At 49.0% G+C, this 57,671-nt stretch carries 50 protein-coding genes and 4 pseudogenes (2 of these 54 only partly in view); 10 read left to right on the plus strand and 44 right to left on the minus strand.

Annotation, left to right across the window (positions count from 1 at the left end):
- From EBB_RS17170 to EBB_RS17305, 29 genes and pseudogenes are all read right to left on the minus strand, one after another.
- On the minus strand, positions 1 to 402 hold the start of the coding sequence (locus EBB_RS17170; RefSeq protein ID WP_192394919.1) for a hypothetical protein. The gene continues 1,962 nt to the left of window position 1, outside the view; only the first 402 of its 2,364 coding nucleotides appear in the window; the start codon lies at positions 400 to 402; the stop codon falls past the left edge of the window.
- A gap of 6 nt (positions 403 to 408) precedes the next feature.
- Entirely contained in the window at positions 409 to 1,533 is a 1,125-nt protein-coding gene (locus tag EBB_RS17175; protein ID WP_192394920.1) for a hypothetical protein, read from the minus strand.
- 167 nt (positions 1,534 to 1,700) lie between these two features.
- Positions 1,701 to 3,098, minus strand: a complete 1,398-nt coding sequence (locus EBB_RS17180) for an MBOAT family O-acyltransferase (protein WP_192394921.1) — start codon at positions 3,096 to 3,098, stop codon at positions 1,701 to 1,703.
- A 12-nt stretch (positions 3,099 to 3,110) separates the two neighbouring features.
- Positions 3,111 to 3,998: an SGNH/GDSL hydrolase family protein gene (locus EBB_RS17185; protein WP_192394922.1), complete on the minus strand. Its 888-nt coding sequence runs from the start codon at positions 3,996 to 3,998 to the stop codon at positions 3,111 to 3,113.
- A 320-nt stretch (positions 3,999 to 4,318) separates the two neighbouring features.
- Positions 4,319 to 6,151, minus strand: a complete 1,833-nt coding sequence (locus EBB_RS17190) for a carbamoyltransferase family protein (protein ID WP_192395064.1) — start codon at positions 6,149 to 6,151, stop codon at positions 4,319 to 4,321.
- Between the two features lie 17 nt (positions 6,152 to 6,168).
- A complete protein-coding gene (locus EBB_RS25980) occupies positions 6,169 to 6,321 on the minus strand; it encodes a DUF5989 family protein (RefSeq protein WP_223146842.1) in 153 nt (50 codons plus the stop codon).
- Between the two features lie 13 nt (positions 6,322 to 6,334).
- Positions 6,335 to 6,796, minus strand: a complete 462-nt coding sequence (locus tag EBB_RS17195) for an SxtJ family membrane protein (RefSeq protein ID WP_192394923.1) — start codon at positions 6,794 to 6,796, stop codon at positions 6,335 to 6,337.
- Positions 6,797 to 7,264: 468 nt separating this feature from the next.
- Complete coding sequence (locus tag EBB_RS17200; RefSeq protein ID WP_192394924.1) at positions 7,265 to 7,990, minus strand: glycosyltransferase family 2 protein; 726 nt, start codon at positions 7,988 to 7,990, stop codon at positions 7,265 to 7,267.
- A gap of 314 nt (positions 7,991 to 8,304) precedes the next feature.
- Complete coding sequence (locus EBB_RS17205; protein ID WP_225587194.1) at positions 8,305 to 9,651, minus strand: IS5 family transposase; 1,347 nt, start codon at positions 9,649 to 9,651, stop codon at positions 8,305 to 8,307.
- A 364-nt stretch (positions 9,652 to 10,015) separates the two neighbouring features.
- Positions 10,016 to 10,264: a hypothetical protein gene (locus EBB_RS25985; protein ID WP_225587481.1), complete on the minus strand. Its 249-nt coding sequence runs from the start codon at positions 10,262 to 10,264 to the stop codon at positions 10,016 to 10,018.
- Between the two features lie 160 nt (positions 10,265 to 10,424).
- Positions 10,425 to 10,721, minus strand: a complete 297-nt coding sequence (locus EBB_RS17215) for a hypothetical protein (RefSeq protein WP_192394925.1) — start codon at positions 10,719 to 10,721, stop codon at positions 10,425 to 10,427.
- Positions 10,722 to 10,817: 96 nt separating this feature from the next.
- On the minus strand, positions 10,818 to 12,818 hold the full coding sequence (locus EBB_RS17220) for an acyltransferase family protein (RefSeq protein WP_192394926.1): 2,001 nt from the start codon (positions 12,816 to 12,818) through the stop codon (positions 10,818 to 10,820).
- A 244-nt stretch (positions 12,819 to 13,062) separates the two neighbouring features.
- Positions 13,063 to 14,060, minus strand: a pseudogene (locus EBB_RS17225) (IS5 family transposase).
- Between the two features lie 221 nt (positions 14,061 to 14,281).
- Entirely contained in the window at positions 14,282 to 15,235 is a 954-nt protein-coding gene (locus EBB_RS17230; RefSeq protein ID WP_192394927.1) for a hypothetical protein, read from the minus strand.
- Positions 15,232 to 17,397, minus strand: coding sequence for a glycosyltransferase (locus EBB_RS17235; protein ID WP_192394928.1), 2,166 nt, complete (start codon positions 17,395 to 17,397; stop codon positions 15,232 to 15,234). The genes EBB_RS17230 and EBB_RS17235 overlap by 4 nt, the downstream gene beginning before the upstream one ends.
- Positions 17,394 to 19,328, minus strand: a complete 1,935-nt coding sequence (locus EBB_RS17240) for a hypothetical protein (RefSeq protein WP_195880886.1) — start codon at positions 19,326 to 19,328, stop codon at positions 17,394 to 17,396. The genes EBB_RS17235 and EBB_RS17240 overlap by 4 nt, the downstream gene beginning before the upstream one ends.
- On the minus strand, positions 19,325 to 20,854 hold the full coding sequence (locus EBB_RS17245) for a hypothetical protein (protein ID WP_195880887.1): 1,530 nt from the start codon (positions 20,852 to 20,854) through the stop codon (positions 19,325 to 19,327). The genes EBB_RS17240 and EBB_RS17245 overlap by 4 nt, the downstream gene beginning before the upstream one ends.
- On the minus strand, positions 20,854 to 22,134 hold the full coding sequence (locus tag EBB_RS17250; protein WP_192394931.1) for an ABC transporter ATP-binding protein: 1,281 nt from the start codon (positions 22,132 to 22,134) through the stop codon (positions 20,854 to 20,856). The genes EBB_RS17245 and EBB_RS17250 overlap by 1 nt, the downstream gene beginning before the upstream one ends.
- Before the next feature lie 110 nt (positions 22,135 to 22,244).
- Positions 22,245 to 23,036 carry an ABC transporter permease gene (locus tag EBB_RS17255; RefSeq protein WP_192394932.1) on the minus strand — a complete coding sequence of 264 codons (792 nt, stop codon included), beginning with the start codon at positions 23,034 to 23,036 and terminating at the stop codon, positions 22,245 to 22,247.
- A gap of 115 nt (positions 23,037 to 23,151) precedes the next feature.
- Positions 23,152 to 23,751, minus strand: coding sequence for an NUDIX hydrolase (locus tag EBB_RS17260; RefSeq protein WP_192394933.1), 600 nt, complete (start codon positions 23,749 to 23,751; stop codon positions 23,152 to 23,154).
- A 30-nt stretch (positions 23,752 to 23,781) separates the two neighbouring features.
- Entirely contained in the window at positions 23,782 to 24,720 is a 939-nt protein-coding gene (locus tag EBB_RS17265) for an NAD-dependent epimerase/dehydratase family protein (protein ID WP_192394934.1), read from the minus strand.
- 25 nt (positions 24,721 to 24,745) lie between these two features.
- Positions 24,746 to 25,330: a D-sedoheptulose-7-phosphate isomerase gene (locus tag EBB_RS17270; RefSeq protein WP_192394935.1), complete on the minus strand. Its 585-nt coding sequence runs from the start codon at positions 25,328 to 25,330 to the stop codon at positions 24,746 to 24,748.
- Positions 25,321 to 26,040 (minus strand): nucleotidyltransferase family protein, encoded by a 720-nt coding sequence (locus EBB_RS17275; protein ID WP_223146843.1) that lies wholly within the window; start codon positions 26,038 to 26,040, stop codon positions 25,321 to 25,323. The genes EBB_RS17270 and EBB_RS17275 overlap by 10 nt, the downstream gene beginning before the upstream one ends.
- A gap of 10 nt (positions 26,041 to 26,050) precedes the next feature.
- The gene (locus EBB_RS17280; RefSeq protein ID WP_223146844.1) at positions 26,051 to 27,220 is read right to left on the minus strand and encodes a DegT/DnrJ/EryC1/StrS family aminotransferase; all 1,170 of its coding nucleotides are present in this window, start codon (positions 27,218 to 27,220) and stop codon (positions 26,051 to 26,053) included.
- Positions 27,221 to 27,236: 16 nt separating this feature from the next.
- Positions 27,237 to 28,199, minus strand: coding sequence for a transketolase family protein (locus tag EBB_RS17285; RefSeq protein WP_192394936.1), 963 nt, complete (start codon positions 28,197 to 28,199; stop codon positions 27,237 to 27,239).
- Entirely contained in the window at positions 28,196 to 29,014 is an 819-nt protein-coding gene (locus EBB_RS17290) for a transketolase (protein WP_192394937.1), read from the minus strand. The genes EBB_RS17285 and EBB_RS17290 overlap by 4 nt, the downstream gene beginning before the upstream one ends.
- Before the next feature lie 94 nt (positions 29,015 to 29,108).
- Positions 29,109 to 30,104: a GHMP family kinase ATP-binding protein gene (locus EBB_RS17295; RefSeq protein ID WP_192394938.1), complete on the minus strand. Its 996-nt coding sequence runs from the start codon at positions 30,102 to 30,104 to the stop codon at positions 29,109 to 29,111.
- Between the two features lie 4 nt (positions 30,105 to 30,108).
- On the minus strand, positions 30,109 to 31,629 hold the full coding sequence (locus EBB_RS17300) for a B12-binding domain-containing radical SAM protein (protein WP_192394939.1): 1,521 nt from the start codon (positions 31,627 to 31,629) through the stop codon (positions 30,109 to 30,111).
- Between the two features lie 529 nt (positions 31,630 to 32,158).
- Positions 32,159 to 32,527: pseudogene (locus tag EBB_RS17305) on the minus strand (transposase); the annotation flags it as partial.
- 130 nt (positions 32,528 to 32,657) lie between these two features.
- On the opposite strand from EBB_RS17305, the pseudogene EBB_RS17310 reads away from it, so the two are divergent.
- Positions 32,658 to 33,858, plus strand: a pseudogene (locus EBB_RS17310) (IS3 family transposase).
- Here the strand turns inward: EBB_RS17310 and EBB_RS17315 are convergent.
- Positions 33,825 to 34,094, minus strand: a complete 270-nt coding sequence (locus EBB_RS17315; protein ID WP_192394940.1) for a helix-turn-helix domain-containing protein — start codon at positions 34,092 to 34,094, stop codon at positions 33,825 to 33,827. The pseudogene EBB_RS17310 and the gene EBB_RS17315 sit on opposite strands and share 34 nt — an antisense overlap.
- 169 nt (positions 34,095 to 34,263) lie before the next feature.
- Positions 34,264 to 35,209: pseudogene (locus EBB_RS17320) on the minus strand (IS3 family transposase); the annotation flags it as partial.
- A 50-nt stretch (positions 35,210 to 35,259) separates the two neighbouring features.
- Here EBB_RS17320 and EBB_RS17325 point away from each other — a divergent pair.
- From EBB_RS17325 to EBB_RS17335, 3 genes are all read left to right on the plus strand, one after another.
- Complete coding sequence (locus EBB_RS17325; protein ID WP_192394941.1) at positions 35,260 to 36,099, plus strand: site-specific integrase; 840 nt, start codon at positions 35,260 to 35,262, stop codon at positions 36,097 to 36,099.
- Between the two features lie 744 nt (positions 36,100 to 36,843).
- On the plus strand, positions 36,844 to 37,854 hold the full coding sequence (locus EBB_RS26730; protein ID WP_192394942.1) for a type IV toxin-antitoxin system AbiEi family antitoxin: 1,011 nt from the start codon (positions 36,844 to 36,846) through the stop codon (positions 37,852 to 37,854).
- Positions 37,855 to 37,960: 106 nt separating this feature from the next.
- Positions 37,961 to 38,674, plus strand: a complete 714-nt coding sequence (locus tag EBB_RS17335; RefSeq protein WP_192394943.1) for a nucleotidyl transferase AbiEii/AbiGii toxin family protein — start codon at positions 37,961 to 37,963, stop codon at positions 38,672 to 38,674.
- Between the two features lie 15 nt (positions 38,675 to 38,689).
- On the opposite strand, the gene EBB_RS17340 is transcribed toward EBB_RS17335, so the two are convergent.
- The 5 genes from EBB_RS17340 to EBB_RS17360 all read right to left on the minus strand — a co-directional run bounded on the left by EBB_RS17340 (position 38,690) and on the right by EBB_RS17360 (position 41,600).
- Positions 38,690 to 38,872 carry a hypothetical protein gene (locus EBB_RS17340; protein ID WP_192394944.1) on the minus strand — a complete coding sequence of 61 codons (183 nt, stop codon included), beginning with the start codon at positions 38,870 to 38,872 and terminating at the stop codon, positions 38,690 to 38,692.
- Positions 38,873 to 38,882: 10 nt separating this feature from the next.
- A complete protein-coding gene (locus EBB_RS17345) occupies positions 38,883 to 39,038 on the minus strand; it encodes a hypothetical protein (protein WP_192394945.1) in 156 nt (51 codons plus the stop codon).
- Between the two features lie 7 nt (positions 39,039 to 39,045).
- A complete protein-coding gene (locus tag EBB_RS17350) occupies positions 39,046 to 39,450 on the minus strand; it encodes an HIRAN domain-containing protein (RefSeq protein ID WP_192394946.1) in 405 nt (134 codons plus the stop codon).
- Between the two features lie 10 nt (positions 39,451 to 39,460).
- The gene (locus EBB_RS17355; protein WP_192394947.1) at positions 39,461 to 40,543 is read right to left on the minus strand and encodes a hypothetical protein; all 1,083 of its coding nucleotides are present in this window, start codon (positions 40,541 to 40,543) and stop codon (positions 39,461 to 39,463) included.
- An 82-nt stretch (positions 40,544 to 40,625) separates the two neighbouring features.
- Positions 40,626 to 41,600: a helix-turn-helix transcriptional regulator gene (locus EBB_RS17360; protein WP_192394948.1), complete on the minus strand. Its 975-nt coding sequence runs from the start codon at positions 41,598 to 41,600 to the stop codon at positions 40,626 to 40,628.
- 306 nt (positions 41,601 to 41,906) lie between these two features.
- Between EBB_RS17360 and EBB_RS17365 the strand changes: the two genes are divergently transcribed.
- The 5 genes from EBB_RS17365 (at position 41,907) to EBB_RS17385 (ending at position 47,301) form a co-directional block, all read left to right on the plus strand.
- The gene (locus tag EBB_RS17365) at positions 41,907 to 42,374 is read left to right on the plus strand and encodes a MerR family transcriptional regulator (RefSeq protein ID WP_192394949.1); all 468 of its coding nucleotides are present in this window, start codon (positions 41,907 to 41,909) and stop codon (positions 42,372 to 42,374) included.
- Positions 42,367 to 44,766 (plus strand): VIT and vWA domain-containing protein, encoded by a 2,400-nt coding sequence (locus tag EBB_RS17370; RefSeq protein WP_192394950.1) that lies wholly within the window; start codon positions 42,367 to 42,369, stop codon positions 44,764 to 44,766. Before EBB_RS17365 ends, EBB_RS17370 begins: the two co-directional genes overlap by 8 nt.
- A 33-nt stretch (positions 44,767 to 44,799) precedes the next feature.
- Positions 44,800 to 45,246 carry an AAA family ATPase gene (locus EBB_RS17375; RefSeq protein ID WP_192394951.1) on the plus strand — a complete coding sequence of 149 codons (447 nt, stop codon included), beginning with the start codon at positions 44,800 to 44,802 and terminating at the stop codon, positions 45,244 to 45,246.
- Positions 45,236 to 46,003, plus strand: a complete 768-nt coding sequence (locus tag EBB_RS17380) for a tRNA(His) guanylyltransferase Thg1 family protein (protein WP_192394952.1) — start codon at positions 45,236 to 45,238, stop codon at positions 46,001 to 46,003. The genes EBB_RS17375 and EBB_RS17380 overlap by 11 nt, the downstream gene beginning before the upstream one ends.
- Before the next feature lie 119 nt (positions 46,004 to 46,122).
- Positions 46,123 to 47,301 carry an RtcB family protein gene (locus EBB_RS17385; RefSeq protein WP_306790016.1) on the plus strand — a complete coding sequence of 393 codons (1,179 nt, stop codon included), beginning with the start codon at positions 46,123 to 46,125 and terminating at the stop codon, positions 47,299 to 47,301.
- A gap of 263 nt (positions 47,302 to 47,564) precedes the next feature.
- Here EBB_RS17385 and radC read toward each other — a convergent pair whose 3' ends face one another.
- The 5 genes from radC to EBB_RS17410 all read right to left on the minus strand — a co-directional run bounded on the left by radC (position 47,565) and on the right by EBB_RS17410 (position 53,239).
- Positions 47,565 to 48,038 carry a RadC family protein gene (gene radC, locus EBB_RS17390; protein ID WP_192394954.1) on the minus strand — a complete coding sequence of 158 codons (474 nt, stop codon included), beginning with the start codon at positions 48,036 to 48,038 and terminating at the stop codon, positions 47,565 to 47,567.
- A gap of 275 nt (positions 48,039 to 48,313) precedes the next feature.
- Positions 48,314 to 49,909, minus strand: coding sequence for an ATP-binding protein (locus EBB_RS17395; protein ID WP_192394955.1), 1,596 nt, complete (start codon positions 49,907 to 49,909; stop codon positions 48,314 to 48,316).
- Positions 49,910 to 50,041: 132 nt separating this feature from the next.
- A complete protein-coding gene (locus EBB_RS17400) occupies positions 50,042 to 51,805 on the minus strand; it encodes a DUF4942 domain-containing protein (RefSeq protein WP_192394956.1) in 1,764 nt (587 codons plus the stop codon).
- A gap of 115 nt (positions 51,806 to 51,920) precedes the next feature.
- Positions 51,921 to 52,418: a hypothetical protein gene (locus EBB_RS17405; RefSeq protein WP_192394957.1), complete on the minus strand. Its 498-nt coding sequence runs from the start codon at positions 52,416 to 52,418 to the stop codon at positions 51,921 to 51,923.
- A 152-nt stretch (positions 52,419 to 52,570) separates the two neighbouring features.
- Positions 52,571 to 53,239, minus strand: coding sequence for a hypothetical protein (locus EBB_RS17410; protein ID WP_192394958.1), 669 nt, complete (start codon positions 53,237 to 53,239; stop codon positions 52,571 to 52,573).
- Positions 53,240 to 53,403: 164 nt separating this feature from the next.
- Here EBB_RS17410 and EBB_RS17415 point away from each other — a divergent pair, with 164 nt between their 5' ends.
- Entirely contained in the window at positions 53,404 to 53,781 is a 378-nt protein-coding gene (locus EBB_RS17415; protein WP_192394959.1) for a hypothetical protein, read from the plus strand.
- Here the strand turns inward: EBB_RS17415 and EBB_RS17420 are convergent.
- The 3 genes from EBB_RS17420 to EBB_RS17430 all read right to left on the minus strand — a co-directional run.
- Entirely contained in the window at positions 53,759 to 54,295 is a 537-nt protein-coding gene (locus EBB_RS17420) for a hypothetical protein (protein WP_192394960.1), read from the minus strand. The genes EBB_RS17415 and EBB_RS17420 overlap by 23 nt on opposite strands.
- Before the next feature lie 350 nt (positions 54,296 to 54,645).
- Complete coding sequence (locus EBB_RS17425) at positions 54,646 to 56,466, minus strand: VWA domain-containing protein (protein ID WP_192394961.1); 1,821 nt, start codon at positions 56,464 to 56,466, stop codon at positions 54,646 to 54,648.
- 84 nt (positions 56,467 to 56,550) lie between these two features.
- Positions 56,551 to 57,671, minus strand: the 3' portion of a protein-coding gene (locus EBB_RS17430; RefSeq protein ID WP_192394962.1) for a DUF3150 domain-containing protein. 85 nt of this gene lie beyond the right edge of the window; 1,121 of the gene's 1,206 nt are visible here — the last part of the coding sequence; the start codon falls outside the window, past its right edge; its stop codon occupies positions 56,551 to 56,553.

Here is a 57,671-nt window from a genome sequence, read left to right on the forward strand (position 1 = left end):
GATGCGGCGCCTATGGAAAAGTGAGGACAGTTGGTACAGGCCATAGATCAGCAGAGTTTCTTCGAGATAAAGTCCGAACCGAAACAGTAATAGAGTGTCAGTGACGGTAAAGAGTTTTCCCAAAAAAGCTGCCGCATAAAAGGCCGGCGTGAACGTGAATGCATAGGCAAAATCCGCTGTGACGCCCTGACTGGTATATGGTAACCAAAGAGGAAACTCATCCGAGAGTAAAAATTCGCGATAGACTGTACCAAACATCTGGAAGTTAATCATCGTGTCATGAGCCAATGGCAGATTGGCTGCTGCAACAGCCCAAAATAGGCAGGCATGCAGACTCAGAATGATGACTAGGTCAGAAGGCAAGTAGTTGCCTACAAGATTTTTCGGAGTGCTTTCAGTCACGAATTACTACCGCTTCCACCTGACCGTTGAAAAAATAGCGGCCGCAATAATTTCATTTGCGCGTTCAGTCGTATGGGCGAAATCCAGAAACACCTCACTTTGTCTACTATCAAGAATACTTCTCAAATCTACCGATATAATTCCATTGGCATTCAATGCATCACTCTGGTTAGCAAACTTGTCGATGCTGTGCGTATATACAAACTCCATTCCTGGTGGGGTCAACAAGAAGTTATCAATAAGAAATTGCTCGTGTTTAGTGCGAGATTTAAGAGAAAAGATGGACGGTTGAAGAAAATGATAAAAATCAGCTCCCGACGTTTTGCTGTATTGATGCGCTAACCAAATATTATTGGCAAAATTCTCGCTTGCCTTAATCGCCCTTGCGTTTACCTCTTCGGCATTACGCGTATTTAGAGGAGGCGACTTCTGTTTGATATATTTGAGCAGTTCGGCAAAGTGTATTAATTTTAATTTCTCTAAAACCGGCAATATTCGTGACTCAAGGACACCCGGTTTTTCTGAATTCCGTAGAGTATTTATATTGAGACCATATTCATAATCGTTGTATACGTTATATATAATATCGCAGCCACCATCGAAAAATATTACGATATCACCTTCTTTTAGCGTTGTTTCGTGCAAGAAAAGAAGTTGCTGCTTGGTGTTCATTGATGAAGCACCGTAATTGACGACCTTATATTTAGTAGTAAGTTCGTTGATCTTGCGCTGCACAATACTTGGGATAGTGTATTCGTCCGGCACTTCCTGCGAATATATTGTGGACGCGCCATAAATGTACACAGTATTTGTCGCGTCGTCCGGGATAAACGCAGTCCGGCGGTGCCCGTCAATCACATTGATATACTTACCTTCAAAATTTACTAATCTACGGACTTTATCATCAAATTTTGCTTTTTCTCCGTTAGAGGATTCATGAATGAATTCCGCGCTAAAGTAAGGCGAATCAGAATATGCCGGTGGTTTTTTTGCCCGGAAAACCCACCTGGACTCATATACCGGCAGTTTTTTTATAATCAGCTGGCTACATATTTCTATTAAATAGGTCGTAACTATAAGAGTCACAAGGACAATTATCAAATTAGATATTTTGTCGAATTTCACAGCCACCAACACTTCCTCTAGTAAGGTTTGTTATTGTTCTTAAAGGGTTTGAGTCCAATCATGCCTATAAGCAACGTCCTCAACCTTATCGGTTAATCCGGTGTTTCCAGTCTCTGTGCTTAATACCCGTTTTGGGTCGTAGGCGGCGGTGAAGCCTTGTTTCGTGCAATTCGTCAGAAATCGAAATAGATAAAAGCAGCCGTGCTTCCTTGGCTTACTGTAATCGCCATAAGCCAACAGAAAGCCAGCGCAGTCCATAGGAGTTCCGGTCGCAAATAATGGGCCGTAAATTTGACCTTCCGGATGTCGTCAAACCGATGTAACGCAAAGAATACTAAGATCAACAACAACGGAAAAATATTATTGTGGGCGAATGAAGCAATCCCGCCCCAACCGCCGATAAAGGGCGCAGCCCATATGTCTAGCGCTTTTGCAATAGTCGGGCTACGAAAAAAGACCGCTGCAAAAGCGAAAAAATGAAATGTCAGCAACACTCCAATCCAATCGGGCATTTTGCCGGATGGCAAACCGCGTAAGACGGGCCGCAGCAAATAATTAACCGATATACCGATACCGTGCAACAAGCCCCAAATCAAAAAGGTCCAATTCGCACCATGCCATAAACCGCTTAACAGCATAGTGATCAATATATTACGGATGGCCGTGAACCGTCCGTGCCGGTAGCCGCCGAGCGGTTGGAAAAGATAGTCACGAAACCAAAATGACAGGGTAATATGCCATCGGCCCCATAAGTCGCTGAGTGAACGCGCGGCGTAAGGCCGACGGAAGTTATTAGGTAAACGGATTCCGATTGCGAGCGCAAGTCCAATCGCCATGTCGGTATATCCGCTGAAGTCGCAATAAATTTGAACCGAGAATCCGTAAATCGCCAACAGCGCGTCCAGAGCCCCAAGCGTTCCATTTTGGTTATAAACATCATTAACCGCAAAACCGACCTGATCCGCAAAAACCAGCTTTTTGACCAAACCGAGCGAAAAAATCGCAAGCGGCACGGAAAACCGGCGTAGTGTCGCAATGCGTTTCCGTTCGAGTTGCGGCAGCAGTTCGTCGGGACGAAGAATCGGCCCGGCAATCAGATGCGGAAAGAACAAGACATAAGCGAGCACGGTCGATGCGGAGGATGTCGCCGGAAACTTACCTTTGTAGATATCGATGACATAGGCCGTGAGGGTAAACGTGACGAAAGACAAACCAAGCGGCAATGGCAGATTGAGCAAATTGTCGTGCATACCAACGAGCGGTCCGATCAGTTCCCTAAAGAAAAAATCCGTGTACTTGTAGAAAACGAGCGGCAAAAATAAACCGATGACGGTCGCAACCGCCCGGCGTTTGCGTGCGACCGGATTGACCGATCCATTCATCCATATCACGCCGAGGTAGGCGATCGCCGACAATAAGTAAGGCAGCCATACGTATTCGATTCGCCACCATCCATAAAAAATCGTGCTGCCAAGAATGATCAGGTAAATTCTAAATTGCTTGGGAGTGACGAAGTGGAGCAGGAAGTAAACGGAAAAAAATACAAAAAATATCGGCGAACTAAATAACATTCCCTGCCCTGTTTACTTATTGACGGCGGCGTTGCCTGATTGGGAAAGCATTGGCAGGATCGCCTCGGCCATTAATCGGTGGCCGAGTGCGTTGGGGTGCGGATCGGTCGGCATCGCCCAGATGTCTTTCGGAGGCACACTCTTCATTTTGGACAGTTGATCGCAATAAGTATATCCATACTCAGCCGATACTTGCTTCATGATGTCATGGACAAACCCGAATTTGTAGTCAACTAAGTTATATGTGATAGGCGTCATGGCCAGATATATACGGATATTGTTCGCTTTGGCATACTCCGAAAGTTGTTTGAGCTTTTCTTTCATTTTGAGCATGCCAGACGCCTCTGGCTGATAGACGTCACGGTAGTACTGCACCATTGATTGTTCTCCGTTCTTATCGAAGAACCGGTGATAAACGCCCCATAAGATCACCGCCAGTTGACTGTGACGTAACAGCAAATTATCTCCGCCAGCAGGCAGGTCTTCAGCGTCGCGCAGACAATAATGCACGACGATATCGGTCGGATGCAGGTCGGTAAGCTCATCAAAAAAACGGGAAACGTAGCGCTCTGTGTTGTAGTTGCCAACTCCGGCGTTAAGCACCTGTACGGGCTGTTTGTCGATAGCGCTTAACGCCTTCTCAAGTCTGGCTTCAAGGGTGTCCTGTTCAGAAACTCCCCAACCAAATGTAATGGAGGCGCCGAGAAAGAGGATTCTCCGGCCGCCGGAAGGCAAAGCGGAAAGCGGGCCGCCGCGCAACCCATGCTCGTTGAGGCGGATTTCGACATTCTGCAATATCGCCGATTTCGACTTAACGTGATCGAAATCAAGCATAGGCTCGGAACGGCGGATTTTTAGCTCTTTTCCATAGCGCCACATCTCGATATCGTAGTTGGTCATCGAACTATTTTTTAGGCGCAAGAGGCCTTCTGCGAGACCGAGTGAGATTGCCAACGAAATACAGACTAAAGCAATTGAGTGAAATTTTTTATTGGTTTGCCGCATAAAAACTATTGAGAGAATTTGAATATAAATCCGGGCATCCCAATTTCAAAAATCTTCGTTGTACTTGGCGTCCCGCATGCAGTTATATATAGACTGTGTTCCGCCGAAGCTTGTAGTTTAAGTACCTTTACTATTGATAGAATTAATGCCATAACCTGCTACTTTTACCGTAATTCGCCGGCCGCCTTTAAATTGACCACTATCGAGCGGCGCAATTAATCCAGTTCGAAGGCAGGGCTGTCATTTATTTTAAGGCGGGCATCCTGTTTTTCTTTGTACAGAATGTAGTTCTCAATAACCAGCAATTCGATCTCCGAGCCCATGAAACAACGAAAAGCATCTTCGGGACTGCAAACAATAGGTTCTCCACGAACATTAAAACTGGTGTTAACGAGAACAGGGCAACCGGTCCGTGCTTTGAAAGAGGATAGGAGTTCATGAAACCTCGGATTGGTTTCTCTATCCACGGATTGTATTCTTGCGGAATAGTCGACATGGGTCACGGCCGGTATTTCGGAGCGTTGTACTTTAAGCTTATCGATTCCAAATTGCGCTGACTCCTGTTCCGTTATTTTTCTGCGCTTATTTTCGGCTACATTTGCAACGAAAAGCATATATGGGCTATCACAATCAAGATCAAACCAATCAACCATATCTTCTCGTAATACCGCCGGCGCAAAAGGACGAAAGCTTTCGCGATACTTTACTTTTAGGTTTAATGTTTTCTGCATCGCCGGATTACGCGGATCGCCAAGAATGGAGCGAGCCCCGAGCGCTCGAGGGCCAAATTCCATGCGCCCCTGAAACCATCCAGCGGCTTTTCCCGCTACCAAAGCATCTACGGTGGCCGTAATCAAATCGGCGTCGCTTAGCCTTTCGAAGCGTGCGCCGGCGCTGGAGAGCTGTTGTTCAATCTCACTATTATTGTAACTCGGCCCAAGGTAAGAGCCGGACATTGCATCTTTTCCATTTGTCCGGCGGGGTTTGTCACAATGCGTGTAATAAGCGGCCAAAGCGGCACCAACCGCACCTCCGGCGTCGCCAGCGGCCGGTTGAATCCAAATGTTTTCGAATTTACCATCTCGCAAGATTCTGCCGTTAGCCACGCAATTAAGTGCCACACCACCGGCGAGGCAAAGATTTTTTCTGCCAGTTTCATTGAACAGAGCACGCGTCAACCGAAGCACTATTTCTTCGGTAACCCATTGAATAGATGCGGCAATATCCATGTGCTTCTGGGTCAAAGGCTGCTCGGGATTTCGTGGCGAATCGCCAAAAAGCTTGTCGAATTTTTTGTTGGTCATCTTAAGGCCGGTGCAATAATCAAAATATTGCATATCCAGCCGAAAACTCCCGTCAGCTTTTAGATCAAGGAGTTTACTTAGGATAACGTCGACATATTTTGCTTCTCCGTAGGGCGCCAGTCCCATTACCTTGTATTCGCCAGAGTTGACTTTAAAGCCAAGATAATAGGTAAATGCCGAATATAAAAGGCCAATCGAATGAGGGAAATGAATTTCCTTCACCGCCTCCAAACGGTTGCCGTATCCGATTGCTACTGAAGTCGTTGTCCATTCGCCGACGCCATCCATTGTTAATACAACGGCTTCCTCGTATGGTGAGGCAAAAAAAGCGGAGGCGGCGTGGCTTTGGTGATGTTCGGCGAATAGCAAACGACTTTCTATATTCGAATCCGCACCCAGCTTTTTCAACTCATCCCGCAGCAACAGTTTTTGAAACAGCTTTTCTTTCAGCCAAATCGGCATTGCCGTTAAAAATGATTGAAAACCACGTGGAGCAAAAGCAATATAGGTTTCAAGAAGTCGTTCGAATTTTAAAAAAGGCTTGTCGTAAAATACAACATACTCAATTTGATCCAGATTTTTACCGGCCGCGTTCAGGCAATATTCAATCGCATTTTTAGGAAAAGCGGCATCATGTTTTTTGCGCGTAAATCGCTCTTCTTGCGCCGCGGCGATTATCTGGCCGTCTACAATCACACAGGCAGCGCTATCGTGATAAAACGCCGAGATACCTAATATGTTCACGGTTGCGTCGGCAAACTTCAAAATATGGCGTAGATAAATGGCGCGATCGCGGAGCCTTGGCTTAAAACAACCAGACCGCCGACCAAGACTAGCACGAATATGATCGGCAATAGCCAATATTTCTTTCGCATGGAGAGGAAAACCCAAAGTTCTCGCAAGATATTCAGCATTACTAATTCCACATTAGAATTGATTGTTCATATTTTGTTGTTTAACCACAATAAGCGGGCGATTTTGCCAATATGTTGGAGCTTTGCGATCAAATCTCAGCTTGAGTAAATCTCTTTTGAGGAGGCGCATTAATAGCCCAACTGGCAGAATAGTCAATAAGAAAACGGCTCCCATTATGACAGGATTGGTTAAATAAGATAAAACGAGGCCCAGACGATGCCAAAGATTATTAAGAGGTCGCAGTGGCGCCACCCAAAAATATGCAAGGATAAGCAAAACTACAGCAAAGAATAACCATATCATCCACCAATGATCACGCAAGTCATGGGATTGATATAACCTCACAAAACCTATAATGCAAAATATGGCAGCAAAAGTTATTCCAAATCCGCGTTCAGTTGGTTTTTCTGCATTCTCTTCTTGGCGCGAGTTTTCAAGCACGTAGCCTGATCGTTTATAAGTGGATTTTTTCATAGATTTTAACTACTAGCGGCACTGGCCGATACGGCGTTTACACATTGGCAAAAAGGGTCGATAGAACTGGCGAACAACGCTATCCCATTGCTCGACGCCTTACCCAAATGCCGCGAATCGACACTGATCAACCCCCCAATCCCGCGGTCATGACGACAACCGAAGCGATGATCGCCAAACTTTTTCCTGTTTATTATTTGATTACCCTGATAGGCAATACAAAAAGTACGCCAGAAACAAGAAAATTGAGTACGACACTCAAATCATGGATGAACTAAAGAGCAGCCAATGCAAAACCGGATGAATTTTACTCGTTAGCCTGTTGCATTAGGGGAACCTCTGATTAATTCGTTAACATGAATTTCTGCGTCAATTAAATCAATGACTTGCATATTGTTTTTTCTTGAAAAACTGAATTAATCCGAGGCTCCTTAGAATAATACGACCTATTCTTTACGGTATATTTTGTTATCTATTCAGACCAGGACGATAAAACAATGCATCTCGCAATATGGATTTTAATAAAACAAGAGCGCTCTTATATTTTCCTAGCACCCCAGGATGGGCGCGACTTCCTTGCACGCCTATTCTAGGGGGCTCAGAAGAAGAAATTTCCGTTATCTTCAAACCGTACCTAGCGCCACGGGTTAATAACATTATTTCCGAAAACTCACTCTTGAATTTATCTATTTCCAATATGTATAAATGAGACTTTTTAAATGCTTTGTACATCACGAGCCCATCTGTGTATTTTGTTGAGAAAAGTATGTTAATAAGACTGGTAAAAAACTTATTGGCAATTCCCGATACGAAATCATCATCTTCTGAAATTGCATCACCTTTGTATCTCGATGCTACAACTATATCATAACCAGCGTTTATTTTTTCAATTAGCCTTGGAATATCTTCCGGAATGGAGTTACCGTCCGGCGAAAACGGAATAATGATATCACCTTTAGCCAATTCAAACGCTTCCCAAAAAGCTGCTTTAACTCCTTTTGATTTTTGGTGAACCACATTATATCCTTTAGAAACAAGGTATTCTTTTGAGCCATCATCAGAACTACCATCAAGAATCAATATCTCGTCGCACCAACTTTTGTCTATCCGCGGCATTATAACTTTCAATGCATCTATTTCATTTTTTACAGGAATAAAAAGCGTTGTTATAAATTTTAATTTTGAATTATCCATTTTATTCTTCAAATAAAAAGCCGCATTATAAATGCAGCTTGCCACTCTGTTCTTTTCGTAGCCTTTAATAAAAACCCAGCAACAACACGCCGTCAAATTATTTTTAAATCTATAACTCAATATAATATCGACTTACATCATAAAAGCCCAGTAATAACTAACCGGAATATTAATAACCACTCTAGGGAACCTCTGATTAATGCAGTTTATCAAGAAAAATCGATGCGTAAGTCATTGATTAATATGCAGTGAATTCAATGTTACAAATTAAATAGTCGTCCCTGAAAAAGCCGATATTTTCCGAACACCAGCATTCAGGCCGACAATAAAAACGGCGCGCTCAATGGCCGCGCCAAAATCCGACATGGCGGTCTCCAAAAATGAGGCAAAAAAATCCTCAACTGCCTGAGGATCATACGGATATTGTGGCCAGCACCGCATAAGATGGCATGCATGGCATCGCCCAGTTCGCCTTTCAGGTAATTGCGGCCCAGCAATCCGTCGTTTTTGAGGTGCCCGATGACGGGTTCGATGGCATTGCGGCGTTTGAGGGCGCGTTTGAGTCGCCGGGTGTTTATTCCTCTCTTTTGCCGGGCTTTGTAAATGGTCACGTTCGGGACCTCGACACCACGGTATCCTAAATCCACAAAAGCTTCTTTTGCGCGTGTACCGCTTAGAATCTCCGCCTGTTCCAGACACGATTCCAGGGTGTGTCCATCGTAGGGATTACCGGAAAAGCTGCGGGCGCCGAGCACAAAATTACTTTTGTTGGTGACGGTGATGCCCACTTTGACGCCGAATTCATACTTCTTGTGGACTTTGCCTTTGGAAATGCATTCGACTTCCGTGGCGTGGAAACTGTACAGCTTGTTTTTATCCTGGGGTTGTTGGTTCAAAATCCGTTGGGTTTTCTCTAGCGTCTCTTTAAAAGCCAATTTGACTGCATCGGATTGATCCGTCAATTGGCGCTCGATATCTCGGTAAACCCGACCCACCAAAGTTTTGAGCTGTTTGAGCATTTTGCGTTTGCGCTTCATTTGCTTGGCATGACTGTACCGGTTCGCCATCATCAGCAAATAGGGGGCTTTGCGGTTGTAGTTCTGCCGTAGTGTAATCTCATGCTGCTCAGCCAGACGTACCATGTGCTGGCGACAGCGTTCATACAATTTTCCATCGGTCGGATACGTGATGGCTTTCTCTTGCACCGTGCTATCAACCGTCACCGATTCAAAATCCTGTTTCTTCACGGTCTTGCTGGCTACGCCAGCCTGGATCGTCACCGATAACATCCACTCGCAACCTTCTTCTCCGATCCGTTTTCGCCAATAGGTCAGTGACGTGGGGTGGCAAGGTATCTGGTGTTGGAAATACTCTTCGCCACAAAAATATTGCCAATAGGGATTTTCAAGCCACTGTGCCACGACCGCTTCGTCCGAGCGTGCAAACGCATGTTTGAGGTAATGAAGCCCGGCAATAAGACGCGTTGGCAACGCCGGAGCGCCTTGGTTCTCGGTAAAAAATTCACCGAACGCATCATCCAGTACTTTCCAATCGATCAAATTTGCCAGTTGGTAAAGCTCATGCTTCGGATTCAACAGGTCGGCCAGTGGTGTGTTGAATAGATCGATTTGGCCGCTACTTTCTTGGGATTTTGGCTTCATTTTCGATAAAAATTTGCAAGAAATTAATATCTATTTTACTAATTTCTTGCAATTATTGCCCGTCTTTTTCTTCAATTATTTATTGTGTTTCAATGCTTTAGCCGTGAATTTGTGGCTTTTCAGGGGCGACTAAATAGGCCTCCCTGAAAAAGCCAAAATTTTTCAGGGACGACAACCCTCATGCGAACAATAAAAATTGCTCGGATGATAATGCGGATGTTGTGACCAGCACCGCACAGAATGTGCGTGCATTGCATCACCCAGTTCGCCTTCTAGGTAGTTTCGTCCTAAAAATCCGTCATTCTTCAGGTGACCGATGATCGGTTCGATGGCATTGCGGCGATTGAGAGCGCGCTTGAGTCGCCTAGTATCCACTCCTCGCTTTTTGTCGTGCTTTGTAAATCGTGACTGTCACTTTAACGCCGAATTTATATTTCCTGTGGACTTTGCCCTTGGCAATGCATTCCACTTCCGGGGCGTGAAAACGGTAGAGTTTGTTTTTATCCTGCGGTTGCTGATTCAAAATTCGTTGGGTTTTCGCCAGCGTCTCTTTGAACGCCCCTCTGAAGGCGTCGGATTGATTGTCCAATTGACGCTCAATATCTCGATACATCCGGCCCGCCCACCAGGGTTTTCAATTGTTTGAGCATCTTGCGTTTACGCTTCATTTGCTTAGCATGACTATAACGATTCGCCATCATGAGCAAATACGGGGCTTTGCGATTGTACCCAAAGGGCATAAATAATTCTGCCTTAGCAGAATCCCATGTTGCTCAGCCAATCGCACCAGGTGTTGGCGTTATCAGGGTAAAATCGCCTTTGCCTCTGACGCCGATGTACTTTCTGAAACAGGATGTGTCGGGACGCTCCCGAGGCATCCACTCGGAACCGCCTACCAAGTAACGAAAATTGGGATTAAACAGTAAATTGCTTGTGATGTCGTGGCGTTCTAAACACTCCAATATCCTTAGGGAAACATGATCGACAATCCCGCTTCTTAGCAGGATATTCAACACTCTTTGGCGCTGGCAGGCATAGCAATCAAGTAGCGGCAAGAAATGAACTAGCAAGCAAGGCAAAACCGCTACGCGGAGCGCCTAAAACTAGCGGGTTAAATGAATTCATACTCAATTCATTACCATATGAGCGTTCTATTACAGTCAAACTCAAAACACATTCAAATTTTGGTATTTTGCACGAATGACCCCTCCAAGCTTTTTAAAAATTTTAGTTGACGCAGCTGGTGTTAAATGATTATTGTCAGCTGTAATCAAGCTATTTCCGATAATAAAGCTGCAGGTAGATAAAACATCGACAACATCACATAACTGTTCTTGAATGTCGAAGTAGTCAACATTTTCTTCATTTGCAATTTTTTGAATTGCCCTGCGCAAATCGACAGTATTAGAAAGTAATCCGTCTCGCGCAATAGACTGAATCTCATACTCAGTGGACTTCTCATTTGCCTCTCGAGCAACTATATCAATTAGCTTCTCTTTAAATATAAATGGCTGCCCGACTACTAAAACTGGCTTACCAATTGCCTTCATGTATCTAATAGTTTCCCGGAAATTATTATAATCCGGGCCAAGCGACGCAAATATCGTCAAGTCGATAGCGTTTTTTTCAATAAAGTCAAACATAAATTGATTAGATTGAAGGCAGTAATCTATTCCCCAATTAACACCAGGCCTACAATTTGACGGTGTTGCTTGAAGAAGATTAAATCGCTCTCTAGGCAAATTCTCGTTCAACCCCATCCAACTATAACTTGCTACAGAATCTCCCATCAGCAATATATTGATCTTACCATTAACTGGCCGAATACATTCTGCTTGATCAAAGTTTTTAAAATTTGTGAACGAGCAACCTGGCGCCCGAGGTTTCAAGGTACTTAACGAATCTTTTGTTCCTGATAATAAGTACGAGACATTTTTAGGGAAACGCCATCGCCAACCATTATGAGAGTAAACATGCAATGCTGGAGCTCCAACAATTACTAAAGACAATGAAACAGCAGACCAGAATTTACGTCGCCCGGAGGAAGTGCTTTGAAAATCTATCCTTCTAAAAGGCGTTTCAACAAATTTGTATAATAAAGCGGCGATAGATATCGATAAAATTAATACAGCGACCTTATCAAGCAAGCTCCATGGCTCCGGTTTTATATATTTATAAAATACAATCGTCGGCCAGTGAATAAGGTATACTGAATAACTGATTATACCCAAGCCAGAAACTAACCGATGCCTCAAAAGCGCACCGAAAAGTCTAGATGTTTTTGCACCATATATTATTAACGCGACTCCAAAACACGGGAGTAGCGCAAAAGTGCAAGGATGCTCATCTTTATGCTGGGTAACCGCATACATAATTGTTAAAAATCCAATAAATACAGCAGCCTCTTTTACCCAATCAGAACGATTTTGACTGCGTTCAACACCTAATAAAGCAGCTCCCAATGAAAATTCAAATATACGAAATGGCATAAGAAAAAACGCTGAGGATTCAACGTTGAAAAACGATGCTGACAAATATAATCCGAGTTTATTTTGAATTTCAAAAATATCATTGACATAAGCGATATTTAACAAAAAACTAAAAGCGGAAATCAAAAAAAATGCTTGAGTTAAATGCGCCCTTGAGACTCTGCGAAACAAAAATAAAACAATTATCGGCCAAATCAAGTAAAACTGTAGCTCGACGCTAAGAGACCAAGTATGCAACGCGGGCTTTAGATAAGCCGCTTTGTCGAAATAGCCAGATTGACTCCAAAATAATATATTTGACAATCCGACCAAAGCATAAAAAATAGAACCGCCAAGATGTTCAAAATCGTCCGGTCTAAATGATATCTCCGCTATAAAAAATGATAAAAAAAGAGTAAACGCCAACGCCGGAAATATGCGTTTAGTTCGTCTAATCAAAAACAACCCATAGTCAATATTTTTTACACGGGACTGATACAGCTCATCCAACAACAATCCGGTTATTAGGTAGCCACTTATTACAAAAAATATATCAACACCGATAAAACCGCCCTTAAAGCCAGCGATCTCAAGATGAAATAAAACAACCAATATAACTGCGATAGCACGGAGACCATCAATTTCTTTGTAATAAGTGTTTTTCTGCGCGCCCGCAGTGTGCAAAAGCGAACTATTCAAAGTTAAGCCCTCGTAAAGTCAAAAAATCAACATTGCCGGAATTAGAAATAATTTCCAACTTTTAATACCGAACCAATGTTGGAGTTTTAATTTTTTTTACGCTCCACACTTCTGCATTTCCGTTATGGAACCTCTGAGTAATTGCCGTTTTGAACTGCATCAGTTTGAATAGCCGGTCAAAACTCGAAAAATGACTGGTGATTATCTTTTTTGTGCTCGCAATGCTCCTTATGTGGTCCATTTTTCAAATAGCAGACGCAATCAGGCTACTACGTTCGTAGGTGTCCCCTCGCAGCACATTGGCAATCGCTGTCAGAAAGGTCAAACGGGAGGCGTTTTTGGCTAAGCCGCGATAGCGATTCTTGGCGCAACCAAAGCGGATCTTAATATCCCGAAACACGTGTTCGACCTTGGCACGACGACTAGCCAGTTCGCGCGCCGCTCGGCGCAGGAGTTGGGCCGCCTCGCTTTCGTCTTGGGTGAGCTTGGCCAGTTTGCCTGGACGTATCGCGATCACACAGGCAGGCGGATTTTCACTGGGCATTTCGGGGCGTTTATCCAAGCCCTGATAACCCGCATCGCCGTGGACGAACTGTTCCTCGCCGTGCAGCAACGATGCTGCTTCCGCGATGTCGCTGATGTTGCCCGAGGTGACTTTGAGGGTATGGACCAAGCCGGTTTCGCTATCGACACCTATGTAAAATTTGCTGCCGAAAAACCATGGGTTGCCTTTCTTGCTGGCATGAGTCTCGGGATCGCGCGCTTTGTCCTGGTTTTTTGTCGAGGTCGGTGCGGCAATCAGGCTGGCATCGACGAGGGTACAGGCTTTTAGAAACAGCCCCGATCCGCCAGCGTTTGGTTGATGACCTGGAAAATCTACTCCATCAGCCCGTGCGCTTCCAGCAAGTGCCGGAACTGCAAAATCGTGCTTTCATCCGGCACCGCTTCTAGGCGGATACCGCAAAAACGCCGCAGCGACTCAATCTCGTAGAGTGCGTCTTCCACGCCCGGATCGGAGTAGTTGTAAACAATCTGTGCCACGTGAACATGCAGCATGGCATTCAACGGAAACGCTTTGCGCCCGCGTCCTTTACCTGAAGCGTAATGCGGTTCGATCTCCGCCAGGATGATAGACCTCGGCAATAAGGCGTCGAGTTGGCCGAGAAACGTCTCGCCCCGGGTGACTTTGCCTTTGTTAGCGTATTCGGCATCAGCAAAAATGAGCTGTTGGTAAGGGTCCATGCGCGTCGTCTCGAAAACAAGGTGAATGCCGAATTATATCGTTGGTTTGCAATTAATCAGAGGTTCCTTCAGGGAATAAATAGCGCCACGGGACTTTAGATATTTCAAAACTCCCTTGAAACTTCTGCCGGCCAGAAAAATATCGCTCTTTGGGAAGCTGATGCGCCATCTTATAATTGATCGATATTTATCTTTTGTATAAATAAGCTCCTGCCTATTAATCAGGTATCCAAGCGCTCCAATAAACTCCAATATTCTATCAAATCATGCGGAAACCGATGCTTTGCGAGAAAAGATTGGCGCATGCCTTCATATTGCGTCAAACAGTCTTGATAGGCCTGGGGCCAATTATTCACCACCCACCTTAATTCATCTTCCCAGCCAGTTTCATGCAATTGAATACAGCATTCAGCAATGCAGGATCGGTCTTGCGTTCCAATCGAAACCGTCGCTCGGCCGCTACGCAACGCGGCAATGATACGCATCAGTGAAAGCCAACGCCAATTGGCACGCTGGGGAATGTTCAACACGACGCGTGCGGACTCATTAAGTCGGTCACGCCCCTTTCTCGGTAAAAAGTTCGAGGTTTGCGCTACCACAAAACGTTCGGCAATCGCCCGTAGCGTTTTATCCCGAAACGCAGTAAGTGCGCCGGAAAAAACGACTTCATGCGTCGGGTTTTGACCCGTCAAATCAACACGCACTAATTCGGGAAACGGAAGCGTTCTGACTGTAAGGCCAGGAAACATGCGCTCAGCCCCGAGTAGCTCTGGCAGATCCCCCAACACAAAAAAAGCCCGGAAATAGGGTACGCAATCCATAAGATTCTTAATTCTTGCAACTTGAGTTGCCGGATGCATGTAATCATTATTGCTCCACAATCGGTCACCATGGATGAACAATTCGTTTCCAAGCAGATCAAGGTGCTCGGTCATGATAACGGCTACTCGCTTACCGGTGCGTTCGCAATAATCGATGAGCGTCCTGCTGGTCATTTCCGAAAAATTCTCGATGACCACATTTAGCGCACTATCCTTTGGGGTTCGCCCCATTGTCACGGAATAACCATGTTGCTGCATTATCAGAAAAAAGAACTCGATCTGATCAGTTACGCCTTGTAAAGGATGGTTATATAACCAAAGGTGAATCAGCCGATTCTTGGAATGTCCGGTCATGACAAACTTCGCTTTACAGCCATTCTTACATCCTCAAGCGAGTCGCCGGTATAGAGCTGGCTATAGCCGTTTGTATTTACGCGATTCATATCAAATGCCCCTTCGGCCTGCATGATTGCAAAAAAAGAATTTCCAACACGGATCAAATTGAAGCCGTAAACCCCCTCTTCAATTAACTCAATATTTTCTTGCGGTACAGTCGATAACTCTTCGACTTTACGCATAATGTCCTTGAGACTGGTTCCTTTGAGGCAAACTTCGTAATCTCCATTGTCTGCACGCACCTTGTTGAATTCTCCTCCATTCATGGAGATGGCATAAAACTGATGATTGCAACGTATGATGTTCAGTCCATTCAAATCTTGTGAAACAAGTTCAATATTGGCTTCGGGCTGAGCAATTTTTTGCTCCGCGACTATTGCACTAAAGAATTGTCTCCATGCTCGATATAAACGCCTTAGCAACTTAAGAACTTTGGATGAGAACGTGTAAACAACAGGAAAAGGCATTAATTTATTGGCTACGACTTCAATAAACCGTTTTGTATTGCGGCGCTCGGCCTCAGTAATTGGGACTCTGAGATAACATCCGCCCAGCCCTTTTATCTGCGTTGAAAACGCGAGAGGGATGCGCAATGACTGCTCGACATACTCGGCGATCGGAGACCAATCATGCAACCCCACCTTTTGATCGCCAGGAGAGGCAATAAAACATCCTCCCATTTCTGTTACGAGCCCTTGACCGGTATTCAATCTCACTACCGGTTGTGGCGGACTCGTGAAAACCCGGCCCCAATCGCTGTCTTCTATTAAAAGATGATGCATCGCTGGAGGCAAATCTGTTGGCCCATTAGACAGGACACTATCTTTAAGAAAACCCTGATATAAACTATATACGTCAGACCAAAAAGCTTCGCTGAATAGGCGCCCAGAAAACTCCTCGCGTGCTTTTCTGCACGCTTTGGCAGACAATGCCTCGTATTTTTTTGGATTTTGGAACAGTTTCTTGATGCGCCTTAAGAGTTGTTCAACAAGGGCGTCTTCCAAATCTGAATTTCGAACATAATGATCAATCATTACTCCACATTCCGGATCCCGTCGCCAATTATTGGCATATACTCCGGATAGGATTATTCCATCCTCCCCATCCACGACATAGCGACTGGTCCCAATGGTATCGGAGACAACCGGCACAGCACCCGCCTCCATAGCCTGCATGATCGAAACCGAATGCAGGGAAGCGCTGGGAAGCAGCAGAAAATGCGCGGAGCACATTAGCTTCTCTAGTTCATATGCCGTCAGATAATCCTCAATCCATATAATGCTATGACCTTCGTGACAGCCCAACCAATCTAAATCAACACCATATTCTCGCAACATTGCATCCGCAGGGCGCCCGCAACGCATAAACAATCGTTTATTATCCAGATCGAGACAAAAGGCTTGCCAAAAACGCAAGACAATATGCCCGCCGCGCAAGAAAAAATTTGCAGGGTTCTGATTGGCCGAATTCACAAACAGGAATCTGGTTGACGATAGAGGGCCTTTGGATAATTGTTTATTTTCTTCCGCCCCCCCCATTAAACCAATGCGCGACAAACGAAGCTTGGCATCGATGATAGGCGACGCAAAAAAACAGCTCAAATCGGTGATCGTCTCCGGTAAATGAGAAAAAATTCCAAGACACAGCGGATTTTCGAATATTCCCTTGTAATACGCGCGGACCTGTTCTTGCGATTCCATGCTACCGGTTCCTTGATGCGCAAATGGAAAAAAAACCGGCGCAAACGATTCGCAATGAAATACAAAAGGGCGACACAAACTCGGAAACGGCGCAGTGTGATGAACTTCAATCTCACCGGGCAATAAACGGGTTAAAGCCTGATTGGCGGGCCAATAATGCACAAAGTAATCCTTCTCGATAGGCGATAAGGAAACGTTTTCCAACTTGACGGCATCTTTCGCAACTTCGGCGAGTAAGGTTTCTCTCAACGCCTCGTCGCCTCCCAAAGACTGCGATAACTCAACGTTATCCCATGCCGCGATATTCAACCAGTCGGGCTTCTCTTCGAACAACGCCCGGTAGAGGGGATGAAAGCCATTCAGCGGAATATAGTGTGTCAGGCTCCAAGGAATTGCGACATTTAGTATCTGTTCGCTCATTTAGGTTTTCTCCGAAACAGACGCGATAGGAAACTCGCATTACGAATGTCGAGCTTATTATTCAAGGCCAAAATTTGTTCTTCTTGTTTTTGTAATTCACCTTGCAAGACCGCGTGCTGTTGAATAATGCTAGTTAACGTATTCTGCAAACCTTTGACCACGGAGTCCTCAATTTGCAGACTCAATGCCTGTAGAGAACCTTCGATTTTTTCTCCGTATAAACGGGCCATATCATAAACGTTCTGTAACTGTTCCGATTGCGTTAGGATCGAACGCGCGCAGTCGTCAAGCTGAGCTTGCAAACCGGCGACATTTCCGTTGATATTATTCGTCAGGCGAACCGCCGTCGAGATACCATCTATATCATCCATCAGAGTGTCGACGTCCCTTGCCATTAGAATAGTGTCCGGAGTGTAAAGGGACAGCAAGGTCTGTAAATTTTGCGCTAAATCAATCACGCCAACGGACTGACGCAAAGCGAAATACCGTCCCTTCCAGGCAACCAAATTGAAGCCTTTGTACGCGTCAAAGAGACAAGGCTCTTCGGATTCCATCCAGTAGGCCAGGGAAACGTTGTTCATCGTGTTGGAATGCAACTCAAGCCCCGCTTGGTTAAGCTGCGCCAATTGCCGATCATAAGCCTCACGGCCAATCAACAATACGGACTTTAATTCGGCAAGCGTCGCCGCCGAAGGCAAGCGCGCAAGTTGCTGAGGCACACATTCGTCCAGAGCAATGACTCCCGCCGAAAGGGGGACGGCATAAAAACGGCTGACATAGCGGACAAGGTTGCAACCCATGAAGTCTTGTTCCACGGTCAAAGGCATCTCGTTGAAGTCCTTGGCCGAATACCGCAACGGACGCGATTGAAATTCAGCCACCCGGCTAGGAATCAACGAGTCTCCCCTTACCGTGTAGCCGAAGCCGGAAAGAACATCAGCGCATCGTTCAGCTAATTCGTCGATCAGGTTTGAGGGCAATTGCGAAAGATAGCCACCAATTCGGCCTTCACGAAAGGTCGCCGAATTCTGGTTGAAAACCTGAGCAGCAATGTCTTTGGTAATACCATCCGCCTGTAGTTTTAACTGTATGGCCCAAATCAATTTAAGTTGAGCGCGTGCCGAACCGCCACCGGCTCGGCCCACCAGTTCCTCGAAAGCAATCGGGATGACATTCGGAAAACTCAGCCATGGCAGAAAACCGCCCACGCGCTGCCGTAAGGAGCCCAACAGCCATTCGTCGTCTACCAATCGGCGCACTCGATGTTCAAAATCCTCACCGGAAAAATAGCCTGCGAAAACCGTTTTACCTTCGCGATGGTAGTAATGCGCCTCAGAGACCAGAATATCCAACGGATGCCGGTAGACAAAGAGTACAGGGGTTTGCGTAACTGGATGGTGCCGATTACCAAATGGCGCTCGGCGCACCGAGTCGATAAAGAAATCGCGGGCAACCGTATGTGAGTTACTGTATTCGATACAATACCAAGTGCCTGGCTTGGGAAAATCAGGTATTTGAATACCAGCAGCATATCCCAACGCTCGAGCAAACTCGTAGGCCAAATGCGTTCCGGCCTTGGGGATAGAAACTATAAACAAGGGTTTGCGACTCATGTGCCAATCACTTTTCGGCGCAAAAATCCGTACCTGTTGCAGATCCAAACATGCCAACAACAGATCCCCAAGTTGCTCGCCGCGAGTTTCCGTAAACAACAACACGCGAGCTTGTTTTAGAACTTCCAGCGGTGGAGTGTCCGCGTGTGCAATAACCGATACACCTTCGTTAGCGGCATCGCGCACGATGGTATCCGCAAGCTCGCCGTGACCCACAAGATAAACAGGCCCGGTTAATGGCGGATTGTTACGCAAGGCTTCTGCAAAGGCTGGCGCAGTCGGTTCGATAAATCTAAGTTCGCTGCCGTTTCCTTTCATTCCTTCACCATCAAAATGAGTTCGGAAAAAGAATCTGCAATTCCCGTAAAAGCAATGCCGGAGAGATTCGGCAAGCTAAAATCGACTGGTCCCAGGGCCTGAGGAACCGCATAATACTTGCCTTGAAAAAGTACAATATTTGTCGTCCCCAGGCTATCCAGCAACAATGGTTCCGAATATTTCTCCCCCATATCAGTTTTGATCGTAGCGGTCATAGCGGATACAAACGAGGCCAGCTCCGCATCATTATTGTAAAGTCTTGATACGACTGGCATTATCGAATCTATCATAGCCGAATCTAAATCGTCATTTTGTACCGCATTGATCCAGATAGAGGCTGCTTCATTGAAAATGCCGCACGCCTCCTCCGCCACATCCGACACTTCCATGACCAAGCTTTCGTCGCGGCACGAGGACCGCTCGATGGCCGTATGGGTTCGCCAAGGATATTGGCGAAAACCAAAACGGGAAAAATCGATGTTGGACTTGTTGAAAGCAAACCCAAACAAATTTTCGTCGCCGTAATCACGAAATACCTCACCCCGTCGAATATAGTCGTCGAGCGTTTGCTGAAATGGCGTATAAGCGCTTTCGTCTAAAGGCGACATGGGGCCGTAACCGTAGCGGACCGCATACGTTTCGATCCCGTGGTCGCGCAAAATATCGAGATGGGTGTTGGTAAGCCAAAGCTTCCAACCGTTGACAATCCCATGCCCGTAGCGAAGATTGTGCTTATGGGCGCCGGTTAGATTCACGTGGTCGAGTTTTGCCCATAAGGCCTGCGCCTGAGGCACGCTTATGTTGCAACCCAATTCGCCCGCAATACCGATAATGGTCTTGACCGGACTATCAATCAAGTCTTCCCAGCGCATCAAATAGTAGTTGTGATCTTGCTGAGTGAATTCTTCAAGGTAAGACTTAAAAGGCGGCAGTAGCGCTTCGAAAAAATTAAGATCGCTAAGCTTGTATAGAGCAAGGCGTTGTCTTAGAAAGTCGTTATCTTCCTGACAGGGAACAAAACGTTGGATATATTCGCTGGCCAGCGCATTGATCGAAAAACAGGCAGATGTTAGCGTTCCCGCGGGATGACGCATTGATGCAAAACGCAAGCCCTTCGGGACATCAAGCGCGCTCAACCAAGCCGCCGGCCCAACGTGCGAATGGACAACCTCGTAATAATTGAGAATCTCGCGGGGATGAGAAGTAATTAATGTGAAATCCCCTCCACCACGCAGGCCGATATACTTTCGAAATCGAGCATCGCGAAACTCGGAATCGGCCAACCATTTAGGTCCTCCGGCCAATTGTCGAAAGTTGTAATTGTAAATGAGATCGTGCGACAAACCGCGGCGGATAAACACGTCTTCTATACGCCGGGAAATCTGGAATCCGGCTGTGTCGCATAGTGCTTTGATGCTAAGCGTACGCCTATCTCGTGCCGGGCCGACAAGTTCGGCAATCACACTGATGAGTAAAGAGAAGCCGCTACGGGGATAACCTACCACCAACGGCCGTGGAGCCACCATTAAATTACCTGCTCATCCGAAATCTCTACGGCCACTAATTCAGGCACGACTTCAAGGTCAACAAAACCGACCGACTGCGGTGTATCCGAAAATTTCAATCGTGCCAATGAGCGCCGCACATCGACAAAACTATCTTGCCCATCAACAAATTCGTTACAACCAAGATTGAGAAAATATTCACCCCCGGCAAGATGCGCTTGCCAATGAAATTTTAACGCCACATAGTCATCAGGTTCGATTTGAACGAGAGGATGTCCCATCATTGCCAGATTGGTACCAAAAACATAAGTTCCTTCAAGCGAAACGATGGCAAAACCAACAGAGAGTTGCACAAACTCGTTACTGACTAATTTGACGATCAGCTCGCAATTGGCATGCGAGGCAATCTCGGGAGGATTCAATTCTCCATTGACCACCAGATCGAAATCGACAATCCGGGCTTTACCGGAGCCCATTCTGGTTTCGTGACGGTTATAGGCTGGTTTTAAGGGGATTTTATCGGTTTTATCCGCCTTTTCCTTTTTGGGAATCTCCGACATTCCCTTGACCATGTCTTTCTTTAGTTTATCGTTGTTCTTCGATATGTTTTGAGCCTCTCCGAACAACAACTTTTGGTAGTGATTGACAGCACCCGCGATCGGGCCTATGTGTACCAACTCTCCCCGATCCAAAACGACACCACGGTTGCAAATCCTTAACAGGGTGTCCGTACTGTGCGAGACAACCAAAATAGTCTTGCCTTGCTCCATGAAGTTTCGGATACGTTGGAAACAACGGTGTTGGAATTTGGAATCACCAACGCTCAGTGCCTCATCAACGACAAGGATTTCAGGGTCTATATGAATCGCCGCCGCAAACGCAACCCGGACAAACATTCCCGAGGAATAAAGCTTTACCGGTTGATCAAAAAATTCGCCGATGTCGGCAAATGCTGCGATATCGTCGATACGCTCCAGCATTTCCTGTTTCGAAAAACCTTGAATGGCGCCATTCAAGATGACATTTTCGCGCCCGGTGAATTCGGGATTGAAACCAGCCCCCAACTCCAGCAGTGCGGAAATTCTGCCGCTGGACTTAACCTCTCCTTCTGTAGCCTGCATCACCGCGCAGATAATCTGCAATAACGTCGATTTACCTGAACCGTTACGTCCCAAAATTCCGACGATTTCCCCGCGATGTACATCGAAACTAATATTCCTCAGCGCCCAAAACTCTTTGTGGTACTGCTTACGGAATGGATGAATAGCCTCGATAAACCGTTCTTTTGGAGAAGAAAACAATCTGAATTTCTTACTAACGTTGCAAACTGATATTGCGGACAACGCCTCCACTAAGCCCCCTCAATTTCAGTTAAATAACGCTTATTAATCACATTATGGTCCATTATTTTTCAAAGCATATCGGCAAACTCGGGCTTGAGCCGCCGAAAAATATAAGCGCCGAAAAATAGAATCGAAATTGTCACACACCAAAAAAAAGCAGTATCAGCTAAATTTGGTAATTTCGGCTCCGGAAATATAAGTAAGCCACGATACCCTTCAACAATATAGTAAATTGGATTATAAGATAATAGCTGGCGATAATTTTCCGGCAACAGCTCCATTGACCATACAATCGGCGTTAACCAAAACAGGACATTCAATATCACAGAAAGGGCTTGCGCTATGTCCCGGTAAAACACTTGTAGCGCGGAAAACAACAAACCCAGCCCGAGTAGCAATGTGGCGTTGCACAACATGAAATAGACCACCAACAAACGCATTGGCGAAAATGCAATGTCATACCAAACTTGCATTCCTATCACAAAGATCATGAAGATCATATGCGGCACAATACCTGCCGTAATGAACACGAAGGGAAGTATCTCGGTCGGAAAAACGGTTTTCTTAATCAGATGAGCGTTACCGGTCACTGATCCGGTAACGGTGATCAAAGTTTCATTGAAATAAAACCAAACCATTAGTCCCGTGATAAACCACATAATGAAGGGCGAACCGGCGGGAGCGGCCGCTTTAAAACCTACCGAGAACACAAAATAAAACACGGCCACCGTAGAGGCTGGCTGGATGATCGACCATAATGCCCCACCCATAGTCCCAACGTATCTGCTTTGCAAATCACGCAAGGCAAGTGCGCCAATTAGTGACCGATACTTCATAATATTACTGACAATATCCAACATAGAATCAAGGCGGAGATTAGATTACCGGGCAAATTAGTTTGGGCGGCGAATTGAACTCAAACTAGCTATTAGCACATTTAAAAAGCGGTAGCAGAACAACAAATCAACACTGTCTTTAACCATTCGAATCATGCGTGATCAACCACTTATAAACCAGCACCAACGAACTGGCGTCTTCGATTTCACCCTCGGCAATCATTTGTAATACCTTGGATCGGTCGAAAAAGCGAAGTTCGCCGTGGCCGAACTCCGGCTCAACCTTGACGGTTGCAACGGTATCAACCGATGCGGCGAACAGCCGAGAGCGCGCCTGGATAACGCCTGCTTCCGGCGACAGTGCACCCATATCCCTCAAACCGCCGGCCAATAGCGCCAACCCCGTCTCTTCCATTAGCTCGCGTTCCGCTGCGGCGGCTGGGCTTTCGCCGGGCTCCCCATGCCCCTTAACCACTTCCCAAGACCAGCGCTGTAAGGGGTGCCTTAACACTCGGATCAAACCAATACCGTGCTTGGCAACCGGAAGTACCGCAACGCCGGCGACAGAGCCCTCGACTAAGCAACGAGGCACGACGCTCAGATAGCGAGGCACTTCGTTGCCGTGAGAATCGACGACTTGATCGGCATAAACCCGAAACAGAGCGTTTTCGAATACCTCTTGTCGACCCAAAAGTTCGATCCGAAAGTTCTGGTCTTTTACGTTATCTTCGTGTTGCATGCCGGCGCTAATGTTTAGTTTGGTGTTAGATCAAACATTGCCGTACATCGAGTTCTTGATCATCGTGAAACCTTTGATCAATTCGGCAATACCAGCATCAAGGCTGACAGAAGTTTTGTAACCAGTTGCCTCAATTTTTGCATTGGAGACGATGTAGTTGCGCTGATCAGGATCTTTACCGACCGGTGCGTCGATAAACACGAAGTCGGGAATCTGTTTTTTGATTGTTTCGCACAATTCTTTTTTAGAAACATTGGCTTCGGAGAGCCCCACATTGTAAATCTGGCCCTTCATCGCGTCATAATTGGCAATCGCATGCTGGAAAGCCCGTGAAACGTCACGCACGTGTACGTAATTGCGTTTGAAATAACCTTCGAACAGCACGACAAAACGGTCGTTGACCGCGCGATAGGTAAAGTCGTTAACCAGCAAATCAACGCGCATCCTTGGCGACATGCCAAATACGGTCGCCAAACGGAAACTGATTGCGTTTTCACGCTGCATCAACTCCTGTTCGATTTTGACCTTTTCAATTGCGTATTGCGAAATCGGACGCAACGGCGATTCCTCGGTACAAAAGTTGTTTTCGTCGCCAGTGCCGTAAGCGCTATTCGTGGTCGGCATCAACACGATTTGATCCTGGGCCAACAACTTCAGCATCAGCGTTATCGCGTCGTGGTTGGTAGTTGTTGCACCGATTGGATCCAGATTGCACAGCGGCGCACCCACCAGCGCAGCCAGCGGAATCACAATATCGGCATTTTTGAGCAATGGCGCGACATTTTTTTCCAAGCGGATGTCACCCTTTACGACAGAGAAATTTGGGTGGTGGCAGACGTGGTTCAAACTGCTTTGCTTGAACATGAAGTTGTCGAGCACCGTAACTTTATGTCCCGCCGCCAGCAAGTCGGGCACCATGGTAGAGCCCAGATAGCCGGCACCGCCGGTCACTAAAATGTTGTAACTCATAACTCTCCTTTCGGTTCGAAAAAATTCATTCGCCAAAGATTGCCGCTTCGACGCACTCGCACAGCGTATGCGCCAGGACTATGTGCAATTCCTGAATAGTGCTGGTCGCAGTTCCCGGAACGACTACTGCATACATCGCAAGTTCGCGCGCTTTGCCGCCATCGCGGCCACAAAATACAATGCTTGGTATCGACATAGCGCGGCATTGCGCCAGCGCTTGCAAGATGTTTGGCGACTGGCCCGACGTACTGATGCCCAAAAAGACGTCGTTGCCGCAGGCTTTACCGGCCAGCTGCCTGGAAAATACGTGTTCGAAGCCGTAGTCGTTGCCGATTGCGGTCAGGATGGAACTATCGACAGTCAGGGCTTCTGCGGGCAAGGCGTCACGTTCCCGCGCCAGTTTACTGACAAACTCCGCCGCCAAATGCTGAGCATCGGCCGCCGAGCCGCCGTTGCCGGCAATGTAGATGCGGCCACCGTTTCGATAACAAGCGATCACAGCTTCCACGGCCGCTCCGAATTCGGTTAACGCGTTAGTGTCGGCCAACAGACTATTTTTGGCCTCAATCGAGGCTTGAACATTAGTTATGAGCCGCGAAACTATATCCACGACGACTCCTGGTTCAACACTTGCGCGGCGCGCGCGTAATCGTCTGGAATGCCAATGTCGATAAAGGTTCCCGGAAACTCGATACCGGTTAAACGCCGACCGGCCGTCAAAGCCGCCGGAAAAATATCGTCTTCGAGAGACCATTTGGCTTTCGGCGTAAATCGTTCTTCCAACAATGCGCTACGGCGCAGGCAATACACGCCGCCGTTCGCCAAACTGCCGATACCGCCCTTACCTGACTGCAAGGACTCGATGCGCCCGTCATCGGATACTTCCAACGCCATATAGCGGCCTTCTTCGTTGGAACGAAACAACGAAAAACAGCAATCCGCATCATTACGCTGTGCGAAATACATTAACTGTTCCAAATCCACAGCAAAGAAAGTATCGCCGTTGAGCAATAGAAAACATTCGCCGGCCGGGATGTTGCGTGCGGCTAATAGCACCCCCCCACCGGTACCCAGAGGGGTTTGTTCGAGCACGTATTCGATCATCGCACCACGGTAATTATCACCGAAGTAATCAATGATCGCATCACACCGGTAGCCAACCGATAGAATGAAACGCTTCACACCCTGGGTACGCCAATACTCAAGTAAAAACTCGAGAAACGGCCGGCCGTTGATTGGAGCCATCGGTTTCGGCAAATCGGGTACAGCGTCACGCAAACGCGTACCCAAGCCGCCTGCCAGAATAATTGCCGTGGTCACGATGTCGCCGTCAAGCCGCGTTGAGCAACGCGCACAGTTCGTCGACTTCGGCAACGCTCAAATCCGGAAAATTACCAATATAGAAGCCGTAGAAATGCACATGCTCGGTCTGCGGAAATTCAAGATGATGGCCTTCAGGCACAATGCCTCTCAAATAAGGTTGGCGTATCTGGTTGCCGCCGCCGGCGCTACCTCGGCGGAATTCAATGCCGGATTCGCGCATTTTTTTCATCACCCGTTGAACCAAATTATCGTCGGCCTCATTGAGGATCAGATTAAAAGCGTAGTTGCTCGACCCCTCAAGTTTAAAATCGGTGCGGTATTTGGACGCGTCAATCTTATCGAGAAAGCGCAGCAAATTTTCGGTACGGCGTTGCACGGTCATATCGAGGCGCTTGAGTTGGCTGCGGCCCATTATGCCGCCGATTTCGGTATTGCGGGTGTTATAGGCCGGATAGGCAAAAATAAAATCCGGGTTGAGCTGCGGATTTTCGTCGATGTAGCGTGCCTTCAAATCATTGTCGGTCGCCTCGCGTACCATGCCGTGCGAACGCAACATGCGCACTTGCTGATAGACCTCGGGGTCGTTGGTGCAAACCATGCCGCCCTCAATGGTGCTCATGTGATGGGCATAGTAATAGGAAAAATTGGAAATCCAGCCGATACCACCGAGCAATTTACCGTTATGGCGGGCGCCGTGCGATTCGCAGACATCTTCGATCAACGGAATGTTGCGGCGTTCGAGTTCCGCGACCAGTTCGTCGGTCAGGCCATCGAAACCTTGGACGTGAGTCAGAAACACGGCGCGGGTTTTGTCGGTGATCTTACTCAGAATTTGTCGAGTATCCATCGCCAGCGTTGCCGGATCGATGTCGGCAAATACCGGGGTAAAGCCGTTCTGCAACACCGATGCAACATCCGATACCCAGGCCAGCGGAGGCACAATGACTTCGCCGCCTTCGGGGTGGCGTATCTTCAACACCGCCATGGTCAGCAGGTTGGCCGATGCACCGGAGTTCAGGAAAACGCTATATTTCACGCCCAGCCACTCCGACCACTCGGCCTCGAACGCGCGCACGTTTGCGCCATGAGTCAAAATCGGATCGTCCTGTTTGAGATGTTCGATCACTGCGTCGAGATCTTCGCGCAGAATGTTGTTACGCATCAGGGGGAATTTCATGTTGTCGAATACCCGGTTAATGAGAAAGTGATTGAATGAAGGCCGCAACGCGCCGTTGTACGGCTTCCGGCCCTATGCCGACTTGTTCGTGCAATTCGGCCCGTGTACCCAGTTCGAAACGGTAGCCGCCATTAACCCCCAGATTGAGCAGTGTCAAGGGCAGTTTACGTCGGGCCAGGAAATCGAATAGCATGGCATCAACCCCACCACGACCACTGAAGCCTTCTTCCAAACTGACCAAGCCTTGATAGCCAGCGAGTTCGTCAGCTAAGCGATCCTCATCGAAACGTGCAATGTCCACCAAATCGATGACACCGACATCGTGCTCCGAGCCTTGCTGAGCCGCCACCCTCAGCGCGGTATGTAACATGTAGCCGGTCGCCAGCAAACATACGCGCTCGCCTCGACGGTGAACGTGAAAACCCAATCGCAAGTCCGGTGCCGTTTGTTCGTAGATTACCGGCAATACCTGGGCGTCAAAGCGCAAATATTTGGGGCCGGTAGCCGATACGCAGCGCTCGAACAATGCTCCCGCGGTTACATGGTCAGCGGGTGAAAACACCTGAAAATTTGGCATCGCGCGCATAAGGGTCAAATCTTCGTAGCACTGGTGCGTCGGCCCGGAAACCACGTAACTATACCCGGCGCCGACGCCGATCAGGTTAACGTTAATCGGCCGTACCTCCGAAAGCAACGCCAAGCTGACACGAATCTGTTCGTAGCAGCGCATGGTTATGAACGGCGCGATCGCGTAAGCAAACACGGTAAACCCTTCGAGCGCCAGACCGGCAGACACGTTGATCAAATTTTGCTCGGCGATGCCAACGTTGACAAAACGGGAAGGGAAATCGGCGCGTATTTTATCCAGTATTGGCGAACCAAAATCCGCACTGACGAAAAATATTTTTGCATCCTGCCCCATCGCTTGCCAAATCCGATCAAGCAGAACGTCGCGCATCGGTAGCGGCTTGGTCGTCATGGCAATTGCTCCAGTAGACTGTCAATTAATTCCGGTTTGGGATTAAGAATGTGCGACAAAGGCGCATTCTCCAAACCCGGCACACCGCGACCTTTCAAGGTTTTGGCGATCAGCGCTTTCGGCTTACCAGCAGCCGTCGCCTTCATCTCCAACAAACCAGCCTGCACAGCCAGCACATCGTGACCATCGACTCGCCGACAATCCCAGCCAAACGCGGTTAAACGCTCGCTTAGCGAATGGTGGCTGACGATGTCATCGGTATAGCCGAGCATGCTGATACCGTTGTCGTCAATGACGAGATTCAGATTGTCGAGCCTGTGCTGGGAGGCAAACATCGCTGCCTCCCAATTGGCTCCTTCGTGCAATTCGCCGTCGCCCGACACAACGAACACTTGACGGTCACTGTCGAGCCGCTTCAAGCCCAGAGCCATACCGGTGGCTACGCCTAGGCCATGGCCGAGCGAACCGTTGACAGTCTCATAACCGGGAATCACCGGATCGGGAATACCACCCAAAAAACCGCCGCTATGGCAAACCCTCAACAACTCATCTTTCGAAAAAAAACCGAGATCGGCCAAAATAGGATACATACAAATTGAACCGTGGCCCTTGCTGATCACGCAACGGTCACGATGCGCCGCCAATGGCTGAGAGGCATCGAAACGCAATACGCCTCCGTAATACAGCGCGACGAAAATTTCAACAGCTGATAGCGACGACGCCAGCCGAGTCTCGGGCGCGCGACGGTGGATCGCTAGCGTCTCTCTCCAGACCCAATGGGCCTTGGCGCGTAAATCAAGGGTTTCGGAATTCAAAGCAGCGCCTCCGTTTCGGCGTTGGTTCGAGAATGGGGCGAACCGTTGGCCACCCCGGCATAAAGACCAAGATATAAAAACTGGTGCATCACTATTAAAGTCCGTTGGGTTGGTAGAGAACCACGCGGCTGCCGGAGTCTTCGAAATTGAACGGCACGTGAATCAGCTTATTGAGGCGTTCGCGAATCACCGCCTGCTTCTCCGGTTTAGCAAACAACAACAAGAAACCACCGCCACCCGCACCCAAAATTTTGCCGCCGATGGCGCCGGCGTCCATGGCCGCATTGTATATTTCGTCGATCTCTGGGGTGGACACCCGTTCGGACAAACTACGTTTGTAATGCCAACTGGCATCCAACAGTTTACCAAACGATTCGATGGGTTCACGGCCGTCCTGCAGCAAGGCAATAGCCTCGTCAACCATAGCCCGCATCAATTTCAGCTCTTTTTCGCGAATTTTCAAATTGTCGATTTTCGACTTCGCGACTTCGGAGGCTATACGCGAGAAGCCGGTAAAGCACAGCATCAAATGTTGACGAAGCTCTTGTTGGCGCTGTTGCGGCAGAATCAACGGCGCAACGTCGAAGGTATCGTTGGTATGAAACTCAATCCGGTTGAAACCACCGAAGGCCGCGGACACTTGATCCTGGGATCCGACATTCTCACCAATCAAGTTTTGTTCGATGTGAATCGCATCCCTAGCTAATTCATCCTTGTTGGTCATTCGCCCTTGCAAGGCTTGCAAGGCGTTCAATAAGCCGACGGTAAACGACGAACTGGAACCCAAGCCGGAACGAGCAGGCAGGTCGCCATCGTGATGAATTTCCAGGCCTTCCTCAACATTTGCCCAGTTAAGCACCGCGCGCACCGCGGGATGTTGAATTTCGTCGTTATGTTTGACGTTTTCGATCACGGAATAGACGATACGGTGTTTATGGTCGAAAAACGGCGGCAGGCGGCGGCAACTGATGTAGCAATATTTGTCGATTGAGGTCGACAGCACGGCGCCGCCATGCTCACGATACCAACCCGGGTAATCGGTGCCACCCCCGAAAAACGAAATCCTGAACGGGGTTCTGGTGATAATCAAGTGCTCAATCTCCCAACAATTTCCGCTTAAGGCGGATGCTCGCCATGTCCTCGATATTCTTGCGCTCCTGCACGCCAAAACGGCGCTCGGCAAGCCCCAGATAAGCGGGATTTGAAAAGTAGGTTTGCCACGCCTGATCGCGGAAACGCAACACATCCTCCGAACGCAAATACTTGGTCGGCAACGGTTCGCATTCATACGACAGGAAGGCAAAGCCTTCGTAAGTCTCGGGCAGTTTCCAGCCGTTGCGTTTGGCAATATGGTACATAGGACTGCCCGGCAAGGCCTGGCAAGGATACATGTTAGCCATCTCGGTATTGAGCTCGATGGCAAGATCAAGCGTTTGCTGCATCGTTTCCAGCGTATCATCCGGGAAGCCGAAGATATAGTTGCTGATAATGCTGATGCCGGCATCGCTGATCGTGTCGCACACGTCACGGATATTGACTTCCTTGAACGACCCCTTGGAAACTTCTTGGCGCACCATTTGATTACCCGCCTCGACGCCCAATGCCAGCCAGTTTACGCCGGCGCGCTTGAATAAATCGAGCGCATCGCGCCTGACAGTATCGACGCGGGAATAGGTCCACATATTAAAGTCGAAACCTCTATCGACCACGTTTTGCAGTATCGGCTCGTAGTACTTACGATTGAGGAAGAACATTTCGTCGCTGATGCGTAGTGTGCGAACGCCAAGTGACGCCAGTTTTTCCATTTCGCGAATTACCCAGGCTGGCGACCAAAAACGCATGCCGCGGGAGTGCGAAGCATCAATGCCGACGCCGTTATCGGACCGATTGACAATGTTGATCATGCAGAAATCGCAACCGAAATTGCAACCTAGCGAGGTGTAAATAGCCGCGAACGGTGTTCGTTTGTCGTGGCTGAACTCGGCATGCCAAAAATGTGCCCTATAAAGGTCGAGTGGCTTTTCGCGGTAAGGCAGCAAATCCCAGGCATAACCCGGCAGGTCTTCGTCCATCCGTTCCTGCGGCACCACGGACTGAGGCGGATTGAGCACGGGCAAGGCCGATGAGCTTTGTTTATAACCAATGCCCTTGACATGCGCCAAGTCGCTCTTGAGATTGCCTCTCAACAGGTTGTGCAATGCGTAAACGCCTTCGTTGAGCAACACAATATCGACGCAATCATGAGCCAGAACGTCCAAAGGCAAAGCACTCGTATGCGAACCAACAAAGGCAATCCGTGTTTGGTTACCAACAGCATACTTAAGCGCGCTAGCCAAGGCCAATGCACCGATCATGCTGGTTGTTCCGGAATTGGGATTTTGCCCGTAGACAACGAACACTACCAAACGTGGGTTGAGCTCATCAATGCGTTGCACCGATTGTTCAAGCGTCAAGCGCTCAGCGTCGCAATCCATTAAGGCGACATCAAATCCCTTGCTTCGGCATGACTCCGCCAGTAAAAGTGCCCATGTAGGGGGCTCGATAGCTGAATACGTTTTAGCGAGATCCTGATAAGCCTTAGTAGACGAATCGGGGTTTATGAACAATACATCCATCTAGTATTTAATTATTATGTAGGACTAAGGACTGTTGCGACTCATTTAGGTAACCGAAAAAACACAATCTAAAGCAACGATGCTTATGTAATTGCGCTTCAATTTCTAGGGCATCAATTGTCAAACGTTGTAAAAAAGCCTCTCCAGAGAAGGCTGACTTGTACAAGATAAAAACACCTTTCCACTGCTTGCCAAAGCGGTAGTAGCATTACGTATTACGGCGCGGCCGCCCACTTCTATTTAAAACTGAAAACTCAATCCGCTTAATCAATCGGTTCGATTTTAAGTCAATAATAGCATCATTGGCTAGCTTCTGGCGCCAGTTGATTTAAGGACCTCTTAAAAGTCAGAAGATCATCCTCAAAACACAGCCTTCTCGTTAAGGAACCTCTGAATAATTGCCGTTTTGAAATGCATCAGTTTCAATAGCCGGTCAAAACTCAAAAAGTGACCAGTGATTGATCCAAAACAGCCTGTTTTGCGCCCCCAATGCCCCTTATTCGGACCATGTTTCAAATTGCTGGCGCAATCAGGCGTCGACATTCATAAGCCCCCGAAGGACATTGGCAATCGCTGTCAGAAAGGTCAAGCGGGCGGTGTTTTTGGCTAGCCCCCGATAGCGATTCTTCGCGTAACCAAAGCGGATCTTAATATCCCGAAACACGTGTTCGACCTTGGCGCGGCGACTGACCAGTTCGCGCGCCGCTCGGCGCAGGAGCTGAGCCTGTTCGCTCTCTTCCTTCGTAAGCTTGGTTAGTTTGCCCGGCCGCATCACAATCACGCAGGCAGGCGGAATTTCGTTGGACATTTCGGGGCTCTTTTCCAGGCCCTGATAACCCGCATCGCTGTGGACGAACTGTTCCTCGCCGTGGAGCAAAGCGGCTTCGGCCACGTCGCTGGGGTAGTCAATGGCTGCGAGCATTAGCGTCCATTGACTAGGCCGGGCTTCCGTAGATCATTCTGTAGTGGTCTAATAAAAATGGACACCCAGATAGGTTGATAAACTATCAATCTACCAGGTGAGCATAATGAAACAAGAAAGACGCAGTTTTGACGCAGCGTACAAGCTGCAAGTGGTTAAGATGATCCAGGAGCAAGGCCTGACAGTGGTGCAGGTTTGCCAGGAGCTCAAGCTTGGCGAGACGGCCGTGCGTCGCTGGCTGAAGCAGGTGCAGACAGAACAATCCGGTCAATCGGGCATTGGCAAGCCGTTAACGCCGGATCAGCAGCGGATTCGGCAGTTGGAACAAGAAAATCGGCAACTGCGTTCGGATAACGAATTATTAAAAAAGGCTTCGGCCTTTTATGCCCTTTGGGTATCCTTGCCAAGGAACTGCGATGAAACACGAGATGATTCAGCAGCTCACTGCGGAGAAGGCCATGACGGTGCGGCAGGGTTGCCAGTTGCTGGGCGTCAGTCGCTCGGGATTTTATGCGGCCCGACGGCGAGTTCGTCAGCCTAAAACGCTTTGTGGGACGCGGGTTAGGCTGCGCAGTGTGTTCGAAGCAACCGGTCAATGCTATGGTAGCCGCCGTCTGTGTAAGGCCTTGGCCGAACAGGGGATCGAGATGGGGCGCTATCGCGTGCGCAGGTTGATGAAGGAACTCCGGCTCAAGCCGATCTGGAAACCTAAGTTCGTGAACACCACCGACAGCAACCACAATCTGCCGGTGTACGAAAACGTGCTGGATCGCCAATTCGAGCAAGCTGAAGCTAACCGAGCCTGGGTCTCGGACATCACTTACCTCCGGACCCTGAGCGGTTGGCTCTATCTGGCCATGGTGCTGGATTTGTATTCGCGCAAAATCGTTGGCTGGGCCATGGCGCCGAACATGCCGGCGGAACTGGTATGCACGGCCTTGCAGATTGCCATTGCCCAGCGTCGGCCGCCACCGGGCCTGATTGTCCATTCCGATCGGGGTAGCCAGTATGCCAGTCACGAGTAACGGGATTTACTGACCCGCCATGGTTTTCAAGGCAGCATGAGTCGAAAGGGCAACTGTTGGGACAATGCGGTGATGGAGCGCTTCTTTCTCAATCTGAAAATGGAGCGTGTCTGGCGTCGCAAGTATGCCAATCACGCCGAGGCCATCCGTGACGTGACCGACTATATCGTCAATTTTTACAACAATCGGCGCTTGCATTCGTCATTGGGCTACCTGCCACCCAATGGCTATGAAATGAAAATGGCAGCTCAACAACCTATCTCGGTGTCCGAAAAAAGTTGACCACTACATTCTTCGCGATCAGGACGCATACTGGCTGAGGCGCAAAACTCGCTTTTCCACTGCGCCAGTTGATGGGTAAATACGCCACGCTCCCGGCACCAGGCATTCAGCGCCTCGCCGCTCAAACTATGGCTTTCCTGGAGGGCCAGCAAACGTTCTTCGGGCCGCCAATCTTGAGGCCGCTGGGCGGACTTGGCTGTGACAGGACGGTGATCGGTCGAGGAGGCGTGGCTCATCCAGGTTTTTAGGGTATGTATGCTCAGGTTTCATTCATCGGCAACCGTTTGAATGGATCGGTTGCCCCGGCTGTAGACTTTCGCCAACGCTTGGTCTTTGAATGCATCAGAATACTGCTTTTTGGAACGGCTCATGGTTCATCTCAAATTTCAAAAGGAATGGAAATTTGAGGCGACAACTATTCTGACTCAGGGGGCGGATGGCCTCGGTGTGGTTGGCATACTGTCGGCGCCAGACACGCTCCATTTTCAGATTGAGAAAGAAGCGCTCCATCACCGCATTGTCCCAGCAATTACCCTTTCGGCTCATGCTGCCTTGAAACCCGTGGTGGCTCGGTAAATCCCGGTACTCGTGGCTGGCGTACTGGCTGCCCCGGTCGGAATGTACGATCAGCCCCGCTGGCGGTTGGCGTTGGGCAATGGCGATCTGCAAGGCCGTGCAAACCCGTTCCGCCGGCATGTTGGGCGCCATGGCCCAGCCCACGATTTTGCGGGAATACAGGTCCAACACCACCGCCAGATAGAGCCAACCGCTCAGGGTCCGTATGTAAGTGATGTCCGAGACCCAGGCCCGGTTGGCCTCGGTTTGCTCGAATTGGCGATCCAGCACGTTTTCGTACACCGACAGGTGATGGTTGCTGTCGGTGGTGTGCACGAACTTAGGCTTCCAGATTGGCTTGAGCCGGAGTTCCTTCATCAGGCTGCGCACGCGATAGCGCCCCATCTCGATCCCCTGTTCGGCCAAGGCCTTACGCAGACGGCGGCTACCATAGCATTGACCGGTCGCTTCGAACACGCTACGCAGCCTAACCCGCGTCCCACAAAGCGTTTTAGGCTGACGAACTCGCCGCCGGGCCGCATAAAATCCCGAGCGACTGACGCCCAGCAACTGGCAACCCTGCCGCACCGTCATGGCCTTCTCCGCAGTGAGCTGCTGAATCATCTCGTGTTTCATCGCAGTTCCTTGGCAAGGATACCCAAAGGGCATAAAAGGCCGAAGCCTTTTTTAATAATTCGTTATCCGAACGCAGTTGCCGATTTTCTTGTTCCAACTGCCGAATCCGCTGCTGATCCGGCGTTAACGGCTTGCCAATGCCCGGCTGACCGGATTGTTCTGTCTGCACCTATTAGTCTCGACTTCCAGCTAACACCTATCTGGCGCAAATTGGCTACATCAACGCAAAAAGATTATCTAGATTGCCATCAGCATATCTGTGGCCGCAAAATTTCAACCAATGATGCTCTTGGTGAGCTTCCAATCACTAAATGGACAGTCGGTCTTGTTAGAAAATACCGAGACACCCGCGGTGAATCGTCGGAAAGCAGGGCAAATAAAGAGCTTGCATACATAAAACGAGTTTTTTCATGGGCATACGAATATGAAAAAGTTAAATCCAATCCGACGGTAGGCGTGAAAAAGCTATCAATCAAACCTCGCCAACACTACGCCGAAGATCGTGATTACGAATTTATGCTCAAGATCGCTCAAGAGTCTAACTATTGGTATCTCTGGCCGGCCATGGAAATTGCCTATCTTTGCCGTATGCGTTTGTCGGAAGTGCTGGATCTCACCGATGCAAATGAATTGCCGGAAGGCCTACTAATTAAGCGTCGCAAAGGATCTCGTGACAACATTACAGAATGGAATCCGCGACTACGTACTGCGTGGGATTTTGCAGTTGCGACGAGAAACCGGATATTGTCAGATCGAAAACAGCCTCATCCGATTCGTGCCGAAGATAGGCACATCATTATCAGTGAACGTACCGGTGACAAAATCGTAGTCGATAGTCTTAAAACGGCTATGGGACGAATAACGGTTGCCTCCAAATTAGCAGCTGAAGAAAGAGGAATTAATTGGGTGCCTTTCACTTTTCATGATCTTAAACGGAAAGGTGTTAGCGATACAACGGGCAATAAACTGGATGCGAGCGGACACCGAACGGCTTCGATTATGAATGTTTACGATGTAAAATTGAAAACGGTAAAACCGTCGAACGAATGACCATTTGTCAGTAGCTTTGTCAGTAGATGCCGATCTTGCATCTTACAAACAACATCAAGCTATTGATTTTATTGGGGTGAACGATGGGGCTCGAACCCACGACAACCGGAATCACAATTAGACGTATATCATATACTTTTCAATGACTTACCAGGCTGGTTTGTCATCATTAGTCAAAAATATGCCCTTGATTCTAAAGAAGTTTCATTTTATTTGTCATCAGAATTTTAAGGCAAAATCGAGCTATTGACCGGCTCCAAAAATCAAAATTTGATCAAAAGTATTGATTGATCGCGTAGCTTTTAATTTCAATTGGTGCGCCCTTTATTTGATGGTTAATCAAAGACCTTTGATACCCAGCAAATAAGAAGTCGACCGTATAGCTTGTCGACAGTCAGTCGACCGAGCAGCATACAGGCAAAGGATTGGGCATGTTACGTCGCATGGCTTTGGGCGAAGCCTCATGGCTGATCGCACCTGCAGACAGTCAGTAGTACCCAACAACATCCATCCCAGCAATTACTACAAAGCAACGTGATTCCAGAGCGCTGACTTCTGCAATGTTTGTGTTTTCATATTTTGTTTCCCTGGAAACAGTTTAAGCATAGTTTCCAGAAAAAACTAATGTCAACTTTATTCCCCTTCCCACTTCTATCCATACACGTGTTCATTATTTTTGTCTGTACATTATTAATGAACAGGATAAAATAATGAACACGACATTGACTAACAGGTCACCACACCGTGAAAACACCAGAAATCGAGCTATTCGATACAGCCACTGAAAAACTCAAACAGAACACTGGCTTCACTGTCGAGAAAAATAAAAACGGCATTGATGCAACCGGCTTTATAGAAACCGGTACGAGCCGTTTGCCGGTCGCAATTGATATAAAAAGGTCAGTCACCAATAGTGTCCTTCCCGCACTTAACCATCAATTCACTCACATGAATGAATATGGGTTACTGGTTGCGCACTATATCAATCCATTGATGGCGGAGCGTCTCAGGGGAATGGATATCTGGTTTATTGATACCGCCGGTAATGCCTATATCAAAGCGCTGCCTGTCTATGTGTATATTAAAGGTAATAAGCCTTCTGAGACTCAAAAAGCACAACCGACCAATCGGGCTTTTACCCCTACCGGCTTAAAAATCGTCTATGCATTATTATGTCAGCCAAAATTGGTCAATGCCTCTTATCGTGAAATGGCGCAAACGACTACGGCAGCATTAGGGACCGTTGCCTTGGTATTCAAAGATTTGACCAAGTTGGGCTTTATCGTCGACATGGGCTCTCGCGGCCGTCGTTTAAAAAACCGCAAAATGCTATTGGAGCGCTGGCTTATTGCCTATCCAGAACAACTTCGACCCAAACTTGAAACCGGAAGATATCGTGCAATAGACCCGAATTGGTGGCAAACCGCCGATCTGCACAATATGCAAGCCTACTGGGGGGCTGAAGTAGCCGCTGATAGACTGACTCATTATTTAAAACCCCAAATGATTACTCTTTACGTCATGGAAGAAAGGGCAACCCAATTAAAAATGACAAACAGACTTCGTAAGGACCCTGACGGCGATATTGAAATCCTAAAGACTTTTTGGGATGTGCAAAGCGAATTCAACCAAGCGGATATCGTCAACCCGATACTCGTTTACGCCGACCTGATCGCTAGTGGTGACCCACGAAACATTGAAACCGCACAAATTCTATATGAGCGCGAACTTGCAGAACATTTCCGGGAAGATTAACGAACCGATTTTAGCTATCTACGCTTTAATCGCTGATGTTGCCCAACAAAACAACTTGCCGTTTTTCATCATTGGCGCTACGGCCAGAGATATTATCTTTGAACATGTGCATGGCATCAAAGCCCCTCGAGCGACTAAGGACATCGACTTAGCGGTACAAGTGGCAACCTGGCAGGATTTTGAACAGCTCAAAACTCAGTTGATTGAAACCGGAGAAATGGTCAGCGACAAGATGATTCAGCGGTTGCGCTACCATGGCGAAATCCCGATAGATATCGTCCCCTTTGGTGATATTGAAGCAAACGGCAGCATCCTCTGGCCGCCGGAATACGATATAAAAATGACTGTGACGGGGTTTCAGGAAGCCTATAACAACACCCAAGTGATTCGTTTCAGGGAAAACCCACCATTGGACGTTAATGTGGTGACACCGGTTGGTTTGATGGCTTTAAAAATCATTGCCTGGAGTGAGCGTTATCCACAGGCATTAAAAGATGCTTTGGATATCGCCTTTATTTTGCGCAACTTTCTCGATGCAGATCATCAATCTCTATTGTGGGAAAAACACGATGACCTTATAAAAGAAGAGATCGACTACAGGCAAGTCGGAGCCAGAGTATTGGGCCGGGAAATAGCCAAAATCTTAACGCCTCATAGCAAACAATTGATCAAGGACATTCTGGCCCATGAGACCGGCGATCAGAAAATTTACCGGTTGGCAGAAAATATGATGAGTACACCTGAGCAATTCCAGGAAAATCTCGAATTATTGGAAGCGCTATATCGCGGTTTGATTGAAACGCTGCCAGTTCAATCATGAAAAATCTAAGTGGCGTTAGCCTATAAAACACAAATCCAGCAATTCCCCGTCGGCAGCATATAAAACATATTCACCATTGCCAACAACGATAACGACCTTGCCGGGATTTTTGAACCGCCCCGCGTGTTCACGCAGGGCAACCGGCAAACTTGGGTCTTCAATATCGACCAACTCTTCGCCTTCCCAATCTTCGTTCACAGTTCCCTCCTCAATCGCCGAAAAAAATCGACAATAACAAACCAGTCGCCAGCCATTTCCAGAAACTGTCCTGGCGCGGATCAAAATCAAAAATCCAGCATGACAATCGCCAAATTAGGTACATGAATCCCAAAAACGCCAGCATTAAGCCGATTAATGCGCTCATGGCTGCTTCATGCGGCCAAATGAACGGAAAAAGTAACCCGTTGCCAGGGGTTACGCGACTCTTCGAGCGCGGTAATGTAAGCCTGTAAATTTTGCTGGTGGTCCAGTAGATGGCTGATGGTAGCGTTATCCAGGCGGGGCACATAACCCAGGATATGACCTTGCCATTCCACGCGTACGGCTCGGGGATCATGGACATTTTCAGCTTCACGAATCAATTGCAAGGCATCGGCCACTCGAAGCTGGCTCCAAACGGTTTCGCCGTCGTGATACTGAAACCCGGCAATCGGCGAGCGTTGCAGTTCGATACTTTGCGCGGTGTTCGATTGTCCGCCAAGGCTTAGTGTTGCTGCAGATGCACCACCGGCGCCCAGCAACGCAGTCAGTGTGCTTAAAAAGGATCGTCTGTTCATGAGAACTCCTCTATCGATTCGCCAACCATAAATAACCTTGTAACCACAATCGGCCATCTATGTCCTGACCGACTTGAGGCGGTTCATCGCCTGCCCAGGCCTTGCGGGTGATCAGGATGTCCAGATCGGCATCCTCGTCAAAACGCATGACGGTGGCTCGTACACGCCACCCCGTCTGTCCAAGCCAATCGCTAAATTCGCTTACGGTTTTGATGGGCGCGTGAAAGCTGTAATCGTCAGCATCCCATCCGTTGACCGGTAACAACATGGCTGACCCATCCAGAGAAATAGTCATCGTAGCAATTTCCGGTGTTTCACCATTCTGTGCATGGCGATTGCTCCAAGCCACTTCATCCGGGTGGCGGTTGACACTCATTTCCACAGGCTCTGCTGGGCGGGCATCGTAGGCCAGTCCGGTCAGAATAAATTCGTAGCTTCTGCCGGATTGATACCAACTGCGATTGACCAGGAAGCGGCTGTCGAAAAACCTTATACTGGCATCACCCCAACTAGCGGTGATCATCGCTTCCAGACCGCTATCCCAAACCGACACACGACGCAATATCAATGTCTGTTGGATACCTGTGTCGCTGAAGGGAAAAAGACCAACTAGACTATTACCGGTTATGTCTTTGTCGACAATAACGGCTAGGCCTTGCTGACGCGTCGGCCAAGCTAATTGAACGCCTTGTTGCCAATGCTCGGGTGTGCGATTGGATGAGGGGTAAAAGTCGCCATAACCGGTTTGTACCAGTGCTTTGGGCACAATCTCAGGTAACTGATCGAGAATGTCTTGGGCATCATCGAAAAATGCCTGCCAATGAGAACCTGGATAATGCGCCACCTCGTCTGTTTCGAGACTAAATGTCGAATCTGGCCAGGACAAAGGCAAGGGGTTGGTGTCGTCGGAATAATCAACAGGGGCTATTGGTGATTGAGCTAAGGTCTCTTCCAACTCGGTTTTACGCACCAACACTTCATTTTGATTTTCAAGCTGCAGACCGATGTAATCTTCACCGATAAAGCAGACCTGACAAGAACCGTATTTGGGATGTTGCAGCATGCTTTGCAATGTAAGCGCGTCAGTTTTCATAAAGGCCAAGCCAATTTATCCGGTGAAGTTAAAAATACACCGTAAGCCTATAAACTGAGTGTCTCAAATACTGAGACACTGACTATTTTTGGTAAATTTGACTGATCTTCGCCGCCTCGTTGGTGACAGATTCTCGTAAAGAGGTTGGAGCCTCAACTTCGACATGGCTGCCGTGGCGCAGAATATCCATGATCAGTTCGCGGTCGTCCGCATAAGGGACGGTGAGGCGGTAGCTGCCATCGGAAAGATCCTCACCCACTTGTTGTGGATGCCAGCTTTCAGAGCGAACCCAGCGGGCGCGCTCAGGCGAGAATTTCAAGACCGCCACGTCGCGGATGGCGCCGGCAAAGATGCCGTAGGCACTGGCAAAGTGCTCGTCCAGTTGTGGGTCGGTAATCTCGATGGCTGGCTCATCGACCATGGACACCGCCTGTAGGCTATCGATAGAGAAGTTCCGCAGTGCCTGCCGCCAGTGGCACCAGGCATCCAGGTACCAGTTGTCCCGGTAATGAATCAGGCGTTGTGGTGAAATCCGGCGTGGGTTGATTTCGTTACGGCCGCGATTCCAGGCCTGTATATCGAGCTGTTGTCGATTGAATACGGCCGTGGCGATTTCCGCAAAAAAGCGTGGTTGCAGGGTGCGTTTTGCCATGCTTAACAGGCGCACACGCTCGGCGATTTCGGCAGAGGGTTGGCCACCCGCCTCCAGCAAACCCGCTAGTCTGGTCTGCAGCGGTGCAATATGACGAGCCAGGATGCCGGGTTCTATGTCGGTCAGCAGTTTTTGAGCTGCCAATAATGCATAGAGCTCGCCGGCGCTGAACCATAGTCCCGGCAATTCATACGTGGTATTGATATTTTCGCTGTCGGTGAAACGATAACCCCCCGCCTCCCGGTCCCAAATGATCGGCGCATGCAAACGATCACGCAGATATTCCATGTCGCGATTGAAGGTCGCGCGGGAGATGCCCAGTTCTTCCAGAAAGACGGCAAGAGGCACGATGTGGCGGTGATGAAGGATTTGTTCAATTTTATAGAAGCGTTCCGTGCGATTCATGTGCTTGGTAGCCTAGTTCAAGTTTCAACAATATTACCCCAATGCCCAAGATTAAGTGTTGGCCACTGACTTTACGATGCCAACAATTGGACTATGCGTAACAAGCGTTCAGTTCGAGTCATAAACGTTTCTGTTGGGCTCATTATTTGAGCCTGAGTCCAAGTAGTGTGGTCCCCAGGCTGGGCAACCGTTTCTCGGGGCGACTGTCGTTATTAGCACACCGATCAGGCGACTCGAGTGCTGACAAGTGAAGCTTGCATTATTAATACACTTGTTTTGAAACAGTGATAGTGTTTTAATAAATCCATGACATTACCCAATGAGCCATCAACACCCAGTTATCCGCTAACGGAGCTTTGTGTGCTAGCCGATTTATCGCCCCGGACGGTTCGCTATTACGTTCAGATAGGACTAGTGGATAGACCTGAAGGGGAAACCCGCGCAGCACGATATGGCGCAAAGCATCTGGAACAGTTGCTGTTAATCAAGAAATGGTCTGCTGCGGGCGTATCACTGGAGCGCATTCGGGAATTGCTCAAGGGTGATGACGCACCGATTCCACCCAGATCAAGGGCGATTGGCTCCATTGAAGTACGCAGTCATCTTCTGGTGGCGGATGGTGTCGAAATCGTGATTGAACCGAGTCGTGCTGGACTGTCGCCCGAGCAAGTGCGAGGCTTCGTCAAAGGCGTGATGGCCGTTTACGCGCAGGTTAGTGGCGAACAAATAGAACTAGAACAACAAAAAGAACCGAGAGGGCAAGACAATGGATAACCGCGAATGTGCGCGTTTGGAAACGCAGGATGGCCAACCGGTCATGTTGTCAGGGGTAAAACTGACGGGTGAATTGCGCGGCTTATTATTCGAAGCCAGCATTGAACAGCGGTTTTATAACCCAACCCGACGTAACTTTGAGGTGGTCTATACATTCCCGTTGCCATGGGGCGCCGTTTTGCTCGGTATCGATGTGCTTCTGGGCGATAAACAGCTCAGCGGTACTGTGATCGAGAAGACACTGGCTGAAGCCGGGTATGAAGAAGCCTTATCGGAAGGCAACGCCGCCATCATGCTGGAGAAAAATCATGACCTCAGTTATAGCCTGAATCTCGGCAACCTTGCTGCCAATGAACACTGCGTCATCACCTTGCGTTATGCGCAGACGATGCAGTATGAACAGCAAGGGCTTCGGTTATTGATCCCTACCGTGATTGCACCTCGATATGGCGATGACGAACAGGATGGTGGACTGATGCCTCACCAGGCACCCACGCATAGCTTGCTGACTGAATATCCTTTTAACCTGGAACTTCGGCTTCATGGCGAATTGACACAGGCGCGTGTGGCATCGCCCAGTCACCCCGTCGCCGTCAATTTTTGCAGTACTGAAATGGGTAGCGTATTGACGGTCACGTTGGCTCGTGAAAGCTCGCTGGACCGAGACTTTGTTCTGATTCTGGACAAGTTAGCCCATACCTCCATGGCGCTGGCTGCGCGGGATTATGCTCAGTCCGATAGTGTGGCTGTACTGGCCAGTTTTTGCCCTCGCATATCAGCCGGTGAGCCGAATAATACGGCTGTGAAAATACTGGTCGATTGTTCGGGTTCCATGGGAGGTGACAGCATGGATGCGGCCCGTCGAGCGTTACAGGCTATCGTCAAGCAATTGGGTAAAGGCGATCATTTTTCGTTGTCCCGGTTTGGAAGTAACGTGGTCCATCGTTCCCGTGGGCTTTGGACATTAACGAATGCCACGCGATTGGCAGCAGAGCGCTGGGTGGGTGATTTGGAAGCTGACCTGGGCGGTACAGAAATGGAAGCCGCGCTGATCTCCACGTTTAATTTGGCCAAGGCAGTCACTAGCGATGTTTTGATCATTACTGATGGTGAAATTAGCGCTATCGACAGCACCATTGCCTCCGCTCAAAAGTCCGGTCATCGCTTGTTTGTGGTGGGTATCGGCAGTAGTCCTGCGGAAAGCCATTTGCGTCGACTGGCCGAGACGACCGGCGGCGCTTGTGATTTTGTGGCGCCTGGTGAAGCCGTTGAACCCGCTATTTTGAGGATGTTTGCTCGTTTACGTTCTCCGCAATTAAAGGAGGTGTCAGTGGTTTGGCCGGAAGGTGCAAAACCAAAATGGGTTTCCCCTATGGCGGCATCGATTTTCGATGGCGATACGGTTAATGTTTTCGGTTTCTTCGAATCTGCGCCTCAAGGTAAGATTCACTTGTTGGGTAAGTGTGGTGTTGATGCGACCCCACAAGAGTTTGCCTGCGCCCATATTAATGAGGAATTACAGGATGCCCCAACGATATCCCGGATGGCGGCAGCCGTTAGGTTTGAATCGGATGATGTTAATTCAGAGGCTACGCCGTTGGCTGTCGCCTATCAGTTGGTGACGGATAAAACCAATTTCTTACTGGTGCATGAGCGGGATGAGGCTGAAAAACCGGTAGACATGCCGGACCTGTACAAAGTGGCCCAGATGGTTCCGGCCGGTTGGAGTGGTGCGGGTTCCGTCTTGTATTCAATGGCTCCGCCAATCTTGGATGCCTGCCAATCGGATGATTTATCAATGCCTGCGATGTGTAGAAGAGTGAGTTCGGTGAGTGATGCGTCTTCGGATTACCTGGATGTACCCGCTTTTCTGAGAACGAGTGGTCGGACAATTGACCATCGTGACAGTCAATATTGGTCTGAATCCGATCATTACACAGGATTGACACCTTTGGGTGTCAGCACATGGCTCAGCACCGCCCCTCCGACAGGTTGGCCGAAGTCATACCGGGAACTACGACGAATGGGACTAGGTGTCTGGGTCGTTGATTGGCTGGAGTTTACGTTTGGAAATGAGGACGGCCGGCCAATAGCAGAAGCAACAGTCGTGGAGGCTTTCCTATATGTGATATCGAAACTGGATATTCGCCAGTCCCAGGACAAGTCTCAAGGATTGATCAAAGGTCTGAAGGCGACCGTTCTGCAGATGAAGAATCGGTTGATGGGCACTACAAAAGTCCGCACGTCTGATGTCGATTTCGATCTGGCAGAGAAAATTGTCGTGGCCCTTGAGGATATGACCACTGATCAGTGGCCAGAACAAGTTTTCGCTTTAGTCGATGCAACTCACGTCTCCTTTAGTGAGTGTGAACAAAGCGTTAGCCATTTTTAACTTTGCTGAGAAGCAATGAATTAGCGCCTTTCCATGGAAGCGATCATCCTCGCAGGCATTCAGGGGGCTGGAAAAAGCACGTTTTCTCGGGATCGTTATTGGGATACGCATATTCGGATCAACTACGACATGCTGAGGACCCGGCATAGGGAAAAATTGCTGATCGAAGCCTGTTTAGAAGCCAAACAATCGTTTGTAGTCGACGCAACCAATCCATTGATGGCGGATCGCGAGCGTTACATAGCAAAAGCCAAAGCTGCGAGATTCAAAGTAGTCGGCATCGAATTTCAAATTTCCACCGCTATCGCGATTAGCCGAAACGCAAGTCGAGTGGGTAAAAAACGAGTTCCGGAAAAGGCCATCTACGCAACTGCCGCCAAGTTTCAATCACTGTCATTCGATGAGGGGTTTGATGAAATCTGGCTCGTGACGGTGACGTCTGACGGATTAAAGATTGAGGAAAAGCGACATGCACTTTGATGATCTGGACACCAGGATGCGGGTATTTGAGACCAATCATGACCACTGCGTGCTCCCCGGATTATATATCGTGGCTCGGCTCGATGGCCGAAGCTTCACAGGTCTTACCCGCAACAAGCATCCTTTTGAAGCGCCTTATGACACCCGCTTCCGTGATCTGATGCTGGAAACTACCCGACATCTTATGGGCTGTGGGTTCCGGGCTATTTATGGTTACACCCAGAGTGATGAAATATCGATTTTGTTTCATCCCGATGAGGACAGCTTTTCGCGCAAGGAGCGCAAGTTCATATCGATACTGTCTGGTGAGGCTAGCGCCAAGTTTTCTTTGGGGCTTGGTGATATGGCGGCTTTCGATGCCAGATTGTCGTTATTGCCCACCGTTAACCGGGTAGTCGACTATTTTCGTTGGCGCATGGAGGATGCGGCACGCAATTGCTTGAATGGGCATTGCTACTGGACTTTACGCAAGCAGGGCCAAACTGCCGAGAACGCAACACTGGCATTAAAGGGTTTGAGTAGTCCTCAAAAACATGACCTGCTTTTTGCGGCGGGTACCAACTTTAACGATCTCCCTGCCTGGCAAAAGCGAGGTTGTGGGGTCTATTGGCAGCAAATTGAAAAAAAAGGCTTTGATCCACATGCCAATTCAGAAACGACAACCTTTCGCCGAAACCTGAAGGCTGATTTTGAGTTGCCGTTTCACGATGCCTATGGAGATTTTGTTCGGGCATTTATTGAAGTCCAGCTGGCATGAACGGCAATGCATGTAATTGAAACAGATTATTAAATTTAATGGAAGTCCAGCGGTAATGGTCTGATCACCAAACTTCGTCATGAGGTTTATTAGGAACAAATATGCCAATAAAGAAAGTAATGACAGAAAATCACGTGCCAGTCAAAATTTGGACTGATGATGTGGATGATCGCTCAATGGAACAATTGGGCAACATCGCAAAGTTGCCATTTATTCACCACCATATAGCAGCCATGCCGGATGTCCATTTGGGGCTTGGTGCAACAATCGGATCAGTCATCGCCACCCATAAAGCCATTATCCCGGCCGCAGTAGGCGTCGATATTGGTTGCGGCATGGTTGCCGCCAGGCTGTCGATTACCGCGAACGACCTGGATGAAAAGTCACTGAAAAAAGTTTTCGATCAGATTACCCGCGATGTGCCAGTGGGTCGTGCACAACATGCGGACAATCGTGTGCTGGTCGATGCCGTACAACCCTTTGAACCTAGTTTAAAACGTCTTACCGACCGTCACCCGGAGCTTCTAAAATCATTTGGCAAGTTTTCCAAATGGATGAACCAGATGGGGTCACTCGGTGGTGGCAATCATTTCATCGAGGTCTGTCTCGACGAAGCCGACCAAGTGTGGGTGATGCTGCACTCCGGCAGTCGGGGTATTGGTAATGCCATTGCCGATCATTTCATAAAACTGGCCCGCAAGGATATGGAACGCTGGATGATCAATTTGCCCGACCGGGATTTGGCCTATTTCCCGGAAGGTACCGAGCATTTTGACGATTACGTCGAGGCTGTGCATTGGGCGCAGGAATATGCGATGCAAAATCGGCAGTGTATGTTGGATTTGGTGCTGTCGGCGTTGGCGCGCCATTTACCGGCTTTCGAAGTGACCACTGAAGCGGTCAATTGCCACCATAACTATGTAGCCCATGAACATCATTATGGTGCCAATGTCTGGGTCACTCGAAAAGGTGCGATTCGAGCCAGAGAAGGCGATTTGGGCATTGTGCCTGGCAGCATGGGGGCTAAGTCCTATATTGTCCGCGGAAAAGGCAATCCAGAAAGCTTTAACTCCAGTGCACACGGTGCTGGCCGTAAAATGAGCCGGACGGCTGCCGAGAAAGCTTTCACTGAGACTGATCTGGCTAATCAAACGGTTGGCGTCATTTGTCGTAAAGACAAAGGTGTTATCGATGAAATCCCTGGCGCTTATAAAGACATCGACCAGGTCATGGCCAACCAAAACGATTTGACAGAGATCTTGCATACCCTAAAACAAGTTGTCTGTGTTAAGGGATAAAACGAATAAAGTCAGCACTAAGTAACGGCAGGCAAGCTGGCTAGAGTTACAACCAAGGATCGTGCCCAACCGCCGCAGGAGTATGTCTCCCCAGAAACCAGAGCAATGTTTAGCTGCTGATGATGGGGAGACGTGGGTTTTATATCATTTAACGAAGTCGCATCAATGCCGCCTCATGGTTACCGATGGCGAATCCATTACTCAACTTCGTTGATACATAGGGTTGCCTTGGGTACCGATGAATACTCGGCACTAATACCTTTTCACAACAAGCCATGTTCAGCGAATGAATACACGGTTTCGCCGACGATGAAGTGATCAAGTACGCGAACGTCAATCAAGGCCAAGGCTTCTTTAAGTTTTGCTGTAATCACGCGATCGGCCTGACTGGGATCGCTGATCCCCGACGGGTGGTTATGCGCCATGATCAGAGCCGCGGCATTGTAGTGCATGGAGGCCTTGACCACTTCGCGCGGATACACGCTAGCGCCATCAATCGTCCCCCGGAATAATTCATCGCACGCGATGACGCGATGTTGATTGTCCAAGAACAGACACACAAATACTTCGTGCTCATACGGCGCCAATTTCAACTTGATACAGTCCTTCGCCTTGTCCGGACTGGTCAAGTCTTCGCCTCGACTGAAAGTGCGGTTGTAGATCTGTATGGCCTCCAAGATGACATCCTGTTCATCGGCCATACGGTAACGATTATTGGTTCCTCGAATGTATAACATGGGTTTTCTCCGGTAATCTTAAAATTTGGAGAAAGCCGTCCCCTTCCGGGGTGGACTTTCTCCGGAAGGGTTGTCAAAAATGTGCAAAGCCTCGCCAGCGATGTCTACCGACGTTGACCGTCGGCAGAACACATTTCGCTAAAGAGGCTTAAGCTGACGCCATGACTGCGTCAGGTGTTTTGGAATGATGCTTGTTACGTGGTCGTTGGCCAGAAAACCAGCCAAAAGCCACGGGCTAAGACAGCCGCGGCCATCGCCCCGAGATAGGGTTTCGACTACATTTCCGCAACGGTGACGACAACGCCATCATTGCCGAGCACGATTTGAAAGGTCCTGGAAAACAGCGCCGGACAACTGCCAAATTTCGGCAGCAGTCGTTGCAATGCGTCCGCAGGCTTATCAGCCGTATTGGCCACCACAAAGTTATGAAAATCCCATTCATCAGCTTCCTTGGCGGATTCCATGAACGTATCCCATTCGTCGTAGTAAGACGATGCCTGACAAACCACCAACCCGGATGATTCCCGACTGGGTACTATGAAGCAGTCCTGATCCTCGTCATAGAAGGCATCCTTCTCGATGTCGACAGACTCGCCATTCAGGGTTAACCGGTATTTTTCACAAAATACCGCCTGACCACTCACCCATTGCCCTTCAAAAAATGCACGATGCGTTTCGTTGACGATGTCCAGGGTGATGGCCGGTCCGTTCAAATCGACCAGGTACGAAAATAGCCAATGCCTGGCATCCAACCCCGGCCGAAACACCCAATAATCCCTGTGCCAAGCGAACATCCAGCGTAGCGCACCGACCTCATCGAGATCATCCAAGTCGGCAACTTTAACGAGGCCGTTTTCCACATCGCTTCGACTGACCGGTTGTGAAACCGTTGCCAAATTGACGCTGCTGCAACCTTCCCTGATCGGATAGTCCTGAATGATCGCCAATACCTGTTGGGGCAAGACCGGCACGTCATTCAGTAAATCCAGGCAGCGGTACGTTTTCAGGGTGTTGTAGCCCTGTACAAACGCCACCGCCGACAGCTGGTTCTTGATCACTTCCAGGCGCTGCCTGGCTTCCCGTTGCAGAACGTGTTTAACCTCGGCAATCACCTGCGCTTCATCGATCAACTTATCCCGGTCCGGCAGACGCGCGAAAAAGTGGCTGGAATCCAAGTGGATGACATGGCCGGGATCTCGTTCGTGATGACTGTGATAGACCGGCAAACCTTGCAGATACAGATGAAAATACTCCGATTGCTGCAACCAGTCTTCGCCCTGGGATAAGCCATACAAATACAGCTCACCCAGTTCGGTCTCGATGAACGGTAATGTTGAATTGACCGCTCGCGGCCGATCCAGGCTGGCACCGTTAAAGCGCACGTCAATCGGAAATCCCCGTGCCAAACGACGCAACTGGGATTCAATCCGATCCGCTTCCGGTTTGAACTGGGTCAGCGTCAAACGCGTGATGCCTTTCCAGTCAACTGGCTCGATCGCAATCGGTTGGAAAGCCAATAGCTCAGCCGTATCCACCGAAAATCGACCGCCTTTGCTGTCGACGCTGATGGCCTCGCAGGCAAAAATGGCCGACAAAAATCCCAGTCCAAACGGATGTTCCCGTTCGATGACGTCAACATCCCAGCCGGACTCGGCTAAGGTCAGTAACGTTTTCAAACAGGCAATGCCGCAGCCATCGTCACACACCGTCAAGGTTCGAGTGTCTTGCGAATACTCGAAGCTGACGAAGGTGGCGCCGGCGCGGCGGGCATTCTGCATCAGTTCGCCCAGTACCGTGGTGGACTGGGTAAAGCTGAAGCGTAAGTTGTTAATCAATTTTTCGGGGTTTACCGATAATTGTGTGGCTTTCATGTGAGTTCCTCGAATAAAAAAGCCCCGAGGACACGACACAGTCCAACCCCGACGGGGAGAACGGATCATCTCCCCGAGGCGGGTAGTACTGGCTAGCCCAGTGGTTAAGTTAAAGACCTGTATAACACCGGATTACGATGCCAAAGCCAGGTCGGTAGCCGATGGTATGCAACCCGTCCATTCCAGCAAGCTGGATTGTTCGTTTTCCAATACTGCATCGGGATCAATACCCCGGCTGGCAAGTACCGTGCTCATCGCCTGGGTTAACAGGCGATGGCCTTTTTCCCGTTCCGACTCGCCGCCGTGCTTGATCGCCCAAAAGGGATCGAAATGGACATGCCGGCTACTGCGTGGACACTGCTTGTTCACTTCGGTGTGAAACGCCCGATCTAAGTTCTCTGCCTGTTCGAACTGCTGCCAGAAACCTTGTCCGGCTTGGCTTTCCACCGGCGGTAACCAGCGGCGCTGGCGACCGACCCAACGGTTCATCCGATCGATCAGGGTTTTACTTTTCGGAAAAAAGTGAATGGTGCCGACGCCCGGATAATAGCGAACGTCAAAATAACTGCCACCGATCCGTTTTCCAACCCGAAGCGCGTGAAAATGCTGCCGAAACACCGACACCAAACTCACTTCCGCTTCGGTCTTACCATCGAGCAAGGCAAACACCTTGTCGAAGTCGGCTAGTAGCCGTTCTGACTCCCAGTTCAGGCTATTGTGATAGGACTCGACTTTGTGCCCTGGCAGAACGAAACGCGTGGTCTTGATCCGCATGCCCAAGGTGCGATGTTTATCATTGGATTTCCAGCCCATGTAAAACACCGCGTTATCGCTATAATAGCGGGTGATCAGATCGAACACATCGCACACCATGCTCAGTTGAATTTCACCTTGCTGATCGATGATGCCTTGCAAAAAGCCGTAGATATTCGGCACGGTAAATTCCAAGGACTTCACCGTTTCGAAATCCGACTCCAAGCGTTTCTGCGCCGCCGATGACAAGCGTGATGTGACCTGCGTCGAGCGTAAAATGCTGGCCCAGGCCCGATTCTTCAGATCGTGATAGCGTTTAAACAGCGTCCGCTTCACCGCATCCGAAGACGAGTCGTCGTCGCTGCCGGTACCGCCACCGCTCAGTTCGCCGAGGGTTTTGCCCAGCATGGTCCGATAACGGCTGGCTCGGGCTTCACTGACCACGGCCTGTCGCGCTGCTTCGACAGCGGCATTGAACATCAACACCGCGTTATCGATGAAGGCATTCGGCAAGGCCAACTCATGGGGCAGTTGAAACTCGCCCTCCACATCGTCGGCCTCCCGGCGATCCTGGCGCAAATCGTCCAGAATACTGCCGAGGATGTCCTGTTCGAACGTCGAAGTTTTTTTCAACCAGACCAGGGCCACATCGACCGGCGTTTTGCGTTCGGCTTCCTCGCCGGCGAACATTTCTTGCAGAAACTCGACCTCGCCATGCTGCTCAATTAAACGCAATAACAGCTGGCGTTCTTTCGAAAACGGATTGCGCACGGTTTCGGCATTGAGAATGGCGACGATTTCACCGTCAAACAAAATCTCCCAAGCCTTCAACACATGTTTGGCGCCTTCGGCAAACGGGGGATTCATGATGATGTGAGAATAGACACTGCCGCTTTGAAACTGCAGAAAATCCATCCCCACCACCGCAAAGCCTTCATCGCGCAGAACCGCGTGTTTGCGGATATCAATTTCAATGCAATCGATCGGCAAACGTTTACCGTACTGGTATGGTCCTGGACGCAGCAAATGTCCTTCGCCTGCTGAAGGCTCTAATACCCGAACGAATTGCTGGTTCTTGAACATCGCCCAAGCTTTACGACTCAGTGCTTCTGGCGTGGGGTAGTATTGATAAGGGTCTGTCATGGTATTCTCCAAAAAAGCCCCTGACGACCGATTTATCCCTGGCGGTATAGAATCATCCCGCAGGGGTACAGTGAAAAACTCGGCTTAACCGAGTGTCAAAAATGAAAACGGCGTATCAGATCAACGCGAACCGCTTACCTTGAATGAAGTCCTGATACTGCCGGGCTTCGGTTTTTGCTTTGAATCGGGCATGCACGCTGCCGTCGATCCAGATTTCCCAGGGCAAGCGTTTGAGCTCACCTCTCACCAGTTCTACCTGACCAACCTGAAAATCATCGTGTTGGTAAAGCACTTGGCGCGGGCTGTCGATACGGACGATGCATTGATCTAGCAAGGCCGGACCACCGATGTCACCCGGTTCGATCAACAGAGGCACTTTGATCGTGCCAGTTGAACGGCCGATCCATCCGATGACATCGTGTTCATTGAGCCACGATTGACCGGTAGCTGGATCGCCGTAATACAGCCGGATTTTGCGTCGGCTGTACCGTAACTGTTCCAGCAACTCGACCACCGGTTCCGGTGTGTCGGCGTGGTAACAGGTGCCGGATGGCAAGCGCTGATACTGGATGCAATGACCCGTGCTGAACGTGTGTTCAAAGACTAGATTCATGATGTTGTCCTCAATTAAAACGGAAACATCACGATTCCCCAGCGGGAATAGGACATTCCCGTGTGGGTTGATAAAAATGAGCGCCGAAGCGAATGACTTGGCTAACTCAGGCTTTTACAAATTGTGCGCATAAAAATTTCAGCGCGCAGTTTTCAGGATTGGATTTCCAATACAGGTTTTCCCAAGGCTTGTAGCGCCAGAGGAATCAATTGATCCATATCACTCCAGTCGATACTGCCGCCGTTGGTTTCGCCTTGTTGATAGGCTTCAACCAATCCCCGACAAACCCGCATGGCCGCTTGCTCTTTCTTCAACTGCCGTACCGAATGATCCGGTTCCGGCAACTGTGCAACGGCAACGCATTCCCAGACTAAGCTTTCATCTTCCGATTCATGATATTCATCGGACAATAACGGCATGGCGGCTGTGTCATCCCAAATCGTGGCTTCATTGAATGCCTGTTCGGCAATCTGTTGTGCCGCATCGGGACTATCCGCAGTGATACCCACCGACACGCGGTGCACATAGTCGATTTCGTAGGAGACTACGAAGAGCCGATTCACACCCTCCGCCTCCGTCGTGACATTGGCTGAGGCGGGTTCGTCGACTGGCAATTCGGTTTCCGCCAATTCACCCTCGATCAATGCGCTTTCATAAGGCTCGATTTCCTTGTTGCAATCAGGGCAACGATCGTTACAGCCGCAATCCCATTCATCTTCCCATTCAGTCTGGCAGTATGGGCAGCGGTATTGATTCAGATAGCGAACCGTGCTGTTCTCAAGTGGGGTTGCGCCAACGCAGGGTTGGTTGATTGTTTTCATGGTCATGTCCTCCAAAAAACGCAGGAACGACCACCCGGCACGATGGTGTTCCTGCAGGTAAAGAACGCTGATTAATGCCGTATAGAGGCTCGCACAGCGGGGTTGAATTTGCGTAAAATTCGGTATATGGTGGCTAAAACTCACTAAAAAGCAGAGAAATAGCCATGTTTGACGATATTTTGCGCATTTTTGATTTCCTAAGTCCTAAGCGGACAGAGGAGCCGTATCCAAGTCGAAAACCGATGGCGATTCCGGTCGACGAACCATTGAAAGTCGTTCGACATTGCCAACAAATTTTCCAAAAATTGGATGTTTTAGAAGCCGACGTGCTCAAGCGGGTTGATAATCCAGAGCAAGCCTGGCCGTTTCTAAACAAGATTCGACAAATTCGCCGGGAAACCCAGAACGATTTGTTGTCGCTATTGCCCGAAGGCAGCTGGGTGTTTGTTGATGAATCGAATCAACACGAGATTCCCGTTCGCCGTATCAATACGGCAACCGGAACCACGTTACAGGTATTCAATGGCGGGCTTGCTGATTAATCGGTAACGCGTTGGCGTTACCTTTCAACGCTTCCCGCAATTGAAAGACCTGTTGAGCGGTTTTGGTGGTTTTGTCATTCACCAAGCCTGAGTCGCCCACTTTTTTAGACCGCCGACGGGGTTTAGCCTCTGTTTCCGCCGAAGCAATCGTCGGTTTGATTTTCAACAGCTCCCGCTCCAATTTGGCGATTTCAATATCCGCCTCGTAGAGTTTGATTGTTTTCTGTTTGGCTTGATATTGAACATCCAATCGCTCCAGTTCGCGATTTGTTTCACGATTGCGACTATGAATTTCCTGACGCACCGAATCCGATATCGTCAACCAATCCATCTCATGACGGATGCTGGGCATGATGACCGGTAGCCGGTGTCGTGCCAAACGCTGCGCACGATAGCGGTGAAACGTTTGAAACGCTTGTTTCAATGCGCTCAGCAGTTGCAAGGCCGTTGCCCAAATCACCCGCAAGGCGAGGATGAACATAGCCAGTAGGATGATGCCGAAAATAAAGTTCATTGAAGTTCTCCTTTAAAAATTTAAGAAAACCCTTCGAATGAACAGCACCCGACCGGGCGATGGTCGCCCGAAGCGGGTTTTGATTTGCAGTATTTAGAACCACTGCGATTTACATCGGGCTTAACGCACCCGACACGATCACGGTTTAACGTGCTCGCCGCCTAAAGACGGAACGCCGACCAAAGTCGGATTCAGCATTCTTTGAAAAGAACGCATGAAATGTCTGTTTGTCGAATGGGCTCCAGTAAGTGAGTGCATTCGACAAACTGCGGTTGCAATCAGCTACCCATAGCCACAATCGCCAGGTTAATACCTAAGGATTGGGCTACGGATAATTGACTGGCCGAGACTTAGGCTGCCAACAACAACGATTTCGAGAGTTCGAACAATTGTGCTCTCAGCTCTGATAGATCGTTAATGGTGATGGCAATCGGGAATAGATGACTGACATCCAATCCCAAGCCTACGCCGACCGTTTCAATACCGCTATCACGGCAACGCTGTAACAGTTCCAGCGTGCTCAACGTGTCATTGGGTTGACCATCGGTCATCACCATCAATACTTTGCGTGGTTCCCGGCAACGCAGTAGTGACGCCGCACCAAACCAAATCGCTTCGGTCATCGGCGTACTGCCGGTGGCTGCCAGCGAGAAGGCACCGGTGCGGACATTCACCCGTTGACCATGCTCCAGCAACTGGAACACCGAATCATCCTGATGCCCGGGAAACGCAGTGACGCCAGGATTAACCCCCGGAATACCTTCAAAGGCCAACGCCAGCGCCAAAGTGGCTTCCAACGCAATCGGCATTCGCGATCCAATCGGTTGCCCTTGGCTATCAGTCACCTGATAACCCATGCTTTCGGATTTATCCAGTAACAGATGAATCGCCGTATTGGGTGCTGCTTTGACCTGCTTACGCTGAAATACCTTGGTTTCACCGAGCGGCAGGCGGTGTAAGCGCTTGCCATCCATCCGCCGACCACGACAGGCGTGTTGCGAGCGGTTGAGAGTTTGCGATTGCACCAAGCCTTGCAAAGCGGCGCGGATTTTTCCTGATTCGCTTTGCACCTTGCGCAGCAAAAACGCACCGGCCCGATCATCCATAGGCGGCTCGTTGCCGCTCGGCATCAACAGTTCCGATACGTTTTCTGCGGCCAACGATAACGATGATTTCAGGGATTCGAACAGATCCTGGTCAATGTCACTGTCGCCAGCCGATAAGAGGGTTTGCAAGACGCCTACAGGATCGGCAATCACCGTGCTCTCTTCGTCATCACCTTGCGGGTCGGATGAAGAATTTTCTGCCTGCGCACTGGGTTCATCGTCAGGGTTTTCCGGATTGGAATCATGGTTACCACCGGATTCTGAAGACTGTTCGTCGTCATTATCGGCAGGTAAACGTTGATCGTGTTCCATATCATCCTCGGAATCCGAGCCGTTCGAACCGTCCGAATCTGCTGATACAGCGGCCTGATCGGTATCATCCGGTTCAGGCGGTGTGTCGTCATCTTCCGATGGCTGTGCCTGCTGACGCTGCCGTTGTTGCTCGAGCTCCTGCTCAATCATGGTCAGGATGCGATCAGTCAACTGCAGGCAATCACTTTCCGATTGCAAACCCAGCGGCACTTCGGATAGCAAGCCTTTCAGGCGCGTTACCGCACCTTTCGGAAACTTCGCTTTCAGTACCGCTTCGGTTTGCTCGACCAATGGCAATAACGCCGCTTGACCCAACACCCTGGCTCGCAGGCTCTTCAAGACAAAGCTGTACAGAATATTGGCCGGATGATCATCGATACGGCTGGCGACAAAGTCGCCTTTGGCAATCATCTTTTCAATCACTGTGCGTATCGTTAGCCTAGTACCCGGAAAGTCCTTGGCCAGTTCGTGCTCGATGCGGACATCTTCAATTGCATTGCATAAGCGTCGACGTAATACCGAACTGCCATAACGCAGCGTAAAATCCGAATAGCGAATATGCGCCGATTCATGTGCCAACAACCCCCAGGCGAAATCCTGATAATCCGGATCGTCACCCTCATAGGCCGGCAGTTGAATCGATCGACCATCGGTATAGGCTTGATTGCCACCGACACTGACTTTAATGCCAAAGCGATTGCCAATAGCGGCCGCAACAATGGGGAATGCGTTGTGTAAGGTTCTATTTTTCATGGTGTGCTCCAAAAGTCAGGGCAAACCATGACCCCAGCGGGACATGAATTTGCCCCAGTGGGTGATTGGTTAAATGGCGTCAGATCAGAACCAGTAATCCTGGTCAGACTCGTCCGCCTCGTCATCGTCTCCCGCAGTCACCGTTTCCGGTGTTGCTGAATGTTCAGACGGTTTGGATTCATCGGTATAGTTACTGGCTTTTAGATCGGTCTGACTTTTATCCAGCAAGACCTCAAGCGCCCTGTCATCGGTCGCCAATTCCGCTTCAAGTTCATCGTCGAAGATGCCATCAAACAGATCGGTAAAATCAGGACTGTCTGCAACGCTTTCAGCGATGACGGGTGTTGGTTCGGTTGCGACTATTGTTGCTGTTGGTACCGTTGGTGACTCTAACTCCGTTTGTTCGACGATTTCATCAACGTCTGTCTCTTCAACAACGGGTGTTTGATTAACCAACAATCCTTCACCGTGCCGACGGGTTTTATCCGGATCGGACAACAGCATGGCTGTCGCCAGAATCTCCTGCAAAATGCTGCCTTCAATGGCGCCTTTGTTGGGAATTCTTGCCAACAGATCGTCAATGGTGCTGACGACCGGTGCCACCCGATAGTCCAGAAAGCCCAACCCATCGAGCTTGTCCCGCATGCGGCGAATCGGCCGTAACGCATTACGTGTCACTTGCTCCTTACCCAGCAAAGATTGCTCGATGAGTTGATTGGCTTCTACGGAAATTTCGTAGAACATCTGCTCACTGAGCGAGCCGATTTTGCTGTCCAGTCGTGCAACATCCGCCGGTGGCAAGCTCTCGGGTAATCCGACACTGACCACCAGAAAATCAAACGACAACCGCGTGGAGACAAACTCCACCGAATCCACTGCTTGCTCGATGATGCCGGCAAATTCCGGATGGCGAACCACCCAGTCCGTCACCGCTGCATCGTAACCGGCAATAAACTCGGTTTTAGCCGCAGCAAAATCCAGTGCTATTCGCTCCAGCTCTGCGGTAATACCGGCAGCAAACTCAACGGGCACGACAAAGCCACCCAGAAAGCGGGTACCGACGCGCAAACAAATGCGTTCGGCTTCCTTCTTCAGACGGTTGAACACCGTCAGCTTGTCCGGATCGAGCAAACGTTTAGACCCTAAACTGGCTAAATCCTCTGGCGGCAATTTGCTACCATCGGCCAGCACCAAGTCTTCTTTTT

This window comes from Methylomonas fluvii, from assembly GCF_014850975.1.
Taxonomy (GTDB): Bacteria; Pseudomonadota; Gammaproteobacteria; order Methylococcales; family Methylomonadaceae; genus Methylomonas; species Methylomonas fluvii.

Excerpts from the sequence above, each read along its gene's own strand:
- EBB_RS17180 (WP_192394921.1), bottom strand. The coding sequence starts at position 3,098 with ATGTTATTTAGTTCGCCGATATTTTTTGTATTTTTTTCCGTTTACTTC.
- EBB_RS17185 (WP_192394922.1), bottom strand. The coding sequence starts at position 3,998 with ATGACCAACTACGATATCGAGATGTGGCGCTATGGAAAAGAGCTAAAA.
- EBB_RS25980 (WP_223146842.1), bottom strand. The coding sequence starts at position 6,321 with ATGCTGAATATCTTGCGAGAACTTTGGGTTTTCCTCTCCATGCGAAAG.
- EBB_RS17195 (WP_192394923.1), bottom strand. The coding sequence starts at position 6,796 with ATGAAAAAATCCACTTATAAACGATCAGGCTACGTGCTTGAAAACTCG.
- EBB_RS17200 (WP_192394924.1), bottom strand. The coding sequence starts at position 7,990 with ATGGATAATTCAAAATTAAAATTTATAACAACGCTTTTTATTCCTGTA.
- EBB_RS17205 (WP_225587194.1), bottom strand. The coding sequence starts at position 9,651 with ATGAAGCCAAAATCCCAAGAAAGTAGCGGCCAAATCGATCTATTCAAC.
- EBB_RS25985 (WP_225587481.1), bottom strand. The coding sequence starts at position 10,264 with ATGTATCGAGATATTGAGCGTCAATTGGACAATCAATCCGACGCCTTC.
- EBB_RS17230 (WP_192394927.1), bottom strand. The coding sequence starts at position 15,235 with ATGACCGGACATTCCAAGAATCGGCTGATTCACCTTTGGTTATATAAC.
- EBB_RS17235 (WP_192394928.1), bottom strand. The coding sequence starts at position 17,397 with ATGAGCGAACAGATACTAAATGTCGCAATTCCTTGGAGCCTGACACAC.
- EBB_RS17240 (WP_195880886.1), bottom strand. The coding sequence starts at position 19,328 with ATGAAAGGAAACGGCAGCGAACTTAGATTTATCGAACCGACTGCGCCA.
- EBB_RS17245 (WP_195880887.1), bottom strand. The coding sequence starts at position 20,854 with ATGGTGGCTCCACGGCCGTTGGTGGTAGGTTATCCCCGTAGCGGCTTC.
- EBB_RS17255 (WP_192394932.1), bottom strand. The coding sequence starts at position 23,036 with ATGTTGGATATTGTCAGTAATATTATGAAGTATCGGTCACTAATTGGC.
- EBB_RS17260 (WP_192394933.1), bottom strand. The coding sequence starts at position 23,751 with ATGCAACACGAAGATAACGTAAAAGACCAGAACTTTCGGATCGAACTT.
- EBB_RS17265 (WP_192394934.1), bottom strand. The coding sequence starts at position 24,720 with ATGAGTTACAACATTTTAGTGACCGGCGGTGCCGGCTATCTGGGCTCT.
- EBB_RS17280 (WP_223146844.1), bottom strand. The coding sequence starts at position 27,220 with ATGAAATTCCCCCTGATGCGTAACAACATTCTGCGCGAAGATCTCGAC.
- EBB_RS17285 (WP_192394936.1), bottom strand. The coding sequence starts at position 28,199 with ATGACGACCAAGCCGCTACCGATGCGCGACGTTCTGCTTGATCGGATT.
- EBB_RS17300 (WP_192394939.1), bottom strand. The coding sequence starts at position 31,629 with ATGGATGTATTGTTCATAAACCCCGATTCGTCTACTAAGGCTTATCAG.
- EBB_RS17315 (WP_192394940.1), bottom strand. The coding sequence starts at position 34,094 with ATGAGCCACGCCTCCTCGACCGATCACCGTCCTGTCACAGCCAAGTCC.
- EBB_RS17345 (WP_192394945.1), bottom strand. The coding sequence starts at position 39,038 with ATGAGCGCATTAATCGGCTTAATGCTGGCGTTTTTGGGATTCATGTAC.
- EBB_RS17350 (WP_192394946.1), bottom strand. The coding sequence starts at position 39,450 with ATGAACAGACGATCCTTTTTAAGCACACTGACTGCGTTGCTGGGCGCC.
- EBB_RS17355 (WP_192394947.1), bottom strand. The coding sequence starts at position 40,543 with ATGAAAACTGACGCGCTTACATTGCAAAGCATGCTGCAACATCCCAAA.
- EBB_RS17360 (WP_192394948.1), bottom strand. The coding sequence starts at position 41,600 with ATGAATCGCACGGAACGCTTCTATAAAATTGAACAAATCCTTCATCAC.
- EBB_RS17365 (WP_192394949.1), top strand. The coding sequence starts at position 41,907 with ATGACATTACCCAATGAGCCATCAACACCCAGTTATCCGCTAACGGAG.
- EBB_RS17370 (WP_192394950.1), top strand. The coding sequence starts at position 42,367 with ATGGATAACCGCGAATGTGCGCGTTTGGAAACGCAGGATGGCCAACCG.
- EBB_RS17375 (WP_192394951.1), top strand. The coding sequence starts at position 44,800 with ATGGAAGCGATCATCCTCGCAGGCATTCAGGGGGCTGGAAAAAGCACG.
- EBB_RS17380 (WP_192394952.1), top strand. The coding sequence starts at position 45,236 with ATGCACTTTGATGATCTGGACACCAGGATGCGGGTATTTGAGACCAAT.
- EBB_RS17385 (WP_306790016.1), top strand. The coding sequence starts at position 46,123 with ATGACAGAAAATCACGTGCCAGTCAAAATTTGGACTGATGATGTGGAT.
- radC (WP_192394954.1), bottom strand. The coding sequence starts at position 48,038 with ATGTTATACATTCGAGGAACCAATAATCGTTACCGTATGGCCGATGAA.
- EBB_RS17395 (WP_192394955.1), bottom strand. The coding sequence starts at position 49,909 with ATGAAAGCCACACAATTATCGGTAAACCCCGAAAAATTGATTAACAAC.
- EBB_RS17400 (WP_192394956.1), bottom strand. The coding sequence starts at position 51,805 with ATGACAGACCCTTATCAATACTACCCCACGCCAGAAGCACTGAGTCGT.
- EBB_RS17405 (WP_192394957.1), bottom strand. The coding sequence starts at position 52,418 with ATGAATCTAGTCTTTGAACACACGTTCAGCACGGGTCATTGCATCCAG.
- EBB_RS17410 (WP_192394958.1), bottom strand. The coding sequence starts at position 53,239 with ATGAAAACAATCAACCAACCCTGCGTTGGCGCAACCCCACTTGAGAAC.
- EBB_RS17415 (WP_192394959.1), top strand. The coding sequence starts at position 53,404 with ATGTTTGACGATATTTTGCGCATTTTTGATTTCCTAAGTCCTAAGCGG.
- EBB_RS17420 (WP_192394960.1), bottom strand. The coding sequence starts at position 54,295 with ATGAACTTTATTTTCGGCATCATCCTACTGGCTATGTTCATCCTCGCC.
- EBB_RS17425 (WP_192394961.1), bottom strand. The coding sequence starts at position 56,466 with ATGAAAAATAGAACCTTACACAACGCATTCCCCATTGTTGCGGCCGCT.